At 66.7% G+C, this 57671-nt stretch carries 37 protein-coding genes (1 of these 37 running past the window's edge); 9 read left to right on the top strand and 28 right to left on the bottom strand.

Annotation, left to right across the window (positions count from 1 at the left end):
- From ON39_RS46605 to ON39_RS43610, 11 genes are all read right to left on the bottom strand, one after another.
- Positions 1-1152 carry the 5' portion of a class-II aminoacyl-tRNA synthetase family protein gene (locus tag ON39_RS46605; protein ID WP_146251358.1) on the bottom strand. It extends 33 nt beyond the left edge of the window, so only the first 1152 of its 1185 coding nucleotides appear in the window; its start codon is at positions 1150-1152; its stop codon lies beyond the left edge, outside the window.
- Complete coding sequence (locus tag ON39_RS43655) at positions 1149-2315, bottom strand: acyl-CoA dehydrogenase family protein (RefSeq protein WP_040743007.1); 1167 nt, start codon at positions 2313-2315, stop codon at positions 1149-1151. The genes ON39_RS46605 and ON39_RS43655 overlap by 4 nt, the downstream gene beginning before the upstream one ends.
- Position 2316: 1 nt before the next feature.
- Positions 2317-2565: an acyl carrier protein gene (locus tag ON39_RS43650; protein ID WP_040743005.1), complete on the bottom strand. Its 249-nt coding sequence runs from the start codon at positions 2563-2565 to the stop codon at positions 2317-2319.
- Positions 2562-3449: a 3-hydroxyacyl-CoA dehydrogenase family protein gene (locus ON39_RS43645; protein ID WP_051187893.1), complete on the bottom strand. Its 888-nt coding sequence runs from the start codon at positions 3447-3449 to the stop codon at positions 2562-2564. The genes ON39_RS43650 and ON39_RS43645 overlap by 4 nt, the downstream gene beginning before the upstream one ends.
- Positions 3446-4189 carry a thioesterase II family protein gene (locus ON39_RS43640; RefSeq protein WP_051187892.1) on the bottom strand — a complete coding sequence of 248 codons (744 nt, stop codon included), beginning with the start codon at positions 4187-4189 and terminating at the stop codon, positions 3446-3448. The genes ON39_RS43645 and ON39_RS43640 overlap by 4 nt, the downstream gene beginning before the upstream one ends.
- A complete protein-coding gene (locus tag ON39_RS43635) occupies positions 4182-6413 on the bottom strand; it encodes a type I polyketide synthase (RefSeq protein ID WP_051187891.1) in 2232 nt (743 codons plus the stop codon). Before ON39_RS43635 ends, ON39_RS43640 begins: the two co-directional genes overlap by 8 nt.
- Before the next feature lie 302 nt (positions 6414-6715).
- Positions 6716-7123, bottom strand: coding sequence for a hypothetical protein (locus tag ON39_RS43630; protein WP_146251357.1), 408 nt, complete (start codon positions 7121-7123; stop codon positions 6716-6718).
- A gap of 46 nt (positions 7124-7169) precedes the next feature.
- On the bottom strand, positions 7170-9791 hold the full coding sequence (locus ON39_RS43625; RefSeq protein ID WP_040743002.1) for a non-ribosomal peptide synthetase: 2622 nt from the start codon (positions 9789-9791) through the stop codon (positions 7170-7172).
- An 18-nt stretch (positions 9792-9809) separates the two neighbouring features.
- Positions 9810-10634: a mycofactocin-coupled SDR family oxidoreductase gene (locus tag ON39_RS43620; RefSeq protein WP_040743001.1), complete on the bottom strand. Its 825-nt coding sequence runs from the start codon at positions 10632-10634 to the stop codon at positions 9810-9812.
- Positions 10625-11335, bottom strand: coding sequence for a thioesterase II family protein (locus ON39_RS43615; protein ID WP_040742999.1), 711 nt, complete (start codon positions 11333-11335; stop codon positions 10625-10627). The genes ON39_RS43620 and ON39_RS43615 overlap by 10 nt, the downstream gene beginning before the upstream one ends.
- 140 nt (positions 11336-11475) lie before the next feature.
- Entirely contained in the window at positions 11476-12543 is a 1068-nt protein-coding gene (locus ON39_RS43610; protein ID WP_083895077.1) for an AraC-like ligand-binding domain-containing protein, read from the bottom strand.
- Positions 12544-13478: 935 nt separating this feature from the next.
- Between ON39_RS43610 and ON39_RS46600 the strand changes: the two genes are divergently transcribed.
- Positions 13479-14438 carry a winged helix-turn-helix domain-containing protein gene (locus ON39_RS46600; RefSeq protein WP_051187889.1) on the top strand — a complete coding sequence of 320 codons (960 nt, stop codon included), beginning with the start codon at positions 13479-13481 and terminating at the stop codon, positions 14436-14438.
- Positions 14439-14681: 243 nt separating this feature from the next.
- On the opposite strand, the gene ON39_RS51645 is transcribed toward ON39_RS46600, so the two are convergent.
- The 7 genes from ON39_RS51645 to ON39_RS43575 all read right to left on the bottom strand — a co-directional run bounded on the left by ON39_RS51645 (position 14682) and on the right by ON39_RS43575 (position 23572).
- On the bottom strand, positions 14682-15068 hold the full coding sequence (locus ON39_RS51645) for a cytochrome P450 (RefSeq protein WP_083895076.1): 387 nt from the start codon (positions 15066-15068) through the stop codon (positions 14682-14684).
- A complete protein-coding gene (locus ON39_RS43600) occupies positions 15068-15904 on the bottom strand; it encodes a cytochrome P450 (protein WP_040742997.1) in 837 nt (278 codons plus the stop codon). Before ON39_RS43600 ends, ON39_RS51645 begins: the two co-directional genes overlap by 1 nt.
- Positions 15905-15906: 2 nt before the next feature.
- Positions 15907-17700: a non-ribosomal peptide synthetase gene (locus ON39_RS43595; RefSeq protein ID WP_083895075.1), complete on the bottom strand. Its 1794-nt coding sequence runs from the start codon at positions 17698-17700 to the stop codon at positions 15907-15909.
- Positions 17701-17722: 22 nt separating this feature from the next.
- Complete coding sequence (gene car / locus ON39_RS43590; protein WP_040742995.1) at positions 17723-21253, bottom strand: carboxylic acid reductase; 3531 nt, start codon at positions 21251-21253, stop codon at positions 17723-17725.
- An 83-nt stretch (positions 21254-21336) separates the two neighbouring features.
- Positions 21337-22206 (bottom strand): LLM class flavin-dependent oxidoreductase, encoded by an 870-nt coding sequence (locus ON39_RS43585; protein WP_040742994.1) that lies wholly within the window; start codon positions 22204-22206, stop codon positions 21337-21339.
- Positions 22207-22251: 45 nt separating this feature from the next.
- Positions 22252-22698 (bottom strand): VOC family protein, encoded by a 447-nt coding sequence (locus ON39_RS43580; RefSeq protein ID WP_040742993.1) that lies wholly within the window; start codon positions 22696-22698, stop codon positions 22252-22254.
- 7 nt (positions 22699-22705) lie between these two features.
- A complete protein-coding gene (locus ON39_RS43575) occupies positions 22706-23572 on the bottom strand; it encodes an aspartyl/asparaginyl beta-hydroxylase domain-containing protein (RefSeq protein ID WP_211336485.1) in 867 nt (288 codons plus the stop codon).
- A gap of 253 nt (positions 23573-23825) precedes the next feature.
- Here ON39_RS43575 and ON39_RS43570 point away from each other — a divergent pair, with 253 nt between their 5' ends.
- The 5 genes from ON39_RS43570 to ON39_RS43550 all read left to right on the top strand — a co-directional run bounded on the left by ON39_RS43570 (position 23826) and on the right by ON39_RS43550 (position 28606).
- Positions 23826-24815, top strand: a complete 990-nt coding sequence (locus tag ON39_RS43570) for a 3-methyl-L-tyrosine peroxygenase-related protein (protein ID WP_051187886.1) — start codon at positions 23826-23828, stop codon at positions 24813-24815.
- A gap of 42 nt (positions 24816-24857) precedes the next feature.
- Positions 24858-25853: an ornithine cyclodeaminase family protein gene (locus ON39_RS43565; protein ID WP_040742991.1), complete on the top strand. Its 996-nt coding sequence runs from the start codon at positions 24858-24860 to the stop codon at positions 25851-25853.
- Positions 25850-26770 (top strand): MBL fold metallo-hydrolase, encoded by a 921-nt coding sequence (locus ON39_RS43560; protein ID WP_040742989.1) that lies wholly within the window; start codon positions 25850-25852, stop codon positions 26768-26770. The genes ON39_RS43565 and ON39_RS43560 overlap by 4 nt, the downstream gene beginning before the upstream one ends.
- A gap of 76 nt (positions 26771-26846) precedes the next feature.
- Positions 26847-28370 (top strand): MDR family MFS transporter, encoded by a 1524-nt coding sequence (locus tag ON39_RS43555; RefSeq protein WP_157195650.1) that lies wholly within the window; start codon positions 26847-26849, stop codon positions 28368-28370.
- Positions 28371-28390: 20 nt separating this feature from the next.
- Positions 28391-28606, top strand: a complete 216-nt coding sequence (locus ON39_RS43550; RefSeq protein ID WP_211336484.1) for a LuxR C-terminal-related transcriptional regulator — start codon at positions 28391-28393, stop codon at positions 28604-28606.
- A gap of 44 nt (positions 28607-28650) precedes the next feature.
- On the opposite strand, the gene dpgD is transcribed toward ON39_RS43550, so the two are convergent.
- The 5 genes from dpgD to ON39_RS43525 all read right to left on the bottom strand — a co-directional run bounded on the left by dpgD (position 28651) and on the right by ON39_RS43525 (position 34049).
- Positions 28651-29454 (bottom strand): enoyl-CoA-hydratase DpgD, encoded by an 804-nt coding sequence (gene dpgD / locus ON39_RS43545; protein ID WP_040742983.1) that lies wholly within the window; start codon positions 29452-29454, stop codon positions 28651-28653.
- Positions 29455-29483: 29 nt separating this feature from the next.
- Positions 29484-30803, bottom strand: coding sequence for a (3,5-dihydroxyphenyl)acetyl-CoA 1,2-dioxygenase DpgC (gene dpgC / locus ON39_RS43540; protein WP_211336483.1), 1320 nt, complete (start codon positions 30801-30803; stop codon positions 29484-29486).
- The gene (dpgB, locus tag ON39_RS43535) at positions 30800-31492 is read right to left on the bottom strand and encodes an enoyl-CoA-hydratase DpgB (protein ID WP_211336482.1); all 693 of its coding nucleotides are present in this window, start codon (positions 31490-31492) and stop codon (positions 30800-30802) included. The genes dpgC and dpgB overlap by 4 nt, the downstream gene beginning before the upstream one ends.
- Before the next feature lie 31 nt (positions 31493-31523).
- Positions 31524-32651 carry a 3,5-dihydroxyphenylacetyl-CoA synthase DpgA gene (dpgA, locus tag ON39_RS43530; protein WP_051187898.1) on the bottom strand — a complete coding sequence of 376 codons (1128 nt, stop codon included), beginning with the start codon at positions 32649-32651 and terminating at the stop codon, positions 31524-31526.
- 87 nt (positions 32652-32738) lie between these two features.
- Complete coding sequence (locus ON39_RS43525) at positions 32739-34049, bottom strand: aminotransferase-like domain-containing protein (protein WP_040742979.1); 1311 nt, start codon at positions 34047-34049, stop codon at positions 32739-32741.
- Between the two features lie 283 nt (positions 34050-34332).
- Between ON39_RS43525 and ON39_RS43520 the strand changes: the two genes are divergently transcribed.
- Positions 34333-43080 (top strand): non-ribosomal peptide synthetase, encoded by an 8748-nt coding sequence (locus ON39_RS43520; RefSeq protein ID WP_051187885.1) that lies wholly within the window; start codon positions 34333-34335, stop codon positions 43078-43080.
- Positions 43081-43082: 2 nt separating this feature from the next.
- Positions 43083-43424, top strand: a complete 342-nt coding sequence (locus tag ON39_RS51640; protein ID WP_373283796.1) for a DUF5825 family protein — start codon at positions 43083-43085, stop codon at positions 43422-43424.
- Between the two features lie 156 nt (positions 43425-43580).
- Here ON39_RS51640 and ON39_RS43515 read toward each other — a convergent pair whose 3' ends face one another.
- A complete protein-coding gene (locus ON39_RS43515) occupies positions 43581-43760 on the bottom strand; it encodes a DUF6374 family protein (protein WP_040742977.1) in 180 nt (59 codons plus the stop codon).
- 95 nt (positions 43761-43855) lie between these two features.
- Here ON39_RS43515 and ON39_RS43510 point away from each other — a divergent pair, with 95 nt between their 5' ends.
- A complete protein-coding gene (locus ON39_RS43510; protein ID WP_040742976.1) occupies positions 43856-44194 on the top strand; it encodes a DUF6300 family protein in 339 nt (112 codons plus the stop codon).
- Here the strand turns inward: ON39_RS43510 and dnaE are convergent.
- The 4 genes from dnaE to ON39_RS43490 all read right to left on the bottom strand — a co-directional run.
- Positions 44178-47738 (bottom strand): DNA polymerase III subunit alpha, encoded by a 3561-nt coding sequence (gene dnaE, locus ON39_RS43505; RefSeq protein WP_040743013.1) that lies wholly within the window; start codon positions 47736-47738, stop codon positions 44178-44180. The genes ON39_RS43510 and dnaE overlap by 17 nt on opposite strands.
- Positions 47739-47914: 176 nt before the next feature.
- A complete protein-coding gene (locus tag ON39_RS43500; protein ID WP_040742974.1) occupies positions 47915-48685 on the bottom strand; it encodes a thioesterase II family protein in 771 nt (256 codons plus the stop codon).
- Between the two features lie 76 nt (positions 48686-48761).
- Positions 48762-49220: a nuclear transport factor 2 family protein gene (locus ON39_RS43495; RefSeq protein ID WP_040742972.1), complete on the bottom strand. Its 459-nt coding sequence runs from the start codon at positions 49218-49220 to the stop codon at positions 48762-48764.
- 19 nt (positions 49221-49239) lie between these two features.
- On the bottom strand, positions 49240-57671 hold an 8432-nt coding region (locus ON39_RS43490; RefSeq protein ID WP_157195649.1), incomplete at its 5' end, for a type I polyketide synthase.

The following is a 57671-nucleotide window of genomic DNA, read 5'->3' as shown; positions in this document are numbered from 1 at the left end:
ATCGGCACCGTGCTGGCACAGCACGGCGTAGGCCAGGCGTTCCAGCCCGAACCCGGCACACGCGGTGAACGCCGGCGCGCCGTCGGCGCCGGTGATCTCGTAGGCGTCGCCGAAGAATCGCTCATGGAAGTTGAACGAGCACACCGCCAGATCGCGACCCGGTTCGATCGGCAACCGGAACTCGTATTTGAGCCGCAGCACCTGCTGCGCCCATACCCGCTCGACGAGGTCGGCGTCGACGAAGAACGGGTCGCCCGCCACCTCGCATCGTCCGCCGAGCCCCAGCGCCGACACCAGTTCCCGGGACCGGAGCATCAGCCGTTCCCGGCAGTCGAGCACCTCGGCCCTCGAACCGAGGAAGACGATCTCCCGAATCGTGAAGTCCCACAATCGTTCCAGCGATCGCCGGTAGCGGGCCTCGTAGCGGAAGGACTTGCCGCGCGCGGTGATGACCGTCGGCCCCTCGGTCAGCGTGCCCCCGGTCAGCTGGTGGTAGGTGTGGAAGCACATGGTCGGCGGCAGGCAATGATCGAAATCCCCGCTGTACTCCCTGAGATCCGCCGGGAGGTTCTCGCCGGCGCCGAGCCGGTCGCGGAACCGCTGGTAGGTGTCCAGGTCGCCGTGCAAGCGCGAGACGAACATCATCATCTGCGGAAAGGACCGGAAGTACCCCGACCGGGCCATGACCGAGGTGGGGATCAGGGTGGGATACCGGTACTCCCTCGGATCGAACTCCTCGCGCACGAGCCCGGTGATCAACCGGTCGAGCGTGTCCATCAGCGACAACACCGGCTCGCCGAGCGCGATCTGGCCGTCCCCAGCCTCGATCGCGGTGCCACCGGCCAGCAGCTCGTCGAACACATCCCTCGGCGGTGTGGCCGGGCTCATCGACCACAGCACCTGCTGATCGACTCGCCTGCGGGCCAGCACATCGCTCTGCACCAGCCGGGCGAACTTGACCTCGAGGCCGGTGCGATCGGCGTCGCCGTCCAGCACCAGGTCGACGGCGTGGACACACTCGTCCGACCAGACCAGGGTGAAGTCCAGGATCGTCTCGGACACGAAGAACACCCGGGTGGCCAGGTATTCGACCCGATCGGCGGGAACCGGCGGATCCAGCTCGACCCGCAGCGTGTCGGTCACTGATGTCATCCGGCCAGCCCTCCCCGCACCCCGAGCAACTCGGCCAGCACACCTCGCTGCACGGAGGAGGAACCGGCGTAGATCGGCCCGCCGAGCGCGTCCCGCAGTTCCCGTTCGATACCGAAATCGTCCAGGTAGCCGCGGGCGCCGTGGATCTCCATCGCCGCCATCGCCGTCTGTACCAGGCTCTCGCTGACAAAAATCTTGGCTATCGTCGCGTCCTCCAGCGCGAACCGGCCCTGCGATTTGAGCCAGCCGACCCGATAGAGGATCAGCCTCGAAAGCTCGAGCCGGATCTTCATGTCGGCGATCTTGTGGGAGATCCCTTGGAAGGCGCCGATCGGCCTGCCGAACTGTTCCCTGGACCGAGCGTGCTCGATCGAACGGTCCAGCAGCCGTTGCATGGCGCCGGCCTGGGCGGCGAACATGAAGGAGCGTTCCCACTCGATGGTGCCGGTGAAGATCGGGTAACCGGCGCCCTCCGTGCCGATCAGATCCGCCACCGGCACCCGGCAGTCGACGAACTCGATCTCGCCCATCTCCGTGCCCCGCAAACCCATCTTGCCGAATCGCCTGCTCTTGCGGACCCCGGGCAGATCGGCGGGAACCAGGAACGCGGACAGCCGGTTCGGAGATCGGCCGGCCCCACCAGTGCGGGCGAACACCACGTACAGGCCGGCCGTCGGGCCGTTGCTGACGAACCACTTGGTGCCGTTGAGGATGTAGTGCTCGCCATCGCGCACCGCGGTGGTCCGCATGCTCAGCACATCCGAGCCGGCCTCCGGCTCGGACAACGCGTGCGCGCCGACAAGGGCGCCCGAGCAGAGCCGAGGCAGGTAACGTTCCTTCTGCTGCCGGCTGCCGTGTTCCAGCAGGTAGATCACGCAACCCCAGAGATGGTTGTTGATCGCGAATACCAGTCCGTTGTCCGGGCAGCCGTAGCCTAGGGCTTCCAGGGCGATCATCACGCTCAGCGGGTCGAGGCCGCTGCCGCCATATTCCGCGGGCACCGGCCAGCCCAGCACGCCGAACTCGGCACACCGTTTCCAGTCCTGCCATGCCAATGTGCCCGTGCGATCGGACTCGGCGAGCTCTCCGCCCAGCTCGGCCCTGGCGAAATCGATGATCCGGGTACGCAGTTCCCGCTGACCCGGCGACAGTTCGAAGTCCATCTCAGGTGCTCACCGGGGCGGATTTACGGGCGACGAACGCGGCGATCGCGTCGATCGTACGGAAGTTGTCCAGGTCCATATCGCCGCCGGAGAGGGTGACGCCGAAACCGCGTTCCAGCCACAGGACCAACTGCACGATGAACAACGAGTTCACCAGGCCGCTGTCGAACAGATCCTCGTCTTCCGCGATGTCCGCCCCGCCTGCGTGGCCGGACACGAACCGCAGGATGTCCGTCTTCGTGTCGCTCACAACGTCACACTCGCCTTCTGACCTACCGGTTCCCCGGTCTCGTAGCTATGGAAGCCCTGTCCCGCCTTGCGCCCGGTGTGTCCCGCGTACACCAGCCGCCGCAGCAACGGGCATGGCCGGTATTTGGGGTCCTGGAATTCCTCGCACAGCACCTCGAGGGAGCGCAGTACGGTGTCGAGTCCGATGAGGTCCGCGGTGGCCAGCGGTCCCATCGCGTGGCCGAAGCACTGCTGGAAGAGCTTGTCCACCTCGGCGGCGGACGCGACCTGCTCCCAGACCAGGAACATCGCCTCGTTGACGGTGAGCATGGCGACCCTGTTGGTGACGAACCCCGGCGAGTCGCCGACCACCACGCAGTCCTTGCCCACACTGCGGAACAGTCCGAGGGTGTGCTCGATGGTCGCCGCCGACGTATGGGTCCCCCTGATCACCTCGACCATCGGTTTGAGCGGCGCGGGGTTCATGATGTGCGTGCCGATTACCTTGTCCGGCCGCCCGGTGCACCCGGCCACCTTGGTGATCGGGATGGCGGAGGTGTTGACCCCGAAGACGGCCGAGGCCGGGCAGATCCGGTCCAGCCGCCGATAGAGCTGGCGTTTGATCGGCCAGTCCTCGGTGACGTTCTCGATCAGATAGTCGATCCCGGCCAGAGCGTCGGGCTCGGTGGTGCAGGTGATCCTGTCGAGTACCTCCTGCGGATCCCGGACCGGGAGTCCCGGCCGGATCAACGGACCGAGCTGAACGGTTCTGGCGATCTCCCGCAACGCGCGATCCAGGATGCCTTGGTCGATGTCCAGCAGGACCACCTGGTGGCCGTGTTCGGCGAACAACTGGGCGACCCCGGTCCCCATCGTGCCCGCTCCGGCCACTCCTATTCGTGTCATCTAGACGCCCTTTGTTCGGTTCGATTCACGTCGGCACGCACCGTTGCCGAAAGCAGCCGTCCCAGGCCTGCCGGGTCCTCCCTGATGTGGAAGTGGTCTCCCGGCCGGGAGCGCAGTTCGACCTCGCGCGCGGTGTGCGCACGCCAGCCCTCCATCGGCGATCGCGGTTCCCGATCGCCGGTCAGGACGGTGATCGGGCAGCGCAACGGGGCGGCGGGGGTGTGCCGATAGGTCTCCAGTGCCCGCAGGTCCGCGCGGTAACAGGCCAGCGCGGCGTGCAGCAGTCGTTCGTCGGCGGCGACGGCGGCCGGGAGCGGTCCCCAGCGACGCTCGATCTCGGCGTGCAGCCCGGCGTCGGTCAGCAGGTGCAGTGGTCGTGGCTGCGGGGGAAGCGGTGGGGGTGGGCAGGAGGAGATGAACAGCCGCACCGGCGCGCGGTCGAGGTTCCTGGCCACCTCGTACGCGACCAATGCACCCAAGCTGTGGCCGAATAAGGCGAATGGCGGTGTGAAGCGAACCTGTCCGACGATCGCCGCCACCAGTTCCGGTATCGAGCCGAATGCCCGTTCGCCGAGTTTGTGTGCCCTGCCGGGTGGCTGAACGGCCGCTATGCGCAGGCCGGGGGTGTGCGCCGCCCACCGCGCGTATTCGCCGGCGGCGCCACCGGCGTGCGGGAAGCAGTACAGGGTTGCCACGGTGGGCTGGGATCCGGCGCGCTCGATCGTTTGTATCTCAGCCATGCGCCGCCGCGCCTTCCCGCATGCGCGCCTCGATCAGCGTGGTCAGCTCCCGTATCGATGGCGCGAGGTACATCGAGCGCAGCTCTAGTTCCACCGGCAGTAGCTGCCCGACCCTGGCCAGCAGCCTGGTGGCGACCAGCGAATCTCCGCCGAGGTCGAAGAAACTTTCCTGCGAGTCGATATCCGAGATGCCGAGCAGTTCGGTGAACAGCAGGGAGACCGTGTCCTCGATACCCAGCCCGGGGATCGGCACGGGCGCCGCAGGCTCCTGCGCCGCCCGCGCTTCCAGCAGGTACGGCCTGCGCTGAAATGGGTAGCCGGGCAACGGCACTCGCCTGGGCGCTCCATCGTGGACCTGCGACCAGTCGACCGGTTCTCCGGCCAGCCACCGCTCGCCGAGCGCGGCGAGCGGCCCGGCGTATTCCCCTGCCTGGTCACCGGTGAGTGCCCGCACGGCATCCGCCCGGTCCCGCACCACCACGTATCGCCGGTATCGGTGCTCGCGCCTGCCCATCTGCAGCGTCCACGCGACATCCCGCAATTCCTGCTCGGGATGGCGTGTCAGATGCTCGGCGAGCCGCGCGGCGACCTCGGTCAGGGCGACCGGAGTTTGTGCGGACAGCGGCAAGAGCTGTTCGGCCGTCTCGCCGGTGGACGGTCGTGGCATCGGCGGCTGTTCCAGCACTGCGTGCGCGTTGCCGCCGCCGAGGCCACGCGCGGTGACCCCGGCCCGGCGTGGCAGTCCCCTCGGCGACCAAGGCCGGGGTTCGGTCACCACGGCGAAGGGACCGGCCGTGAAGTCGATGTCCGGGTTGGGCCGGATGTAGTGCAGGCTCGGCGGGATCACTCCGCGTTCCACGGCCAGCACCGTCTTGATGAACCCCGCGACACCGGCGGCGGCGTCGGTGTGCCCGATATTGGACTTGACCGAGCCGAGCCAGCACGGCTCGGCCCGAGGACCCTCCCCGGCGAATGCCTCGTTCAGCCCGGCGAATTCGATCGGATCGCCCACCCTGGTCCCGGTGCCGTGTGCCTCGATGTAGGTGATCGTGGACGGCTGCACGCCCGCGGCGCGCTGAGCGGCGCGGACCACCTCGACCTGTCCGCGTACCCCCGGCGCGGTGAACCCGGCACGCTCGCGGCCGTCGTTGTTCACCGCCGAGCCACGCAGCACCGCGTGGATGTGGTCACCGTCGGCGACCGCCTCGGTGAGCCGCTTGAGTACCACGATCCCGCAGCCGTCCCCGGTGACCACACCGTCCGCGTCCTGGTCGAAGGGGCGGCACGCACCGGTGGGCGAGGTGATCCCGCCGACCTGGTACCGGTGCAGTTCGGCCGGAACGTGCACCGTCGTGCCACCGGCCATGGCCAGGTCGCAATCCTTGGCGAGCAGCGACCGTGCCGCGAGGTGCACCGCGTACAGCGAAGTCGCGCACGCCGCCTGCACTGCGGCCGCCGGTCCGCGCAGGCCCAGTTTGTAGGCGACCTTGCTGGCCAGGTAGTCGGGGGAGGTACCGATCCGCAGGTCCCAGTCGGTGATCGAGCCGGTTTCCCGTTGCCGGTCCCGCAGGATCTCGGCGTAGGACGACTCACCGCACCCCGCGTAGACCCCGATCAGGCCCGGGAACCGGTCCGGGTCATACCCCGCGGCTTCGAGCGCCTCGACCGCGCATTCCAGGAAGATCCGGTGCTGCGGATCCAGCAGCGCCGCCTCCCTCGGGGTATAGCCGAAGTACTCCGGGTCGAACCATTCCGGGTCCCGCAGCACGCCGCCCGCAGGCACATACTCGCGGGTGGTGCCGCCGGGACCGGCGACGGTGCCGGGCGCGAGCCGGGTGACGCTGTCCAACCCGGCCACGAGGTTGTCCCAGAACTGATCGATGTCCGCGGCGTCCGGGAAACGGCAGGACATGCCGATGACCGCGATCGCCGTCTCCGGGTGATCGCCGCTCGTCTCCGCCGGCGGCGGCTCGGGCTGCGCCTGCGAGCCGTCGAGGAAGGCCGCGCAGGACCGGATCGTGGCATGCTTGAACAGATCGGTCAGGGTCGGATGCATATCGAGGCGATCCACGATCCGCTCGCGAACCTCTTCCATGAGCATTGAATAGCCGCCGACCTCGAAGAAATTGTCGAGCGCGCCGACCTCCTCGCGTTGGAGCAACTCACACCAGATTTCCGCGATGATCTGCTCGGTGCCGGGGGCCGGTGCTTGCCCGGAGTTCACCGCTCCACATCCCGGAGCTGCTCATCGAACATGGCGCCGTCCCAGGTTGGATAAATAGACACATCAACCCCCGATTGCATTTTGTACGCGAGGAGACGGGCACCGTTGCCCGCAAATGGCAGGCACACGAGAGATAATTGCTGCACACCCATCAGTACCCCCCGGCGTCCTGCGTATCCGTAACAAGATTTAAGGGCCGCTTGTGCGGTCGAGAAGTGCCCGCGCCCGGACCGTGTGGCGGTAGCGTTCAACGAAATTCAGTCGATGCTTCCGCGACTCCGTCGTCGCGAGCTCCTCATGAATCAATGATCACCCCTGGAGTAGTGCGCTGTCATCGGCTGGACGCGCACGATCGATTGACGATTCGCGCACCGGCTTTGCGGGCTACTCAAATAGATTGAGGCGGAGGGCGATTCGCCGCGCAGGCCCGGGTCGAGCGGGTCACGGCGGCAGCGGTCGAGACGGCGGATTCGGATCCAGCCGCTCGCCGTGTCTCCCTGCATCGTGAACAGCTTCTCGGATACCGCGCCGAGATATGGTGCGGCGAGTCTCATCTCGATCTCGAGACGATCTGTTGTGTGGATGAGATAGGGCGGGTGGAAGTCAGTGAGCGGCTGAATGCTTTTGCTAGCGCGGCGTTCTCGTCGGCAGCAGTTCGTGCCCGGTTCGCCGTAGAGGGTGTAGCCGGCGCAGAAGATGTTGTCGCGCAAGGCGTGTGCACTCATCGGCCCGCAGGCGTGGGTTGTCGACCTGGTGCTAGCCCGCGTCCATCAGCTCACGCACCAGCTTCACGAACTGCACTGCGGTGGAGTTGCTGTAGAACTGTTTCGGCGAGATCCTGGGCAGGTTGTGTTCCCGCATTTGATCAAGGGCCCGCACGACCAGCAGGGAATTCCCGCCGAGGGTGAAGAAATTGTCCTCCAGCGTCACCCGGGTATTCAGTAGCCCGCTCCAGATGCGCAGCACGTCATCGGTGATCCCGGTCGGCGCGCCGGTCGGACCTGCGGCCGGATCCGCTGCTCCGGCAAGGGGATCGGGCAGTCGGGCGATATCCGGTTTACCATTGATCGTCAGCGGGATCCGCTCGACCGGGGTGATCGTCGACGGCACCATGTAGTCCGGCAGTATCCCGCGGGCATGCGCGAATACCTGCGCCGGGTCGACACTCCCGACCGCCGCGACGTAGGCATCGATCCGGCTGCTCGCCGGATCGTCCGGATCACCCCGGTTGACCACGACGGCTGCGGCGCTCACCCCGGGCGCATCGAGCAGAACCGAGCGGATCTCGTCCAGTTCGATACGAAACCCACGCACCTTGACCTGGTTGCCCAGCCTGCCGAGGTGATCGAGCTTCCCGTCCGGCCGCAACCGCCCCTTGTCACCGCTGCGATAGATCCGTTCTCCCGTGACGTCATCGCGAAGGAACCGCTGCGCGGTGAGCTCCGGCTGCCCGAGATAGTGGCTCGCGACTCCCGCACCTCCCACGTAGATCTCACCCGCCGGCCCCGGGGGCAACAACCGGCCCAGCTCGTCCCGGATCGATACCGACCAGCCGGGTAGCGCGCGGCCGACCGAACGAGAACCGGCAGCCACCTCCGCCGGTGTCACGGTCTGCGCGGTCACGTGCACTGTGGTCTCGGTGATGCCGAACATGTTGACCACACGGCATGCGGTGGGGGAGTGCCGGGCGAACCAGGGCTCGATCATCCGCACATCGAGTGGTTCGCCACCGAGGATGATCAGCCTCAGCGCGAGGTCCAGCGGTGCACGCCGGTCCGTGCGCACAAGCTCGGCGAACGCGGACGGCGTCTGGCTCAGCACGGTGATGCGCTGCTCGGCCAGCACCGCGTAGAAGTCCTCGGTATCGCGGGTCACCCAATACGGAAGTATTACCAGGCGGCCGCCGGTGAGCAGGCAACCCCAGATCTCCCATACGGAGAAATCGAAGGCACTGGAGTGAAACAGCGTCCAGCTGTCCGCCGGGCACAGTCCGAATTCTTCGGTGGTTGCCTGTAGCAACGCCAGCACATTGCGGTGCGGCACGACGACGCCTTTGGGGCGGCCGGTCGAGCCTGACGTGTAGATCACATAAGCGGCGTCACCGCCATCGGCCGGTGCCTGCCCGTCCGTCGGTCCGCGCAGTTCGCCCGGCGTCAGCACCCGCATCCCAGGCGAACCGGGAAACTCCGCCAGGGTGGTGATGACGAGCGGCATCCCGGCGTTCTCCACAGTGAACCGCAGGCGCTCCGCGGGGTATCGCACATCCATCGGCACGTACGCGCAGCCCGCCTTGAGCACGGCGAGCAAGGTGATCACCAGATCGGCATCCCGCTCCAGACAGACTCCGATCCGACTGCCCTGGGGGATGCCCAGCGACCGCAGTCCCGCGGCCAACTCGTCGGCCAGATCGTTCAGCTGCCGGTAGGTCAGCCGCCGATCGCCTGCCACTACTGCCACAGCGTCTGGCTGCCTGGCCGTCACCTGCTCGAAGGCGCGGTCGATCCGGCCTTCCATTCGCGGAACCGGACCCGCCCCGCCCAGGTGGAGCACCTCCGCCCGCTCGGCCGCGGACATCAGCTCGATCTGACTGAGCGTCCGGTCCTCCGGCTGTCCGGCCAGGTGCGTGATCTGTGCGCAGAATCGGCCCGCGATCGCCGGATCCACGAGTCCCTCGTCGAACCAGCAGGTCGCCCGGTCTCGGTTCAGATGGATGGTGAGTGGGAAGACCGGTGCCAGGCACGGCAGATAGCGGCCCTCGCCGAAGGACGGGCTCCGCACGATCCCTACCGCGGGCGGCTCACCTGGCGGTACCGGTGCCTCGTCGAACTGGGCCAGGAAGTCCGCCATGGACCCCGACCGGTTTTCCTCGAACGGGTAGGCCCGGATCACGTTGTTCATCAGGTCCAGTACCCCCAGTTCCGTGCCGCCATAGCGGCTGATCGCCAGCGCGATCGCACCGAGGACGCGCCGCTCGCCGCATCCGGCCAGATCCACCGGCAGGTCGGCGACGACGCCCGCGCGGCGGGGATCCCCCAGCCCCCAGTCGATGCTGCCGGCCGGCGCGGGCTGAGGTTCCCAGTCGGGCAGGGCGGCGATCGCGGCGGTGCCCTCGGCGATCCGCCGCAGCGTGGCCGCCGAGAGCACAGATCGGACCGCCACCAGCACCAGGTCCGTCGTCCCGTCGGCATAACGCAACGCGACGGCTCGCAGCGGGGGACTGCCGGGATGGATCGGCCGCCGTGCCTCGGCGCGGACGTGGGCCGTGGCGCGGGGCCCATCCGGATCTCCCGCGACCGTGGTCTGCCAGATCCGAACGGGTAGGTCCGGCGGATCGGAAATCCGCACCACCAGGCTGTGGCATTCAGCGGCTGTGGTCATGGATGATCTACTCTCCCCTCACCGGGCGGTGAAGCCCCCGTCCACGGTCAGCACACTGCCGGTCACCTGGCGGGAGCCGTCCGAGGCAAGCCAGAGTGCCGCGTTCGCGATGTCGGACGGATCGATCAGCGTGTTCATCGGCTGATCCCGGACGAAGATCTGCTCATGCTCGTCGACCGGCACGTCCAGCGAGCGGGCGATCTCGCCGAGCATCCGGCCGTCCACCAGTGGATCGTCGCGCACCGAGCCCGGGCACAGGGCGTTCACCCGCACCCGCATCGGGGCGTAGTCCAAGGCGGCCGCCTTGGTCAGCCCGATCAGCCCGTGCTTGGCCGCGACATAACTCGCGAAGTGCCGGTAGCCGACCGTGCCTGCGGTCGAGGACACGTTGATGATGCTGCCGGATCTCCGCTGGACCATAGTCGGCGCGACGGCCTTCATCATGCGCCAGGCGCCGGACAGATCGATGTCGAGCATGAGCGACCACTCCTGCTCGGTGATGTCATGGGCGACCTTGCCGGACGGGGACGCGATGCCCGCGTTGTTGACCAGCACGTCGACCGTGCCGAACCGATCGAGTGCCTCGTCCACTACCCGTAGGCACTGCCGAAAGTCGCGCACGTCGGCGACGGTGATCACGGCCGCGGCCCCGGCTTGTTCACACAGGCTCGCCGTGTGTGCCAGCTGGTCGTATGACCCGAGCGGGTAGGGGATCTCCGCGAGGTCCCGCGCGATGTCCACCAGCAGTAGATCCGCTCCTGCCTCGGCAAAGGTCACCGCGCACGCGCGGCCGAGGCCACGCGCGGCGCCGGTGATGATGCCCACCTTGCCCGTCAACGGCATGCGCAGCCCTCAGCCACGATGCGCAGAATCCGTTCCGGCTCCTCGGTCAAATACATGTGAACACCCTGGAGTTCTCGGTATTCGAACTCGGCTTCTGTCATGGTCGCCCACTGCTCGGCCTGTGCCCGCGAAACGAGTCCGTCCCGCGTTCCGCGCAGCGCGGTGATCGGGACCGTGAGAGGCGGTCCCGCTGTGGGCCGGTAGTTCTCGTGCATCGCCACGTCGGCACGCAGTATCGGCAGCAGCACCTCGAGCAGGCCGGGATTGTCGAAGGCCGCGTGCCGGTAGCCGGCGAACCGCTGCACCTTGGCCACGAACTCCTCGTCGCTCAGACCGGTGGCTCGTTCGGTGCGTCCGCTCTGCGGCCCCGGTGAACCGCTGACATACAGATGGTGCAGACCCGGGTGCGCGATCCGGCCTAGTTCCCGGGCGATCTCGTAGGCGAGCACCGCGCCGAGGCTGTGCCCGAACAACGCAATGGGGTTGCGCACGCCTACCTCGGCCACGATTCGTGGCGTCAGTTCGGCGACGGCGTCGGCAACGTCTTCGAACGGCTTTTCCAAGAAAAGTTCCTCGCGGCCTGGCAACTGGATCGGGCACACCCGGATCCCGGCCACTTCTGACTTCTTCCATTCCCGGAAGAAACCGGCGCCACTGCCCGCAAATGGCAGGCACACGAGAGATAATTGTTCCGCACCCATCAGTACCCCCCGTCTTCCTGCGAATCCGTAACAAATCTCAGTGTCGCTCTTGCTCGGTCTGAAAGTGCCCGCATCGCGTGGTGTTCGACGAAAGTCAGTCGATGATTCCGCGACTTCGTCGTCGCGAGCTCCTCATGAATCTAAGGATCACCCTGGAGTAGTGCGCTGTCATCGGCTGGACGCGCACGATCGATTGACGATTCGCGCACCGGCCTCTGCGGTCTTTCTCGAGTAGATTGATGAGAATTCGGCAAGACGGTAGTTCTACGGTATTCACCCGGGGGCGCGCCGAAGCGGGCGGCGAAAATACGGTTGAAGTGAGCGGCCCGCGGCAGACCCCACCGGGAGCCGATATCGACGACCGATTCGCCGCGCCGGCCGGGGTCGAGCAGGTCGCGGCGGCAGCGGTCGAGACGGCGGGTTCGGATCCAGCCGCTCACCGTGACTCCCTGCATCGTGAACAGCTTCTGCAGATACCGCACCGAGATATGGTGCGCCGCGGCGATATCCGCGAGGCTCAACTCGGGGTCGGCGAGGTGCGCCTCGATGAACGCCTGGATCCGCGCCATCAGGGCCGTGTGGCGCGCGTGCTCGGGTAGCGCCACCACCCTGTCGGTGCGTTCGGCCAGTGCGGCGGCGAAGACATCTACCACTGCCATGGACAACCGCACATTGCCGACAAGGGTGTCGTCGTCGAGCGAGCGGGCCAGTTGCTGGACGAGACCGCCGATGATCGCGCCCGCTCCGCTCGCGCCGGGCAAAGCGACCGCGGTCAGCTCAGCCGTGACCTGCGGATCCAACGGCAGCATCGAGCGCGCAAGCTTCACCAGACAGGACCGTGTGCGGTCGTGGCGCGTCAGAGAGTAGGGGCGCGACAGGTCCGCGAGCGTGACGTCGCCGGGTTGCACGACGATTTCCCGCTCGTCTTGCCGGAAAACCATGTAGCCGGCGTGATGGACGCAGATAACCAACTCATCGGGATCGGCTCGCCGGATCAGCGTCGGTGTCCGCGCCGTCTCACCTGCGGGGCTGAGCACCTTCAGCACCCGGACGGCTCCCACATCGCCGACGACCATCCACCCGCGGACCGGGGACCGCTCGGCAGGGGTAAGGTCCACTGCGGCAATTTCCTCGCAGACCACGCTTCGCCAATAGTCCTGCCGGAATTCAGGCGCAACATCCACGGTCGACAATGTCTTACCCGGCATAAGTCCCCCACATGATCGCTCGATCCCCTGCGGTCCACGCCGAATCTCGTTTGATCAGCGCCTTGCCCGCGGTGGCGCGCCACCTTGTCGTCCCCGGATGTGCTGATGTCACGGCATCCGGGACCATCTCCCTACGATGCTTCCGGCCCTGGTCGACATTGCGCGTCGGCCAGTGGCCGGCGAAGGTGATCGCGAAGGCGTTGACCGCTGGTCTCCAGCGTCGGATCCAACATACCCGACCAGTGTCGGTGGCATAACTTATCTTGGTCGATTTGAACCCATTCGGCAGGGTAATGATCGGCCATGGGCACCTCCTCTGTGATTCGTTCGTGTAGCCAAATCGTTGCTTCGTCAGCCGAGGGCGATCCTTGCGGAAACATAAAATCCGCAGGCCAGGCGAGTATGAAAAAAACGAAGCTTGTGCAGATGGCGACGGGCAGCGCTGCAGATGTGCTGTCGGTCTACTGGGCGCGAGCGCGCCGGTTGAACGCGGGTCGATCGCTTGCTGCGGCAGTGATCGGCGTGTCTGCCGCAATGTCCTGGCTTATGTAGCCAATAGTGGGGTGGCACAGTGGAAAACGCGGAGGTCGAGCCTGGAGCCCAGGTGACCCGCGCCGCCGCCGACGCGGAGACTCGTATGGCGGTGCTGCTCAGTAGCTGAGCACCTATCAGTTGCCCGCCTTCGCTCCAGACCTCACCTCGTTAGCTTCTCCGTAGTCACGCAGTGCGTGTCTGAGATGTTGACACTGAGTCCTCTTTTATCGGACCGGTCGGAATGGAATCCCCACTGTCTTCCAGTAATTACATCGCGATACCCTTTCGCTAATTCGAGGCTACTTGGATTGAACTCGGTTCCCCCCGGCACGAGCTTCACACGCTCGCCGCGGTCTGCGCGATGGTTTAAGCTCAGCCTGAATAGTCGGCAGGGGGCCCAAGTGTTGCGGATACATTGCACGACCGACGATCTCCTTCGCGTAACCATCGCCGAGCAACCGGCACCACTGGCCGAGTTGACGATTGCGATGGAAATGATGCAGCGTAGGGACTTCCATCCAACCTTCGCTTCGTGGCGGCAACATATGGCGCGAACATTGCCGGCCCCGGCGCGCCCATTACTGCAGCTGGTATCTCCGCTCGGCGCGGGGCCGGAGTTCCTCGACCCGCTCAGCGTCGATATCGATGAGGGCATCGATCAGGTGATGTCGTCTCCACGCACAACAGTCCGCGCCGAGTTGAAGCGGATGTGCGCTATCGATCGTCCACTCACGCCTTGGATCCGTCTCCTCGCCGACCACGACGGAGACACGTGGAAGGACCTTCATCGGGCCCTGTGGACCGCCTACCGCGCTGTCCTCGCCCACAGATGGCCCCAGCTACGGACCGCCTTCTACGTCGAGACCGCCTGGCGCGCCCGAATCCTGTCCCGGCACGGATTACAGGCCACACTGACCAGCCTGGCCCCGTCCATTCGATGGCACGGCCTCACCCTCGAAATCGACTTCCCTCGTGACGTCACGATCGCATCGACCGGACAAGGCATCGTCTTGTGCCCCTCCCTGTTATGGGCAGGCCACCTACTCGCCAGCTCCTGTCCCGACGGACGGCTTCTGCTGATCTACCCGGCCGTGACGCCCTTGCCGCTCATCCAAGACACAGCACCCTCCGACCCGCTCGCGGCCCTGTTGGGCACCACCCGTGCCCGGGCACTGCAACTGGCGATTCACCAGCGCACCACCACCGAACTCGCCCACGACCTCGACGTCACCGTCGCAGCCGCCTCAATGCAAGCCAAAACTCTCCGAGAAGCCGGTCTGATCACCTCCCACCGAGACGGCAAGGCGGTCTGGCATCAATGCACACCTCTCGGATTGGACCTACTCACCGCCAGCGCATAGACGAAATCCGTACCGGTGCGATCTTTGCGCGACAACACCTCGCGGACTGCGGAGGTGACGCCGTCCGCGCCTATGAGCAGGTCGGCGGTGGCCGGGTCGAGAAGTAGCTCTGTAACCGCGCGACGATGCCCGGGTCGCGGTCGAACACCTCGGCCTCGATCCCGGCGCCACGCAGCCCCTGCGTGAGGGCCAGCCAGCCAGCACAGCACGGCTGTGATCGGTTCCGCACGCAGTATTGGTTCATCACCGACACACTGAGACATTCAGCATCGCCGGACCGTTGATGAAGTTGGAACGCAACCACCTCACATCTCCATCGACCTCGAGCCGCAGCTTTCGATCGACTATCTGACGAAAGAACAGATCAAGCTCCATCGCCGCTAAGGGTGCGCCGACACATCGGTGTACTCCATGCCCGTATGCCAAATGCCTGTTCGGCGTGCGCAGGATGTCGAAGGCGTCCGGGTCACGGAAAACCTCCTGATCCCTATTGGCAGACACATTCCACAAGGTAACCAGATCACCCCTCTTGATGGTGGTACCATTCAGTCCGAAATCACGGGTGCATCTTCGAAGTACGTAGCAATTCGTGGAGGCCCATCGCAGAATTTCATTCACCGCACCGTCCATCAGTCCGGCCGCTCGACCAGCGTGTTATACGCCGACTTGTGCTCCGAGAACAAGAACACACCCGTACTGGCGGTATACGACGATGTTTCGTTGCCGCCTACGGCAAGGTTCATGCAATTGAACAGTATTTCCTCATCGGTCAACGTGTGCCCGTCTGCCTTTGCGTTCAACAGATAGGTGATGAAATCGTCATCCGGATTATCTCGGCGATACTCCAGCTCATCATCGAAGAAGCCGAGCATGTCGGCGTGGATCGAGCTCAATCGAAGTTCGTCACCGTTCAACGATCCACCGTAGAACGGGTCCTCGATGCCGATCATCGACCTCGTCATGGCGATTAGTTCCCTGGCCCGCGAAGGGGAGATTCCGAATATCGCCATCAGTGCACCCATGGGGAGGCATAGGCTCAGATCTTCGCTGACGCTACCGCCTCCCTCCCGCTCGACCTTGTCCAGCGCCGCCACCAACAGATTTCTTGTCTCCATCCGCGCGCGATCTACATATGCGGCCGATGTGGTGATCCGTACCAGTTTGCGAAGCATTCGGTGTCGCGGCAGGTCCGACGCGACAAGCATCTTGTTTGCTGCCGTGTCCGTATCGGCGGACTCATACGATCCGCCGAGTATCGGCCCGACGGTTGACGTGAGCCCCTGGTGGTTGACATAGCACGCATAAACGTCGTCATATCGAGTCACCGCCCAGAACCCTTGATGGCGCCTGGCTTGGTTCCAAAATACCGGCGAGTGCTCCCGCAAATAGCTGAAGACTTCGTAATGCGCCCTGTCCTCGAAAATTCGAGCATCGGTGAGATCGATAAGATCTGCGGTATGCGACATCTTCAGCCATTCGCCGCAATGGTAGCGAGTTCTCGTACGGTGCGTGAAGTGAGGACATCTCTCTGTTCGATCTTGGTGTCCAGCTCCTTGTTCACCCGGCGCTGGACCCGGAAGGCGATGAGTGAGTTGCCGCCCAGATCATAGAAATCATCGGTCACGCCGATATGCTCTACCGGCAGAAGCTCCTTCCATATGCGCAAGATCTCGACTTCGAGAGCGTTGACCGGCGGAACTTGCTTCGAGCGTCGAGCGATCTGCTCGGCCGCCGAGGATCTCAATGCGTGATCATCTCGTTTACCGTGCGGCGTTATCGGAATTTCGCTGAGGCGCGCGAACATAGCCGGCACCATATAGTCTGGAAGCCTGCTCTCCACCTCGCGCCTGATCTCACCCATCGACAGGCTGCTCGGCCCGACAACAAATGCGACAAGTTGTTTGTCGGCACCTTCGCCGACCGCAATGGTGGCGCACCTGTCCACTCCCGGCACCTGCGAGATGACTGTTTCGGTCTCTCTGGGTTCGACTCGGTAGCCGCGGATCTTCACCTGACCATCCATTCTCCCGAGAAAATGAACGATACCCCTCTTGTCCACACTTCCTCGATCGCCTGTCGCGTACAGAAGTCCACCTGATTCATATGGATCCCGAATGAAATGCTCCGCTGTTCGCGACTCGTCGCGAAAGTACCCCGGCGAGAGGGTATCTCCACCGATATAGATCTGCCCGATGGCATCGGTCGTGCACTCATTCAGTTCATCGTCCAGGATGCGTAATGTCACGCCGCTGAGTGGAAAGCCGATCGGCACTTCGTCGAGCTCCGAGTCCGAGATTTCGACACGGTGACATGTGCATGCGACCGTGGCCTCGGTCGGCCCGTACAGGTTGTACAACTCGCCGCCGAAGGATCCCGCGAAGAGATTCCCACATTCCCGCGGGGACACTACATCCCCCCCGATGCACAGGATTCGCAGGTTGGAAAACGTACTCGCATCACTGCGCATAATATGATTGAAAGCCATGGACGGAACAAGCATTACCGACACATTTCGCGCTCGCAACTCGCGGGCGATATCCGTATTCAGCAGTTCCGAAAGCGTCTCCATGACGACGATCTGGGCTCCCGACTTCATCGCCGACCACATCTCGTATTGAAATGCGTCGAATGAAATGCTGGAAATGTGGGCAATGGTGTCATCTGGCCGAATTGTGGGCAGTCTACTGTTCGTGATGAAGGACGCCAAATTATTGTGCGTAAGCATGACGGGTTTCGGCTCGCCTGATGAGCCGGAGGTGAAAAGTATGCAAGCCAAGTCATCGGGTCGCACGTCGGTATCTTGTTTCAGCAGGTGCATCCCCAGCGCCTGTCGATGGTCCAAGACCGCGACCGTATCCGCTGCATAATCCTCCCCGGTTCCGCTGCCCGTGAACAGGGCGACGGCAGCGGAACGTGCGATCATGTACTCTCGTCGTTTAAGCGGGAGAAGAGGGTCGATCGGCACGTATGCGCAGCCGGCTTTCAATATTCCGAGAATTATCGGGAGTAATTCCGGATGCCGGCCCACGGATACCGCAACCGTGCTTCCCGGCCGGACTCTGCTTTCTGTCAATAGGGTGGCGATACGCTTCGCATTCGTATCGAGATCGGCGTAGGTTATTGCTGTCCGACTGTCCGAAACGGCAATGTCCCCGTAATCGTCGACAGTCCCGCTGACCAACGTAAGTAGATCTGTAGGTGCGGTCGCGGAAGGTTCGTTGTCGGTGATCTCCGAGCCTTCGATCGATTTTCGATAATTCATATTATCTCCTAAAATAGATTCACTACCTCGTCTTGAATTGTCGGGAAGGCTGGAGCAGGCCGAGTAGTCGGAGGTCGGAGACGTATTTGTCGATCAGGGAACGTTCCAGGTGTGGGATGTCACCGTTGGGGCCGACTCGGGCGCGCTGGACTGCATCTCGAAAAGCCGTGGCGGGTAGGGTGCTGCCGGAGACCGCCGTGGCGGGACGGCTGTAGGACGACAGCAGAGGCAATATCGAGCGCGCACGCTGCTTTTCAGGCAGGCTGCGCAGGGCCGTGCCGAAGCGGGCGAACCACTCGTGGTAATCGTCGACTCGGTGGATGGAATGGCCCGCCTCGACCAGCCAGTCGACGAATTGGTCCAGCGAACGACCGTCGTCGTGCGGGTTCACGACGTGGTAGGTGCGGAAGCCGTCGGTCCCACCGAGTGCGGTGATCGCGGCGGCGGTGAAGTCGACGGGTAGGCCGTCATAGTGCGGTCTGCGGCCCGCGTCGTCGGGGGCGTAAAACGAGCGTGGAGCGATGCCGGTTGCGACCAGGCTGAACAGGAGTCTGGTGAACGCGTCCGGCACGTTGAGCTGCCCGGCGTACCGGCTGTGCGCGAGGGTCATGTTCGCCCGGAACACGGTGACCGGCACGGCGCAAAGGTCATGCGCCTCCCGCAGCAACACCTCACCCGCCCATTTACTGTTGCCATAGCCGTTGGCATAGCGTGCGTCGGATAAGGTGCGCTCCGGGCTCACGTCACGGATATCGTCACCTTCGGATTGTGCCACCCGCTCGGGGTCGATATCCGAGGCAACGGCAACGGTGGAAAGGTAGACCACGGGCTTGATCCGGGCGGTGACGGCGAGCCGGATGATCTCCGCGGTGCCGACTACGTTCGGCCCGAATAGTTCGCGGTAAGGCAACAAGTGGTTGACCAATGCGGCCGGATGGACGACGAAATCGACTCGCTGTGCCAAGTCGGTCCACTTCGATTCGTCCAAACCGAAGTAGCGCGCGCTTACGTCGCCGGTGATGACTTCGAGTGTGCCGGCGGCGAGTTCGCGGTAGCGGTCTAGCAACTCGGCGTCGCCGGTGTCGAAGACGTCGTCGAGCCGGCGGCGCGCGTGCTCGGAGTCGACACCACGCAGGAGACAGATCAAGGTGCCGCCTATGGTCTGCAAGCGCTCCATCCACTCCAGGCAGAGAAAACGACCTATATACCCGTTGGCGCCGGTCAGGAGAACCGTGCGAGGCTCGCCCGTGACGTGTGCCGAATCCATTGCTGCGGTGCGGGTCTCGGCGTCGATGAAGGCATCCAGCGCGAGGTCGCCGGGCCGCACTCGGTCACTGCAGCCGTGCACGCTCGCGTACCTCGGACGAGCACTCTCCAGGGTGCGGGCGGCATCGATGTAATGCGCGATGGCTGCCAGATCGGTGGCGGGACTGATGATGAATCCAACCGGGACTTCGATGTCGAGCACATCGCGGAGCAGATCGGCGAAGGTCAGTGCCGACAGCGAGTCGCCGCCCAGGTCGAGGAACCGCATGTCCGGGCGCAGCTCGGAGTCGGCCACGCCGAGCAGCGCGCGGGCCGCCCGGCTGACCGACTCCAGCGCAGACAGTCCGGCGGCGGACACCCGCAGAGCACGCAGCTCGTCGGCTCGGCTCTCCGACAGCGTGACATAGCGTTCTTCGAGTCGATCTCGGTAGCGCGCAAGGAGTTTCGGCCGGAGAAGCTTGCCTGCTCCGGACAGCAGACCGTTCTCCACGCTGAATGGCTCGGTCTCGACAAGGAAGTCACGCGGAATTTCGTAGGAGTTCAGCTCGGCTTCGGCGGCGGTGTGCGCCAGCGACTTCCGCAGCGCCGTCATCAGTGCGTTGCCACTGCCGAACATCGCGAGTGCTGCGGCGGTGGGCACGATGACGGCGAGCAGGAATGCGCGCTCGCTGTTGCCGTAGACGAAGATCTGCCGTATCCATGGGCACTTGCCGTACACCGCTTCCAGCCGTGCCACGGTGACGAACTCGCCTTGCGACAGTTTGAGCACGTTACTGCGACGATCGAGGTATACCAGTTCGTCGGGCCCGATTCGGGCAACGATATCGCCGGTTTTGTAGAAGCCGTCGTCGTCGAAGACCGCCGCGGTGACTTCGGGCCGCTGGAAGTACCCCGGCATGGGGTTGCGCATCTTCACCAGCAGCTCGCCGCGCGGGTGGGGCCGGTCGCTGGTGAAGTAGCCCAGCTCGGGTACGTCGACGAGCTTGTATTCGGCGACCTGGGCCCGCTCCACCGTGTTGTCGACGGTGAGCAGACCGGCTTCGGTCGAGCCGTACAAATCGTGCAGTTCGGCATCCAGCAGCGATTCCATGAACTCGCGCATCGCGGAGGTCAGCGGAGCGCCTGCGATGGCGGCGGTGACCACACGCTCGCCGAAGACGCGTCGGCGCAGGCGCGCCCGCGCCGCTTCGCTGTCGATTCCGCAGCGTTCGAGTTCGGTGAGGTAATGCTGGAACAGCATGTCGCACACGCGCGGCACCAGGTTCACCCGCGTGGGACGGACCAGTGCGAAATCCGCCAGCAGGGTCGACATGTCGCCGCGGGCGGCGAAATAGGCGGTGCCGCCGCGGACCAGCGTGCCCACCAGCGTGCTTCGCCCGAAGACGTGGCTCAGCGGCAAGTAATGCAGACTTATCGCAGCCACGTCCAACGCGGCGTCGCCGCTGTTGTCGAGTCCGCTGAGCCACTTTCCACGCTGTATACGTTGGGTGTGCATGGCGCCCTTGGGTGTTCCGGTGCTGCCGGAGGTGTAGATCAGCATCGCGAGATCGTCGCCGTCGGCCTCGGCGTACGCGGGCACGGCCGGTAACGCCGCGCCCCGGGTCCGCAGTGTCGCTAGCGATTCGGCCGTGACGGGACTGTTCGCGTCGGCCAGGCGCGCGCGTGCCGCTTCGAACGTGGAGCGTTGTGCGTCATCGTCGGAGTGATAGTCGTAGACCACCAGGCGCGGCGCCGACAGGTCGGCGCCGCGGACCGCGTCGACCACCACCGGTAGTTGCGCCAGACTCGTTGCCACGACGCGTGGTTCGGTCTCGGCGAGAATCGGCGTCAGCTGGCTCGCCGGAGCCCCTGCCTGCAGCGGCACCACGACCGCGCCGAGGTGGGTGGCGGCCAGGTCGAGAGTCAGGCAATCGATACTGGCGAAGCCGAGCACGCACACCCGGTCGCCTGGGCGCACCGGCAGCGGATCGGAATGCCAGGCGGCCGCGACTTCCGCTATCCGCGTGGCGAACTCGCCATAGGTGATGGTGTGATAGCTCGGCAGTATCCGTGCGGCGCGGCAGCCCGTGACGGCGTCGGTCACGATCTCCACCGCGCGCTCCCCGAGCGCGGGTCGATCGGCGTAGCCCGCGAACACCGTCGCCACGATTTGCCCCACCGTCAGGCCCGGCTGCTGCGCAGCCGCGCTGACCGCTTCGTCGATCCGGGCCAGACGGGTCTGCGCATCGCTCGCGTACAACCGTGAAATCCGTTGTGCGACTCTGTGTCTCCGTGGATCGCTGCCCACCGCTTCATCACATCCTTTTGCGACGCTGATAGACCCAGGTATCAGCCCCGATGGCGCCGGACGACTTTCCGGACTCGGTTCTGTCAATGCGGAGATATCCGCTCGAGGATCTTCTCGCTGCCCTGATAGGGGAATTCCGAACGGGGCCAGTGGATCACGAGGTCGGTGAAGCCGATGTCCTCGAACATTCCCGACGCGTCGGCGAAGGAGCCGGCCGACTCCAGCACGCCGCTGATCATCCCGCCGGTGAGCACCAGGCGACGCAGCGTCGACGGATCCCGCCCGGCGTCGGCGCAGGCCTGGTCCAGCGCCGACAACTGGGCTCGCAGCAGCGGAAGCGACAACGCGTACGGCCGAGGTTCGGGTTTGCCGACAGTGCCCGTAGTCACCCAGATATCAGCATATTTCGCGGCCAACCGCATGCTTCGTTGCCCGGCCGCCGCCAGTGCGAAAGGGATGCGAGGCCGCTGGACGCAGCCCGGGTGCATGGACACCTCGTGCGCGGAAAAATGAGCGCCCCGATACGACGTCTCCGTCGCACTCAACAACCGGTCGGTGAGCTCCACGAACTCCGCGAAACGCGCCGCTCTGGCAGCCGGTGGGAACGGGTCGGCGCCCATCGCCAGGTCGTCGTAGGCGCCGTTTCCCGCGCCCAATCCGCAGATGACGCGGCCGTCGGAAATGTCGTCGAGCGCCATGAGATCTTTTGCGAACGTGACCGGGTGGCGAAATGCCGGGCTGGCGACCATGGTTCCGAGACGGATCTTCGAGGTGGCCGCGGCGGCCGCCGCCAAGGTGGGAACAGCGCCGAACCAGGGCTTGTCGCGGAGCCACCGCCACATGAGGTGGTCGTATACCCAGGCGTGCGCGAAACCGAGCTCCTCGGCACGTACCCATTTCGCCCGCGCCTGGGACCAGCGCCGATCGGGCAGTATCAGAACTCCGTGCCGCATCCGGGGCCCCTGTCAGAATAGTTCCGGTGCACAGGTGAGGGCTCCTTAATCGACCGGTACGTAAGTGAATTCGAACTCCAAGCCGTTCACATCGAACAGGTAGAAGCTTTGTATCCCCTCGTCGTCGACGACGATCTCGGTCGGCTGGTCCGGCCTGGCGAAGGCATAGTTCTTCGATTCGAAGACCTCGATCCAGCGGTCACGCCGGACCGACAGCTCTTGCGGTGATTCGGTGGCCACGCAAACGTGTTGGAACTGTGCCGCCCGCTCGGCTACCGGGTCGTAAACCAGGTCGGCGCGCTCGAACAAATGCAGGCGAACATCGCCGACGCGCACCTCGGTCAGCCGGGTTATCCCGGGCAGGCGGCTGAGCGTCAGCGGCGAGAACTCGTCCAGGGTCCACTTCTCTTCGACCCCGAAATAGTCTCGGTACCACGCCAGACAATTATCCAGATCGCGGGTCTGTATCGCGATGTGATGGAACGAGATCATCCTCGCCTCATTTCCGGTGTGCGCCTTCGATGCGCACGATATTCGTGTGCCGGTAGAGGTCCGATACCATCTTGACGATCGTGGAATTGCCGCTGCGCTCGGCGATCTCGTTCATCGATCGCCACACGAAGTCCGGGCCGCCGTCGTTGCGGTAGTGCTTGCGCACGACCAGTCCCATGACCTGCATGAAGTTCTCTTCGTCGATGACCGAGGACATCGAGAGGATGCCCTCTCGTTCGGCGTCGCTCAGCGTGGGCCGATCACAGATGTTGGCCTGGGGGAAATTGCCCGACAGGTCGGCGTCGAACGTGAAGAGGTCCGCCGCGTCGTCCACATAGGCGAGGTCCACCAGCAGATGTACCCGGCGCGTATTGTCGATGACGCCCGCGCTGTGCGGACGGGTGACGTCGATGGCCCAGATCTCGCCCTCCCGCATCCGGTAGACGGAATCCGTCTCGTTGAACTTGGCGCTCTCCGAGGTCGACAGCACAATGTGCACGCGATGCGCGATACGCTGTCTCTCCACGTCCGTGGACATTTCGACGTAGTCGCAATGCGGGACCAGGACGCCGTCGGTGAGAGCGACCAGTCGGGCGAAGGTCACGTGCTCCATTGCGAAATTGTCCCGGATGATCTCTTGGATGTACGGAAGATGCTCTCCGGCCTTCGTGAACGCGCTGGGCCTGCGCGGGTCGAAGTCGGCGAGCACGCCGCCCTCCCCGCCGCCCGGCGCCAGCAACATGACACTCTTCCACGGGCGGCCGCAGGCGAATTCGTCGTACGGTTCGGCGTAGGTGACCTCGAGGCTGCGGTCCAGATCCGCCGAGAGCCGCACCTGGTCGAATTCTATCTTTCCGATCAATTGCGTACGCACCACTTGCTCCTTTGACTCATCCCGGTAGTGAATTCTCGGATGTCGATCGTCGCTGGGACTCGGTCGACGCTAGCGCCGGGCGTCACCCGGAAACAATGGACGCGATACCTCGAGGTAGCGGGAATTCTTCCCGGCGCACCGGGAATGCGATCCCTGTCGGCGAGGCATCCGGATACCCCACGCTGTATTCGTGAATGTGACTGCGGAAACACCGAACTCCGTTCCCGCTCGTCGTACGCCGGAGCGGTGATCGATGACCACCGAGGCGATAGTGATCGATCTGCCCGTTACCTCGGGGTGGTACTTCGGCGGCGTCCGTTACGGTCTGGAGCCGTTGACCCTGCCGAACCCGGAGGTGGCCGACGATGATCTGCCCGCAGGCCGGGAGCACGCCGACTATCGGGACGTCGGGGCGCGAATCCTCGACGGGGACATGGTTGCCGGAGACGAGTCGGAGCAGGAGATCTTCTGGTTCCGCTGGCTGACGGGCCACCAGGTGAGCTTCGTGATCTGGCGACTGATGGCCGGGGTGCTGCGCGACATGGACGCCGGTCGGACGCCGCCGTCGATCGGCTGCCGCGAGCTGACGGACTATCTGCGCGGGTACTGCGCCATGCTGCTGTACACCAGCTCTTGCCCGCGGCAGGTCTACCAGAGCCTGATCAGACCGAGCATGTATTTGCAGCATCGTTGTTTCAGCGGCGGCTGGGCGCCGGACTACCGGCCGGTCCGGGATGTCTTCCGGGGGCGGCTGCCGTCGGGAACCGAGTATCTGCGGGAGGCGGCCGACCTGGCTACCGCGGTGCGGCTTTACCAGGAGATACACGAAGGCGTCGCGGCCAAGCTGGTGCCCGATGGACCGTCGCTGCTGCGGGCCGCCGCATCGGCCGGACGAGCACGGGGTATCCGCCTGCAGGATACGAGGTTGCTCGGCCTGCTCTACGACAACTACTTCCTCACCATGCGGGCGCAGGTGTCGCGCCAGGACATCGTGGCGCAGTTGGCGCGCAGGCTTGTCGCGATCTCGCAGGACGTGGCGAGCAACGGCCTGTCCCTGGTGGATGGTCAGCCGACGGTGGAGCTGTCCTCTGCCGAGGTCCTCGCCTGTGCAAAGCGGTTGCCGCAGATCAATTTCCGGGTTGTGAGCCATGCCGTGGGGAATCGTCTGCCGCGCCTCGATTCGCTGACGGCGCAAGCACCGTTGCCTGGCGAACACCGCGGACTGCGTGCCCAAGGCGGATGACACCGTGCCGAAATGCGTTGCGCGATCTGAAGGTGGAACACGATGACGTTGCTACTGACCGCTGACGACGTGCGGCGCGCGGCGGACCTGCCCGGTGTGCTCCGGGCGTTGGATACGGCCCACCGGGCCGAGTACACGGGCGCCGCGGCGATCACCGAGCGGGTGAATCTCTGCTTCGCGTCGGGATGGTTGCGACTGATGGCGGCGGCGCTGCCCGAGTTCGGTGTGGTGGGGTACAAGGAGTTTCACTTCGTCGGCAGTGAGGTGCGATTTCAGATCAATCTGTTCGACATCGACAGCGGCGTGCCGCTGGCCTGTCTGGACGCCAACTATCTCACCGTGCTGCGCACCGCTACGACCGCGGCGCTGGCCGCCGTCCGGCTGGTCCCGCAGGCGTCGGCGGTCGGGATCATCGGTTCCGGGCACGAGGCGCGCATGCAGGCGGCGGTCGTCGGCCAACTGCTCGCCGTGAACCGGATGTCGATCTACAGTCCCCGCGCCGAGCGCCGTGAACTGCTGGCCTGTGACCTCGCCGGAGAGTTGGGTATCCCTGTGCGCGCGGTGGATTCGGGCGCGGCGGCGGTGCGCGAGGTCGACCTGATCATGGTGGCGACGAACACCGCGGGCGCCGGGCCCGCCTTCTTCGCGGACTGGATCTCCGCCACCACCGCGCATATCAGCTCCACCGGTTCGACGATGCCCGCGGAGCGCGAGCTGGACGCCGCGGTATGGGCGTACCCGGATCTGATCGTGGTGGATCGCATGCAGGCGCTGGAGGAGTCCGGCGACGCCAGGGCCGCCGCCGACGCGCGAACCCTGGACTCCGGCAAGGTGATCACCCTGGCCGAGCTGTGCGGTCGGCGGGTCGACGAGCCGCCGCGACGCACCCTGTACAAGTCGGTGGGCTCGCCGCTGCAGGACATCGCGGTGGCCGCCTACGCCTATCGGAAGGCGGCCGAGCTCGGCTTGGGCCGGCGCATCGAGGACGTGGTGTCGGTCAAGTCGTCGGTGCCCGTGCCGATCGGGCGACCGGCATGAGCGCGGCGTTCACGCCGCGGACCGTCGAGGTCGCGGACGGCGTCTATGCGTATATCCAGCCGGACGGCGGCTGGATGCTCAACAACACCGGGTTCATCGTCGGCGGTTCCGGCGTCATCGGCATCGACTCCTGCGCCACCGAGCGGCGCACCCGGGCTTATCTCGCGGCGATCGCCGCGGTGACGCCGCACGCGGTCCACACCCTGGTCAACACCCATCACCACGGCGACCACACCTTCGGCAACTTCCTGTTCCCCGGGGCGACGATCGTCGGCCACGAGCACTGCCGCGCCGGAGTACTCGCTTTCGGGGCCCCCAGAAATCGAGGCATCTGGACCGAGGTGGAGTGGGGCCGGTTCGAGATGGCGCCGCCATTTCTGACCTACACCACCGGGATCACCCTCTGGTCCGATGAATTGCGTTGTGACGTGCGGTATGTCGGCACACCGGCGCACACCGGCAATGACTCGATCGTGCACATCCCCGAGCGCGACGTGCTGTTCGTGGGGGATCTGGTGTTCAGCGGGGGCACGCCGTTCGCCCTGATGGGTTCGATCAGCGGCACGATCGAGGTGCTCGAGCAGGTCATCCGGCCGCTCGGCGCGCGAACGATCGTCGCCGGGCACGGCGCTGTCTGCGGGCCGGAGGCGATCGAGGAGAGCCTGGCGTACCTGAGGTTCGTGCAGGAGGCCGCCCGCCGGGGGCGAGAGGCGGGACTGACACCGCTGGCAGCCGCTCGGGAGATCGACCTGGGGGAGTTCGCCGGGCTGCGGGAGGCCGAGCGCATCGTGGGCAACCTGCACCGCGCCTACGCCGAGCTGGACGGCGTCGAACGGGGTGCCCGGCTGGACACCGAGGCAGCGCTGCGGGAGATGGTCGCCTACAACGACGGCCGGCGACTCACCTGCGATGCATGAGGGTGGCGCGGCCGGGGGCGCCGGCTACTCGACAGCGGGCGGTCCGCCCGAGGAATGTGCCGGCAGGAGAACGCAATTGAGGCGACGTGAACGGCTACGGCCGAGCTGGGACCCGCAGGTCGCCGTCCTCTTTTCTTGTATGACGCTGGCCATGTTCGTCGCGGCGATGGACCAGACCGTCGTCGAAACCGCCTTGCCGTCGATCGTGGCCGAACTGGGTGGTCTCACCGAATTGCCTTGGGTGACAACGGCATACATGTTCGGGATCTGCGTTTCGGTGCCGCTGCACGGAAAGCTCGGTGATCTCTATGGACGCAAGCGCCTGTTCCTGATCGCGCTGGGAGTCTTCCTGGTGGGTTCGATGCTGTGCGGGCTGGCCCAGTCCATGCCGCAGCTCGTGGTCTTCCGTCTGCTCCAGGGGGTCGGCGCGGGCGGGATCATCGTGAATTCGTGGGCTGTCATCGGCACGGTCGTACCGCCGGCGATCCAAGGCAGGTATCAGGGAATCGTGCAGTCGGCGTACGCGCTGGCTTCGGTGTCGGGCCCGGTGGTCGGTGGGGTGCTGTCGGAGACGCTGAACTGGCGATGGGTCTTCTATGTCAACATCCCGCTCGGTGCGTTCGCTTTGGTGGTGGTCGCGGCGAAGCTGCGGGTCCCCGATCAGGACCAGCGGCCACCCGTCATCGACTGGTGGGGTGCGGTGCTGGTGTCGGGAGCGGTCAGCTCGCTGATCCTCCTCGTCACCGTGGGTGGGACCAGGTACCCGTGGACGTCCGTCCCGGTCCTGAGTTCGATTGCCGCCACGGTGATTCTGGCGATCGGGGCGGTGTACATCGAACGGCGGGCCGACGAGCCGCTGGTGCCGCCGCACTTGTTCGGCGATCCCGTGATCCGGGTCTCGATCCTCTTGGCGTTCGTCCTCGGCTTCTCGACGCAGGGCATCGCTACGTTCATGCCGCTGTTCCAGCAGACCGTGGACGGTGTCTCGCCCGCCATCTCGGGATGGCGCATGACACCCTTCTTGATCTCCTGGGCGGTGACCTCGGCGCTGTGCGGGCGGGCGATCAGTCGCACCGGGCGCTACCGGCGGTTCCCGGTGCTCGGGACGGTCCTGCTCGCCGTCGCCACCTTCAGTCTGTCCGTGCTGAATCCCGGCCTGCCCTATGTGGTGCAGGGCGCCGTATTGGCAGTCGCCGGAACAGGACTCGCGATGCTGAGCTCGGTGGTGCAGCTCGCGGCGCTGAACGCCGCGAAACCGGCGGACACCGGGGTTGCCGTGTCGACCGGGGCGTTCAGCCGGACCGTCGGGCAGGCGCTGGGGGTGGCGGTATTCGGGGCGGTGTTCAGCACGGTGCTGACGTGGACGCTGCTGCGCACCCCGGCCACGGATCCGTTGTCCGCGCCGGCCCACAGCGGGACCGGCATCAGCCGGGAGCAGATCGACGCACTGCCCCCGGGCTCGCGTGACACCTTGCTCGACGGGATAGGGACGGCGCTGCACGGTGTGTTCCTCGCCGCGGCGGTGGTCGCGGTCATCGGCGTGGTGATCGCACTGCGGTTGCGGGAGATACCGCTGCGGCAGGACAACGGGAGTGGGTGACGAGAGTGGAGGGCCCCTTGGTGTCTGTCGACAGCATCAGTTTGGATCGCGTCGACTCGCAGGTGTTGGCGCAGTTGTGCAGCGGGGTCAAGGACGAGACCGCCGCGCGGGAGATGGATGTCTCCGTCCGCACCTATCGGCGCTATGTTGCGCGGATATTGCGAATCCTGAACGCCAAGTCGCGTTTCCAAGCCGGGATCAAGGTGGCGGAGCTGGGGTTGGTGGACATCGGTTAGTCCGGCGATACTTTTGACCGTCCTCGATCGGGATCCGGGGCGTGTCATCGTCCTGACCAGACAGGCCGGCGTTTCTCGGTGAATGCGCGGGCGCCTTCGCCTGCGTCGAGGCTTCGCGCGCGGCGCTCCTCCCAGTGGTACTGGAGGCCGAACGCGTGCTCGAGCGGAACATCGACCGACCGCATGGCGGCCTCTTTGATCGCTCGGACCGACAGCGGGGCACAGCGCAGGATATCGTCCACCCAGCCCCGCACGCAGTCGTCCAGTTCGCGGTCCGGTACGACCTCGTTGACCAGACCCAATTCCAGTGCTCGGCTGGCAGAAAGCTCGCGGCCGGTCAGGAGATGCCCCAGCGCCGTCTTCAGCGGTAACTGCCGGGCCAACCGGAACACACCGCCCGCTCCGGGGATCAAGCCCAACCTGGCCTCGGGCAGCGCGAAGATCGCACGCTCGGCGGCGACGATGATGTCGCAGGCGAGAGCCAACTCGAAGCCGCCGCCGATGGCGTAGCCGTTGACGCGGGCGATCAGCGGTTTGGTCAGGTCGAATCGTTCGGTGAGCCGGGGCCGGCCGGGCAGGCCGCGGCTGCCGAAGCTCGTCGGCGGGGCCCCGGCTCGGTCGAGCGCCGCCCGTTCCTTCAGGTCCTGCCCGGCGGAGAAGGCGCGGTCGCCGGCGCCGGTCAGGACGCCGACCCAGATGTCGTCGTCGCCCTCGAAATCGTCCCAGACGGTGGCGAGTTCGTCGTGCATCCGCAAGTCCATCGCGTTCAGCACGGCAGGCCGGTCGAGCGTGATGTAGGCGACGCGATCCTTCTTCTCGTAGCGGACCCTGGGCGTACCGTCCGTCATGATCGGAGCACCTCCTCCGGGAAAGTGGGTCACCCTGCGGCCGACGAGCGTGCGCGGAAGCGGCCGGCTTTGCCGATGACGTCCTCGCTGTAGAGCCGAATGACTTGCTGCACAGCGAATTCCGCCACATAGCGGCGAAACGCGTCCGGCGACTCCTCGGCGAAGTTCAGCATTCGCCGGTTGGCGACGACGGCCGGGCCGTCGAGACGTTCGACGCTGCGGTCGACGGCTGCCGCCATGTCCCGCTCATCGACGACCTCGTCGATGAACGCCCGCGCGTCCGGTTCCTGTGCCCATATGCGGCGGCCGCTGAGCACGACCTGGCGGGCAATTCGGGGTCCAGCTGCCCTGGTGAGCCGAAAACCACTGACACCGGGGATGATTCCCTCCTGCGCGGCAGGCAGGCTGACATAGCTCCCGGCGCCCGCGACGACGTGGTCGAAAACGAGCAGCAGTTGGGCGCCGCCGCCGATGGCGAACGTGTCCACCGCGGCCACCCAGGGTTTCTCGATCATCGGCGCGTGCCACGGCGCCTCGTCGGCCAGGACACCGCGCACCAGCTTGCTGAGGTAGCCCAGCTCGCGGCGCAGCAGGAAGTCGACGAACGAAATGCGCCCGGCGTGCAGGCTTTTCAGGTTGATTCCGGAACTGAACACCCGCCTGCCCCGGTAGCGGGGATGACTCATCTCGCCGCCCCGGAGCACCCCCACGCGCACCGCTGGATCGAGCAGGGCGAGATCGACCGCGGTCTCCATGTCCTCGACCTGACTGTTGTCCTCGGCGTTGAGGCAGTCGTCGCGGCACATCGTCACATAGGCCGTGCCGCAACGACGTTCGAGCCGCACCGAGCCGAGCTCGGCGACTCCCGTCTGCCGGAACCGGTCGAGCAGGAGCCGGGCGCGGGGAGTGGGCCGAAGCATGGCGTCGATGAGATGCGCACCGGCGGCCGGGCTCCGCAGCAGCTGACCGAAGAAGATCCCCTGGTCGATCTCCCGGCCTTCCTTGCCTGCCTGCGTCCGGGTTTGCTCCTCGGCCAGCTGCGCCTCGGTGGGAACCAGACCGGGAAACGCCACCGCGGCCGCGCCGGACAACTCCGCCAGTCGCAGCGAGGTCGTCCGCCCGTCGGTGAGCTGGTCGTACACGGCGTCCGCGTGCGCCTGCAAGAACTGCCTGCGCACCAGCGCCGCAGCGCGTTTGGCGTCGTCGGCCTGCCTGCGCTGTTCGCTCGAACGGTCCGCGGGCTCGGGCAAGACGGCCAAGGCGTCGTCGACCGTGCCGGTGAACTCCATCAACATCCGGCGTGCCGAGTTCAGGTCCGTGCCGGCGTTCACATCGGGTGGCCTCATCATCGATCGATTCCGTCGCCGTTGCGTGCCCGCCGCAATCGGCGATCGCAGGCCGCGAGATGCCTGCCGAGGGCCTCCTCGAAACTCGTCGTCGTCGCGTCGAACAACAACTGGCGTGCGATCGCGAGTTCGGCTCCCGACCGCGCGGCGGCCAGGGTGTCCGCTGCCGCGATCGCGTCGGTGGGGTCCGCCACGATCTCGTCGATCAGGTTCAGCGCCTTGGCTTCGGCGACCGGGATGGGAGTGCCGAACAAGACCGCGCGACGTACTCGTCCCACACCCACCTGGTTGGCCAGCCGATACAGGCCCATTCCCGGCCAGGTCGCGCCGGCATCGGTTCCGGTCGTGACAAGCAGCCGCAGGTCGCCGGTCGCGAGCCGATAGTCGGTGCACAGCAGTGTTTCCAGCGCCACGCCGCCGCAATCGCCCTGTGCGACAGCGATGGTGGGCGTATCGAGCCGTTCGAGGTGGCGTAGGGCGCGCTCCCACTTGCTCACCAGCTGAATTCCGATCTCGCCCGGCGCGGCACTGGGCGCACCGGAGAGATGAATGACCGGGACACCGGTCCGACTCACGGCCTGGTCGATGAACATCTGCACCTCAGACACCAGCTCAGGGGAGAGGGGGCGCGTGCCGTCGATGCGCAGACGCGGTCCCGCGTCGATCTCGGGAACTGTGTCCGTGCTGGTCACCTTGTCTCCATTCTTCTGCTCGGCCTGGTCGTTACCAGCGAACAAGGGCTGTCTCGATCGTCGAACCGGGGCCCATGGTCATCAGCACCCCGTAGTCGCCGCGGCACGCCACCGTCTCGTCGAGCAACCGTTCATAGGAGAACAGGAACGAGCCGCTGGACAGGTTGCCGAAGTCGCGCAACACACCGGTGGTGTGGCGCAGGTCGTGGCGAGTCAGGCCCAGGTTGACCAGGACCGAATCGATGACCTTCTTGCCGCCCGAATGCACCAGCCAGTGGGCGATGTCGCCGCGGCGCAAGCCGGTTCCCGCCAGCAGCCGGTCGACAACGTCTTCGGAGTGTGCGCCCACCACGTAGGGCACGTCCGGGTCGAGGAAGAAATTGAACTTGTGCGCTGCGGGATCCCAGTCGTAGCGCATGGCGTCGATCGAGTCCGGGATGATGACGCTGGCGAACCCGAGGACCTTGGGCGCCTCGTGCGCGGGAACCGGACCGGTGTCGTCGTCGGTCACCAGGGCCGCAGCCGCCGCGCCGTCGCCGAACAGGCTGTTGACCACCGAGGTTCGCAGGGTTTCGTCGAAAACATAGGCGGCCGAACATGTTTCGATGCACGCCAGGATCGCGAGTTGTCCGGGATGGGCCCGGGCCCAGCCCGCGACGGCGTTGAGGCCGTTGAGTCCCGCGTTACAGCCCATGCCGACGATGTCGACCCTGGCGCAGTAGGGGTCGAGCCCGAGTTCGCGGATGAGCAGCGCGCTGAATCCCGGGGTGAGGAAGCCCGTGGAGGTGACGCAGCACAGGTATCCGATATCGGATACCGCCGCATGGGCCCTTTTCAGGCAGGCGCGTATGGCGCGTGCGCCCATGTCGATCCCCTGGGCCTTGTGCTTGTTCAGCAGATCGCCTTGGGCCTCTGCCGCGCGTGCGCCGTCATCGAGCTGCGGCGGCAGGGTCAGAAACCGTCGATCGATCGCGCTGTTGAGGAATATCGAACGGATCTTGGGGTCCGATATCCGGAAAATATCGAGGATATTCTGTTGCGAATACGAGGTGTCGGGGACCGCCGTCCCGACTCCGACGATGCGCGCGAATGCGCTGTCGTCCAGTGGTTCCGGCGACCGTGGGTGCAGCCTCCGGTATGCCGGTCGGCCCGTCGTCATCGGTAGGTCCATCCCCAAGACCGGCGGGCGCTGCGGGTTCGTCGAGGCAGCTTTTCTCGAATTACCGCCGAACATGGGCTTCCTTTCTCAGACGCTGTACTTGCGGACGAAGGCTGCGAGCCTGTCCAATCCCGTGTCGATCTCGTCCGGGGTGAGATGGCTGAACGAAAGCCGGAGGCGGTTCCTGGGCAGGCCGTCGCCGTAGAAGTAGTGCAGGGGTGTCCACAACACGCCGTGCTCGAGCGCGGAAATGGTCAGCAGGTCGTCGTCGACGGTGAACGGAACCGTCAGAACCAAGAAGAAACCGCCGGTCGGTGTGTTCCAGGACACCGAAGGAACTGTTCCTGGCGGAAACCTGGTCGCCAGGCCGGTGAGGATTCGGTGGAGATTGTTCTGATAGATCTGCCTTTCCCGGACGCTCGCCAGCCGCACGCTGCCGCCGTTCTGCAAGAGCTTTCCGCCGATAATGGCCTGTGCGATCGGGGAGGTGTTCACGGTGAGCATGCTCTTGATCTTGGCGAGTTGATCGGCGAGCAGTTCGGTGTGCTCGCCGCCGGTGTGCACCCGCTGGTCGGCGACGACGTAGCCGACCCGGGCGCCGGGAAATCCCGTCTTGGCGAAGGAGCCGAGATACACCACTCGCTGGGTGCGGTCGAGTGCCTTCAAGGTGGGCAGATAGCCGTTGTCGCCGTAGAACATCCCGTACGGGTTGTCCTCCAGGATGAGAAAATCGTGCTCTTCGGCGATGCGTAGGAGTTGGTTGCGCGTCTGCACGGAGAAGCTGATTCCGGTCGGGTTGGCGAAGTCGGGCGTCACGTAACAGGCGCGGGGTTTCCGCCCGGCGGCTTCGGCGCGATCGAGCACGACCAGCAGGTCGTCGAGGTCGATTCCGGCGGTGGAGTCCTTGACCCCGAGGACCGTCATGTCCGCGAGTTGCGCGGCGCCGGCGAATCCGACGTAACCGGGCAGCACGGCGAGCACGACATCATCGGCAGTTCTGCGGAGGGCGCGCAAGGTGAGGAACATGGCTTCCTGACAGCCGACCGTGACCACGATCGACTCCGGGTCCACCGTGATGTTCTCGTCGATGTCGAGATGCGCCGCGATGAGGTCGTGGATGATTCCCTTGGTCCGCCCGTACTGCATCAAGGTGCGAAGTACCGTGGCCTCGTCATAGCCGGACTTTGTCAGCAAGTGCTCGCGATAGGTCGCTAAATATCCGTGCACCGACTGAATGTCGAAGAAACCCTCGAAGGGTCGTCCGGCGGCGAACGAGATGGCGTCCGGAAAATGATTGGCGACCTCATTGAGAAAATTCATCGAGTTCGCGCCCGGAAAACTCGCCGAGGCGTGCAGCGCGAGAAGTTCCAACGACATCTCCGACCGAATAGCTGCCATCGCGGTCCTTCCCCCGGCCGGGTGAGTCTTGTGCACTGAGGTACCGACTCAGGCTATGGCCAGGCCGTAGCGGGTCGCAAGAACCACGAGGGGGTCCGGATGGCAGGAACATGTCATTCGCTGGATCGTGTCCTGAGGGCTCGCCACCGAATTTGTCATCTTGTGGACACGGCAATGCGCTGAGTGCGAGCTCTGACCTAAGGTCGAATTCATCTCTCCTCACCTGCGCGTTATTTCGGCGGGTCCCTGGTCGTCATTGCTGGAAGAACAGACGGGTAGATATATGTTCCATTCTCGAGTCGAACGACTGCTTCCGCTGCTGGAGGAGTGGAACGACTCCGCGACGCCCGTGGTGGCCGCCGATCTGATGACTGCCTTCGGCGAGCGAGTCGCGTGCGCACCGGAAGCGATCGCGGTGGAGTACGGCACGGTCTGCCTGACCTATGCCGAGTTGGACGCCCGCGCGCACCGGCTGGCCTGCGTCCTGACCGCGGCGGGTGTGCGACCGGAAATGGCTGTGCCGCTGTTGATGTCGCGGTCGGTCGAACTGCTCGTCGCCATCGTCGCGGTGCTCGAGGCCGGCGGTGCCTATCTGCCGTTGCCGACGACCTATCCGGTGGCGCGGATGCGTGCCGTGCTCGCCGACAGCGCGTGTCCGGTGTTGCTGGTGGACCGGACGCTGCGAAACCATGAGCTGGCGGTCGGTCGACGAGTGATCGTCGTCGAACCCGGCCCGCCGCCGGCCGAGGCAGAGCAGACCGTCACGGACCTGCCGGTGTTGCGTCCCGGTCAGCTCGCCTACGTCATGTACACGTCCGGATCGACAGGTGAGCCCAAAGGCATTGCCGTGACTCATCGAGACGTGGTCGACCTCGCGCGGGATCGGTGCTGGGACGTGCATGCCGACGACCGGGTGTTGCTGCATTCACCACACGCGTTCGACGCGTCCACCTACGAGATCTGGGCACCGCTGCTCGCCGGCGGACGGGTCGTCGTCGCGCCGCCCGGCGAGTTGGATGCGGGCGCATTGGCGAGAGTGATCGAGAACCACGGGATCACCCGAATCAGCTTGACCGCGGGGCTGTTCCGGGTGGTGGCCGAGGACTTGGTGACGTGCTTGCGCGGGGTCACCGAGGTGACCACCGGCGGTGACGTCATCTCGCCGCATGCCGTGGTCGAAGTCCTGCGGGAGTGCCCGCGGATCACGGTGCGCACCACCTACGGCCCGACCGAGATGACGTTGTGCGTCACCCAAACCCCTTGGCGGCACGGCGATCAGGTCGGTACCAGTGTGCCGCTGGGCACGCCGTTGGACAACACACGGCTGTTCGTGCTCGACGATGGTTTGCGACCGGTGCCGATCGGGACGGTGGGGGAGTTGTACCTCGCCGGCGCCGGTCTGGCCCGGGGTTACGTCAACCGGCCTGAGCTCACCGCCGCCAGGTTCGTCGCGAATCCGTTCGGCGGCCCTGGTGCCCGGATGTATCGCACCGGCGATCTCGCCCGACGCGAGGCCGACAGCACACTGACTTTCCTTGGGCGTGTGGACGATCAGGTCAAGATCCGCGGGTTCCGCATCGAGCTCGCCGAGATCGAAGCCGCGCTGGCGGCGGTCGACACGGTGCGCGAGGCCGCGGTGATCGTCCGTGAGGCTCGGCCGGGCGACAAGCGGTTGGTCGGCTACCTGGTGCCCGCGGTCGACAAGACGAGCATCGACACCGCGAAAGTCCGTGAGCGGCTGGCGAAGACGCTGCCGGATTACTCGGTGCCCTCCGCATTCGTTGTGCTGGAACGTTTTCCGTTGACCCCCAACGGAAAACTGGACCGCGCGGCGCTGCCCGCGCCGGAGTACGCGGCAGGGTCGGCCCGCCGGAATCCCGGCAATGCCCGCGAACACGCCTTGTGCGACCTGTTCGCCGACGTTCTCGGCGTGCCCGAGATCGGTGTCGACGACAGCTTTTTCGAGCTCGGCGGTGATTCGCTGCTCGCCATCCGGTTGCTCAACCGCGTCCGCGGCTCGCTCGGCATCGAGGCCGGTATCGGCGCGCTGTTCGACAACCCCACTGTCGCCGGTTTCAGTCGGCACCTCAGCGGCGATGCCGGTCGGGCACGTCCGGCGGTGGTCCCGGTTTCGCCCCGCCCGGATCTGGTCCCGGTGTCCTTCGCGCAGCGGCGGTTGTGGTTCCTCGACCGGTTGGCGGGGCCCAGCGCGACGTACAACATCCCAGTGGTCACCCGGATCGCGGGCGAACTGGACGAAGACGCCCTGACAGCCGCGGTCGCCGATGTGATGGCGCGGCACGAAGCACTGCGGACGGTGTACGTCGAGCTGGACGGTGAACCGTTCCAACGGATCATCCCCGCCGCGGAGACACCGGCAGCGGTTTCGTTCACCCGGTGCGCCCCCGAAGAGGCCGACGCGGTGGTGGTTCGCGCCTGCGCGCACCTGTTCGACCTTGCGATCGACCCGCCGTTGTACGTGCACGTGGTCCAGAGCGTTGCGGGCGAAAGTCTGGTCGTGCTCGTCATCCACCACAGCGCCGGTGACGGCTGGTCGATGGATCCGCTGAGCGCGGACCTGTCGTCGGCGTACGCGGCAAGGCTCGGCGGCGCCGCCCCGGACTGGGCGCCGCTGCCCGTGCAGTACGTGGACTACACCTTCTGGCAGCGAGACCTGCTCGGCGACGAACACGACCCGGACAGTGTGTCGTCCCGCCAGCTCGGTTACTGGCGAGAACACCTGCGCGGCTTGCCCGACGAACTGGCTTTGCCGACCGACCACCCGCGTCCCGCACAGGCCAGTCACCTCGGCGGCAGCGTCGAGCTCGCCGTGGACGCGCAAGTCCACCAGAGTCTGCAGAAGCTGGCGCAACACCGAAACGTGACGCTGTTCATGGTCTTTCAGGCCGCGCTGGCGGCCTTGCTCACCCGGCTCGGCTGCGGCACCGATATCCCGTTGGGCACGCTGGTCGCTGGACGCTCCGACGATGCCCTCGCCGGCCTGGTCGGGTTCTTCGTCAACACGCTGGTCCTGCGCACCGACACCAGCGGGGGCCCCGGCTTCGACGAGCTGCTCACCCGGGTGCGCACCACCGACCTCGCGGCCTTCGAACACCAGGACCTCCCGTTCGAGAAGCTCGTCGAACATCTGCAGCCCACCCGATCCCTGTCCCGGCACCCGCTGTTCCAGATCGCACTCGTCGTGGACGAAGGCATGGTTCTGCGCCTGGACGGTCTGCCGTGCACGCCGGTGAAGACCCCGCTCGACGCGGCGAAATTCGATCTGTTCTTCGGATTCGTCCAGCGGTGGACCGCTGACGGCCGCGCCGCCGGTGTGGATCTGACCCTCACCTACGCAGCGGATCTGTTCACCTCCGATGGTGCCAGGGTGCTCGGTGAGCGCTTGCTGCGGTTCCTGACCCAAGTCGCCGCCGACTCCGGCGTGCCGCTCAGCGGCGTCGAGGTGCTCGCCGCGCCGGAACGGCACCGAATGCTGGTGGAATGGAACGACACTGAGCGGGAGGTGCCGCAGCGGACGCTGCCCGAGCTGCTCGAGGCGCAGGTGCGACGCACCCCGGACCTGCCTGCCGTGCAGATGGGTGACACGGTGCTCACCTACGCGCAGCTCAACGCGCGGGCCAATCAACTTGCCCGTTATCTGATCGATCGCGGCGTCGGGCCGGAATCCGTTGTCGGCCTGATGATGCCGCGCTCCGTCGACGTCATCGTCGGGCTCTGGGCGACATTGAAGGCCGGGGGCGCGTACCTGCCGATCGACCCCGGCTACCCCGCCGACCGGGTGGCCTTCATGCACAGCGACGCGGCGCCGGTCCTGACCCTCACCGAATCGGTGGACACCGGGCACCTGTCCTCGGCCGATATCGTCGACGCCGACCGCCTGGCTCCGTTGCGGCCGCAACACCCGGCGTATGTCATCTACACGTCCGGATCGACCGGGCTGCCGAAGGCGGTGGTCATGCCGTCCGCCGCGACGGTGAGCCTGCTGACCTGTTACGAGACGGTCTTGCCCGCAGGCAGGATGGCCCAGTTCTCGTCGCTCAGTTTCGACACCTCCGCCTACGAGGTCCTGTTCGCCACCACGAGAGGTGGCTGCCTGGTAGTCCCGCCCGAGGAGGTCCGCAAGGACGCCGAGTTGTTCGCCCGGTGGCTGGCCGAGTTCGACGTGCAGGACATGTATCTGCCGAACCTTGTGCTGGCGGCGCTGTGCGAGGTCGTGCAGAACACCGGCGCCCACCTTCCCGAACTGCGGCTGATCGGCCAGGGTGGGGAAGCACTGGCGCTTTCGCCCGAGGTCAAGGCGTTTTTCGCGACCCGCGGTCGTCGGCTGGACAACTGCTACGGCCCGACCGAAACGCACCTGGCGATCGCGTCGTTCTTCCCTCCTGAGGTGGACGACTGGCCCGACCATGCGGCGCTCGGCAAGCCGATCGGCAACACCCGCGCCTACGTACTGGATTCCCGGCTGCGGCCGGTGCCCTGCGCGGTGGTGGGAGAGCTGTATCTCGCAGGCGCTCAGCTCTCGCGCGGATATCTGAACCGACCGGCGCTGACGGCAGCACGCTTCGTGGCCAACCCGTTCGACGATGCGGCATCCCGGATGTACCGCACCGGTGACCTGGTGCGCTGGCGTGCCGACGGCCAGTTGGAGTTCCACGGCCGTGTCGACCATCAGGTCAAGATCCGCGGGTTCCGGATCGAACTCGGCGAGATCGAGACCGTGCTGCGCGGTCATCCGCACGTCGCGCAGGTGGCGGTGCTCGCCGTGCAGGACCGTCCGGGCGATCAACGCCTCGTCGGCTACGTGGTGCCGGCCTGCGGGGCGGTCGAGCCGGCGCAGCTGCGGGATCATGTGGCGGCGGTGCTGCCGGACTACATGGTGCCGTCCGTGTTCGTCCGGCTCGACGCCATGCCGCTCAGTCCCAACGGCAAGCTGGACCGCGAAGCACTGCCCAAGCCGTCCCGCGAGAGTACGGGCCGTGCGCCGCGCACGCCGGTCGAACGAGCGCTGTGCGAGATCTACGCCGACGTGCTGGTCGTGCCGTCGGTGACGATCGACGACGATTTCTTCGCCTTGGGCGGCCATTCCCTCACCGCGACGAAGCTGACCAGTCGGATCAGAACCGTGCTCGGGGTCGAACTGCCGGTCCGGGTGGTGTTCGAGCGGCCGACCCCGGCCGGGCTCGCCGACCGCGTCGGCACCGCCGAGCTGGCCCGTGTCGCGGTGACTCCGCGGCCGCGACCCGAGTCGGTTCCCTTGTCGTTCGCGCAGCTCCGGCTGTGGTTCCTGTACCGGATGCAAGGACTGGTCTCGACCTACAACGTGCCGATGGCCGTCCGGCTGTCCGGCGAGCTCGATCAGTCGGCGCTGCGAGCGGCGCTCGCCGATGTCGTAGGACGGCATGAGAGCCTGCGTACCGTGTATCCGGAGCACGACGGCCGGCCATACCAGCACATCGTGGACGTACCGGAGATTCGGTGGGAGTTCGCCCGGATATCCGAGCGTGAACTCGCCGCGCGACTGGACGCGGCGGCGGGTTACGCCTTCGATCTCGCCTCCGAGATCCCGTTGGCGGCATGGTGTTTCGAGCTCGGACCGGACGAGCACGTGCTGTTGCTGCTGATGCATCACATCGGCGGCGACGGCTGGTCGATGACACCGTTGGCGCGCGATCTCGGCACGGCTTACAACGCGCGCCGTCTCGGGCAGGCGCCCGGGTGGTCGCCGCTGCGGGTCCAGTACGCGGATTACGCGCTGTGGCAACGGGAATTGCTCTCGAAGGCCGATCAGTCGTACTGGGTCGACCGGCTGGCGGGCTTGCCGGAAGAACTCACGCTGCCGTTCGACCGGGCCCGCCCCAAGGTGGCCTCCCAGCTCGGTGGACGGGTTCCGGTCCGGCTCGCCGCGGACGTCCACCACGGACTGATCGGGCTGGCCAAGCAGACCGGTGGCACGCTTTTCATGGTGTTGCACGCCGGATTGACCGCGCTGCTGACCAAACTCGGCGCAGGCACCGACATCCCCATCGGTACGGTCGTGGCCGGGCGCGACGACGAGGCCCTCGACGACCTGATCGGGTTCTTCGTGAACACTCTGGTGCTCAGAGCCGACACCGCGGGCGATCCGACGTTCACCCAGCTGCTCACCCGCGTGCGCGACAGCGATATCGCCGACTTCTCCCAAACGCAGGTCCCGTTCGAACACCTGGTGGAGGTGCTCAATCCGGCGCGGCACACCGGTCGGAATCCGCTGTTCCAGGTAGCTCTCTCGTTCAACAACAACGAGCCGCCGATATTCGACCTGGACGGCCTGACCGCCGTCGCGGATGGCGTGTGGCGCGACATCGCCAGGTTCGACCTCACCCTCATCCTCTGGGAAACCTTCGGCCCCAACGGCGAACCCGCCGGCCTGGACGGCTCGCTCGAGTACAGCAGCGACCTGTTCGATCGCGGTTCGGTAGAGGTGATGACCACCAGGCTGCATCGGATCTTCGCCGCGGCCGTCGCCGACCCCGACCGGCCGATCAGCGCGATCGACGTGCTCAGCAGGGCCGAACGGGAGTCGCTTCTGCGCCCACCGGTGGCGCGGCCCGGTGCGATCGCACACCAGCTGTTCGAGGAGCAGGTCCGGCGTACCCCGGACGCGCCTGCGTTGGCGGCGGGGGACACCCTGCTCAGTTACACGGAATTGAATGCGCGGGCGAATCAGTTCGCGCGGTTGCTCATTCAACGTGGTGTGCGGCCGGAAGACCGGGTTGTCGTGCTGCTGCCGCCCTCCGCCGAGCTGGTCATCGCGCTGCTGGGTGTCCTGAAATCCGGCGGCGCGTACCTACCGGTCGATGTGAACTACCCGGACGACCGGGTGGCATTCCTGCTTCGAGACGCGGCTCCCCGGATCACCGTGACGACGTCGGCGCTGTCCGCGCGCGTCGGGCCGGACGCGCTGTGTGTCGACCGGTGCGAGAGCGATCGTTACCCCACGGCGAACCCGGGGCTTCGGGTCCATCTGGATAATCCTGCTTACGTGCTCTACACGTCAGGATCGACGGGGCGCCCCAAGGGGGTCGTTATCGCGCACAGATCGCTCGGTGCGTATCTGTTGCGCTCACGGGATATCTATCCCGGCGTCGCGGGGGAGAGCCGCATGCACCTGTCCGTGGCGTTCGACATGTCTGTGTCCGCGCTGTACGTGCCGCTCGTCAGTGGCGGATGTGCCAGGGTCGGCGAACTGGACCAACCCGGTCCACGGCCGTCGGTCTTGTTCGGGACACCCAGCCACTTGAAGCTGCTGGACTCCATGCCCGACGAGGCCTCGCCGAGCGAATGTCTGTCTGTCGGAGGTGAGGCGCTGTTCGGCGACATGCTGGCGCGCTGGCGTGCCCGTCACCCGAATGTGCTGGTGTGCAACAGCTACGGCCCCACCGAGACGACAGTCTGTACCATCGAGTTCCGGTTGACCGACGACGAGCAGACACCGACGGGCGCCATTCCCATCGGCCGGCCGTTCGCGGATGTCCGGGTATACGTGCTCGGTGACGGACTGGATCTGGTCGCGCCGGGGGTGCTCGGCGAGCTGTACATCGCCGGTGACTGCCTGGCCAGGGGATACCTCGACCGGCCTGGATTGACCGCCGGTCGGTTCGTGGCGGACCCGTTCAGCCCCACGGCGGAACGGATGTACCGCACCGGGGACGTGGTGCGGTGGCGGTCGGACGGACAGCTGGAATTCGTCGGCCGGGCCGACGACCAAGTGAAGGTGCGAGGCATCCGGGTCGAACCCCAAGAGGCGCAGGTGGTGTTCGCCCGGCATCCGGCGATCCGGCACGCAGCCGTGGTCGCACACGAATTCGGGCCGGGCGAGATCCGGCTGGTGGCATACGTGGTGCCGGACACGACGGTGGGTGAGGCCGAACTGCGGTCGTATGCCGCGGCGCGACTGCCGGCATACCTGGTGCCGTCGGCGGTCGTCATGCTGGACGAACTGCCGCTCACCGTGAACGGAAAGCTCGACCGCCGTGCACTGCCCACACCGCGCCGCAGCGGCGGTTCAGGACGTGCGCCGCAGTCGCCCCATGAGCTGCTGCTCGGCGAACTGTTCGCCGAGCTGCTGGATGTGCCGAAAGTCGGCGTCGACGACTCGTTCTTCGACCTCGGCGGTCACTCCCTCCTGGTCCTCCGATTGATCAGTCGCCTACGGCCCCTTGGCATTTCGCTAACAGTGCGGGACGTGTTGGAGTCCCCGACGGTCGCCGGGCTCGCCGCGCTCGCGTCGGCAGGCTCGCGCGCAGACTCGCTCGCGGTGATGCTCCCGCTGCGTCGAGCCGGCGCCGAACGACCCTTGTTCTGCGTGCACCCCGCAGCCGGAACCAGTTGGGTGTACTCCGGTCTGCTGCGGCACCTCGACGCCGACCGGCCGGTCTACGGCCTGCAGGCGCGCGGACTCAGCGAACCGGGATGGTCGCCGGGATCGGCCGCGGACGTCGTGACCGACTATCTGGAACAGATCCGGCTCATCCAGCCGCGCGGCCCCTACTTCCTGCTCGGTTGGTCCCTCGGCGGAATCATCGCGCACCTGCTCGCGGTGCGGATCCAGGAAGAAGGCGAACAGGTCGAATTCTTGGCCATACTCGACAGCTACCCGAAGCCGGACGACTACCAGCCGGACACCGGCCCCGCAACACCGGAGGAGGTCGCCGAATCCGTCGGACAAGACATCGAGCTCGCCGGCCTCGGCGAACTCGACCTGTCCACGCTGCTCACGGTTTTCGCCACCACCAGAGCAGTGGTTTCCGCCGCCTCCCTCGGCGTCTTCCACGGCGATCTGCTGCTGTTCGAGGCGACCATCGGCAAACCCCAGAATTCCCCCTTCACCCCCGACCGATGGCACACCCACGTAACCGGCAAGGTAGAGGTCCACCAAATCCCCTGCACCCACGGCGAAATGACCCAACCCCACCCCCTGAACCACATCGGCCCAATCCTCAACACAAAACTGCCCCGCTCGCCACGCTGAGGTTGCGATCGGGCCGACGGCGGCCTGGACCTTCGAACCGTTGCGCGCGGATCACGCCACTGAGTCATCTTCATCTTCCGGACCGAAGCGAGCAGCCTGCCGATTCCGCCGAACTGGACGCGTGGTGGGAAGCGTTCTATATCGGACGGTGCTGCTGGCGACAAGGCCCGGGTTTCATACAGGTCAGGGACCGTCGTCGAGGGCCGCTCGCCAAGTACACGATCACGGGGCACGATCTAACGGAGTCGTGGTACAACCGGCAAAAGCAATGCGACCGATACGAAGACGAACTCGACGATCCGCGGATCACCCAGAGGTACCTGCATCCCGAGATAGCCGCGTAGTTTCTCTCCTCAATTGGCATCGCACTCACTGTGCCCGGCGCGCCACCACCGACGCATCAGTCGGATGACGTTCGGTCGACGTAATTCGCGCGCAGGCGAGGCGTCGGTGGATCGGGCGTCGCCGAACCGCTGCATGGCGTCGACTGCTGTGTGGGCTCAGTCGTCGGTGAGAACGCGCAGTGTCTCGCCGAGTTCGGCGGCGAGGTGTTCGAGTTGATCCGGCGTGAGGCTTTTTCCGAAGGCGGCGGTGTCGAGCAGTCGACGCCGGACGTTGGCGATCCGCGCGCGGGCGGTGGCGACTCGTGTGACGTCGGTGGCGGCGGGCGGGCGGCTCATCGGGCGATCCGTTCTTTCGGTATGCACAACTGAGAGTTGGGGATTGGGCGTTTCGTTTGTTGGACAAGGCATTCGGGATCTAGTCAAATCGTTGGGTGCCGGATCTCGAGATCTCCTACGTCGACGATTTGCCGTGTCACCGGTGCGCGGCCACGCTGGTCTGCGCGATGCGGGTCCCGCATTCTTTTGTCCGGGCAGACGGATTCGAGGTGCGCGGGGTGCGGACGGTGGGTCTGTGCCCGATGTGCGACAACGAAAACCCTGCGGTGCGTGCAATATTCGAGCACATCGCCCGGCACGGCGAGCCCGACCGGGCCGCCATGCTCGAGCTCGCCGCGCTGGTGGGCGAGGCGGCGATGCGAGGGCTGCCCGAGGCGCTGGACGAGGAATTGCTGCGCGCCGCCGCGGCGGAGTTCGTCAGGACAACACCTTGAGCCCGCGTAGTGCGCGCAACTCGCCGAGCAACGCGGAGCTGACCGACACCGGGTAGTCGGCGACGGCGAGCGTCGTCCGCTTCTCCCGATGGCACAGCACGATGCGCACCGGGGTGTCGCCGTGGTGCGCCTGCAGCGTCGACTTGAGTTCCAAAACGCTTTCCCGGCTGGTGCTTTGGGCGTTGAGCTCCAGCATCAGGGGCGGGCGATGGCGGCTGCCGTCGAGGTGGCTCACGTCGAGCACGGCGACGTGCGAGCCGAAAACCGACATCTTGTCCTCGCGCCAGTTGACCCGGCCTTCCACGACGACGACGGCATCGACGGCCAAGTCCAGGGCGAACACGCTGTAGCTTTTCGGGAAGAACAGGACTTCGATCGAGGCATCCAGATCTTCGACCACGGCGATCGCCCAGCTCTCACCCTTTTTGTTCACCCGGCGCTCCAGCGCGGAGATGATGCCCGCGACGGTGACCGTTCCCTCTTTCGGCGGATTGGCGAGCACGCCCGCGATCGGCTTCGGCGCGTTCTTGCGCAGGATGTGGTCGGCGCCGTCGAGCGGGTGGCCGGAAACGTAGAGGCCCAGCATTTCCCGCTCCAGCGCGAGCATGTCCTTACGCGGCCACTCGTCCGCGTCGTAGCGCAGGTGCGCCAGTGGCGAGGAGTCGCCGGGGGTCTCGCCGGTATCGTCCGCCACCCCGAACAGGTCGAACTGGCCAAGCGCCTCCTGGCGCTTCAACCCGGTGACCGCGTCCACCGCCTCCTCGTGGACGGCGATGAGCGCTTTGCGGGGATGACCGAAGGAATCGAAGGCACCGGCTTTGATGAGCGACTCCAAGACCCGCTTGTTGCAGCAGACCAGCTGCGACTTCTCGACGAAGTTCGCGAACGAGGTGTACTTGCCCTTCGCCCTTCGGGTTTCGATGATCGACTCGACGACGTTCGCCCCGACATTGCGCACTCCGCCCAACCCGAAGCGGATGTCGCTGCCCACCGCGGAGAACCGCAGCGAGGACTCGTTGACGTCCGGCGCAAGGACTTTGACGCCGAGTTGTCTGCATTCGGAAAGGTAGATGGCGGACTTGTCCTTGTTGTCGGACACCGACGTCAGCAGTGCCGCCATGTATTCGGCCTGATAATTGGCTTTGAGGTAGGCGGTCCAATACCCGACCAGCGCGTAGCCTGCCGCGTGTGACTTGTTGAAGGCGTATCCGGCGAACGGCAGCACGGTATCCCAGAGCGCCTGGACGGCCTCGTCGGAGAATCCGTTGTCCCGCATGCCAGCCCGGAACCCCTCGAACTCCTTCTGCAGGACGTCGAGCTTCTTCTTGCCCATGGCCCGGCGCAGCACGTCCGCGCGTCCCATGGAGAATCCCGCGACTCGCTGCGCGATCTGCATGATCTGCTCCTGATAGACGACCAGGCCGTAGGTCTCGGCGAGGATGTCGCTCAGCGGCTCCTCGAGCTCGGCGTGGATCGGCTCTATCCGCTGCCTGTTGTTCTTGCGATCGGCGTAGTTGTTGTGCGTGTTCATCGCCATCGGCCCCGGCCGGTACAGCGCGTTGACCGCGACGATGTCCTCGAAGCCGGTGGGGATCAGCCGCCGAAGCAGGTCGCGCATGGCGCCACCGTCGAGCTGGAACACGCCGAGACTGTCACCGCGGCCGAGCAATTCGTAGGTCTTCGAATCGTCGGTGCCGAGCGAGTCGAGATCGATCGTCTCGCCGCGGTTGGCCTTGATGTTGTCGATCGCGTCGCCGATCACCGTGAGGTTGCGCAGACCGAGGAAGTCCATCTTGAGCAGGCCGATGGCCTCGCAGGACGGATAGTCCCAGCCGGTGATGATCGCGCCGTCGTCGCGCCGCCACAGCGGTGTCACATCGACGAGCGGCTCGGACGACATGATCACCGCGCAGGCGTGCACGCCTGCGTTGCGGATCAGACCCTCGAGGCCGCGCGCGGTCTCCATGATGGTCGCCACGTCTTTGTCCGACTCGATCAGCGTCCTGACCTCGGCCGCCTCCGCGTAGCGCTCGTGCGAGGGATCGGTGATGCCCGACAGCGGAATGTCCTTGGCGGCCACCGGCGGCGGCAGGGCCTTGGAGATCCGGTCGGCGACGGCGAAGCCGGCCTGTCCGTAGTGCACCCGCGCGGCGTCCTTGATCGCCGCCTTGGTTTTGATCTTGCCGAAGGTGATCACCTGTGCGACGCGATCGGCGCCGTATTTCTCGGTCGCGTAGCGCACCATTTCACCGCGGCGCCGATCATCGAAGTCCATATCGATATCGGGCATGGACACCCGCTCGGGATTGAGGAATCGCTCGAAGAGCAGACCGTGGGCGATCGGGTCCAGGTTGGTGATGCCCATGGCGTAGGAGACCAGCGACCCCGCGGCCGAGCCGCGGCCCGGTCCGACCCGGATACCTTCCTCGCGCGCGTGATTCATCAGGTCCGCGGTGATCAGGAAGTAGGCGGGGAAGCCCTTTTCCACGATGATGTCGATCTCGAACTCGGCCCTGCGCACGTACTCCTCGCTCACCCCGCCGGGAAAACGCCGATCCAGTCCGCGCATGACCTCGGCACGGAACCAGGAGTTCGCGTCGTAGCCCTCCGGCGCCTCGTAGATCGGCATCCGGTCGGTGTGCGCCCACACCTCGGCGTAGGACTCGACCCGTTCGGCGATCAGCAAGGTGTTGTCCGTGGCGCCGGGGACCTGGGTGTCCCAGTACGCGCGCATTTCCTCGGCCGATTGCAGGTAGTAGCCGTCGCCGTCGAACTTGAATCGGGTCGGGTCGCTGAGGGTCTTACCGGCCTGTACACAGAGCAGGGCGGCGTGCGCCTCGGCCTGGTCCTTGCTCACGTAATGCGAGTCGTTGGTGGCCAGCGGTGGCAGCCCGAGTTTGGTGCTGATCTCGAGCAGTCCGTCGCGGACCGACCGCTCGATCGGCAGGCCGTGGTCCATCAACTCCACGAAAAAGTTGTCCTTGCCGAAGATGTCGCGGTAGTCGGACGCGGCCTGGATCGCCTCGGCGTGCTGGCCGAGGCGCAGCCGGGTCTGCACCTCGCCGGACGGGCAACCGGTGGTGGCGATGATGCCGTCGGAATGCGCGGCGATCAGCTCGCGGTCCATCCTCGGCTTGCGGTAGTAGCCCTCCATGCTGGCCAGCGACGAGAGCTTGAACAGGTTTCGCAACCCCCGCGCGTTCTGCGCAAGCATCGTCATGTGGGTGTAGGCGCCACCACCGGATACATCGCCGCCGACTCCCTCGCCATTGGACCCGCGCTGGCCCGCCTGGCCCCAGAACACCGGCTTCTTGTGATGCCTGCTGCCGGGCGCCAGGTAGGCCTCGATACCGATAATGGGTTTGATGCCGGCCTTGGTGGCGACCTGATAGAACTCGTCCGCGCCGAACATATTGCCGTGGTCGGTCATGCCGACCGCGGTCATCCCGAGCCTGCTCGCCTCGTCGAACAGCGGCTTGATCTTCGCCGCACCGTCCAGCATGGAGTACTCGGTGTGGACGTGCAGGTGAACGAACGAAGACAAGACGCCCTCCAAGAATGCGACCCGGGTTCGGATCGCACCATTCGAGCCGAGCGGGCCGACGAGGGTCAAACAATCGACACGCATGCCTCGACAACCGATGGTTGTCGAGGCTGGTAGTTTCGTCGGCGGCGGAAAAGCTGCTCACGCAACCGAATTCGCGCGCCATGCCGGTTCGGCTAGTCGAGCCGGGCGGTCGGGCCGAGCAATCCCCGCGCGACGCTGTCCAGCACGGCCGCGCGTTGATCGATCAAATAGAAATGCCCGCCGGGGAACACCCGTATATCGAACGCCGCGGTGGTGTGCCGCGCCCAGTCGCGCGCCTCGTCGAGGGTGGTCTTCGGGTCGTCGGCGCCGACGAGCGCGGTGATCGGGGACCCGACGGTGCGGCTCGGCGGGCAACGGTAGGTCTCGATCGCCTTGTAGTCGCCGCGCAGCGCGGGCAGGATCATGCGCCGCACCTCCTCGTCGTCGAGCAGCGTGGTGTCGGTGCCATCGAGCATCCGCAGCTCGTCGATGACCGTCGCGTCGTCGGCCAGGTGTAGCTGTTCGTGCCGATGCCGCGACGGCGCCCGGCGACCCGAGACGAACAGCCTGGCGACCACGATGCCGTCGCGTCGGGCCAGGCGATGGGCGACCTCGAAGGCGAGAGCCGCGCCCATGCTGTGCCCGAAAAACGCGATGGGCAGGTCGGTTTCGGGCCGCACGGCCAGGTATACCTGTTCGGCGAGCGCGCCGATGTCGTCGATACCCGGCTCGGTGCGCCGGTCCTGTCGACCGGGATACTGCACCGAGAGCACGTCGATCGGCTCGGGCAGGGCCGTGCCCATCGGAAAATAGAAACTCGCCGAACCCCCCGCGTGGGGGAAGCACACCAACCGCACCGTCGGCGTGGCTGTCCGGCGGAACCGCCGGATCCAGCGCGCGTTGTCCACCATCGGCTCTGTCATATTTCTCCTCTGCTTCGAGTGGGACGCGCCGTGGTCGCCGTGCCGCATCCGACACGGCGACCACGGCAGTACTCGGTCAGTAGCGGCGTTCGCCGTCTCCGCTGAGTGGTGACCACCACTGCGTGTAGTTCGTGGCACCGTCACCGAAGACGCCGCCGTATCCCTCGACGACTTTTCCGTTCTCCCACTTGAGCATCTGCACGCCGGAGATATCGAGGACGTCGAAGGGTGAGGTGCTGCCCTCCGGCGCGCCTTTGCGGATGGCGTGGATCTCGTTGACGTCGATCGAATAGCCGTCGTCGTTATTGATGAGCAAGGTGATCGGGCGCATCGACCACGAACCGCCGGAGGCCTCGAGCATGCCCTGCACGTATTCGAGGAAGTCGTCGATACCGGTCCGCCAGCCGGCGTGCGCGTGACTACCTGGTGCGAGGAACCGCAGATTCTCCGACCAGTACAGCGCGGTCTTCTCCCGATTTCCTGAGCTCACCGCCTCGTATGCGGCGGCGACCAACTCGGGGGTGATCTCGGTCATTTGTTCCCTCTCTGTTCTGTCATCTTTCGAGTGCGGCGAGCCACGAATCCACCACCTGCGCGGTGGTTTCGGCGTGCCCTTCCACGATCGTGAAGTGGTCGCCCGCCACGACGGGCTGCGCGTCGGCCAGCGACCACGCCGGTCCCCATTCGCCGTCCGCGAGCGGGGCGTCGTCCATGTCGGGCAGCGCGTCGGCGGCCCGCACGAACAGCGTCGGGGTGTCGATGGGCCGGGGTTCCCACTCGCCGAACACCTCGAAGTAGCCGCCCATCGCGGTCAGCGAGACGTGGTCCATCGAGACGAGTTCGGTACGGCGCGCGAACAATCCGCCGGTGAACGCCCGGCTGAGCCGCGGATTCATCTCCGCGGGCAGATAGGTGTCGATCAGGACGACCGCGCGCGGCGGCGCTTCGGATTGCTGCAACAGTGCGGCGACTTCGTGCGCGATCCAGCCGCCCGAGGAGTAACCGAGCAGTGCGTACGGCTCGGTGCCCGCGTAGTCCAGTACCGCCTGCGCCTGCATCTCGGCGATGGCCAGGACGCTGCCCGGCAACCGTTCTCCGGCACGGAATCCCGGCTCGGGCAGGACCACGGTGTCCCGGCGATCGCGTAGCGCGCCGGCGAAGCGGGCGTATTGGTGCGCGCCCGACATGGCCACCACCGCGGGGAAGCAGAGCAGCCGTGGTCGGTGCGCGCCCCTGGCCAGTGGCACCGGATGCGGTCGCTGCCCGACCTCGTCGGCGCTGTGGAACACCGGACGCAGGCGGGAGGCCACGCGCACCAGCTCCATGCCCTCGTCGACCCGGTCGTCCAGGCACGCCTGGCGGAACAACGCGCCGAGTGTGTCCTCGGTCGTTGCGGCGGCCGGTGTGACGGTGCCCGCCAGCTCGTCGCTGAGGAAACGGGCGAGCGCGGGGGGTGTGGGCTGGTCGAAGACCACATTGGCGACCAGCGAAAGGCCGGTGGCGCGCTGCAGTCGATTGCGCAGGTCCACGGCGGTCAGCGAGTCGAAGCCGAGTTCGGTGAAGGCCCGGTCGCCGTCGAGTTCCTCCGGTGTCGAGTGGCCGAGCGCGGCAGCGACTTCCCGTCGCACGAGCGCGAGCAGCGCGTCTTCGCGCTCGGTGCCGGTCAGCTCGGCCAGGCCGTCGAGTAGGTCGCGGCCGGCCGGGCGGGTGTCCACCCGAGTGGGCCGCACCAGCGCATGCCAGATCGGCGGCAGCGGTTCGCGCGCGGCGGTGGCGCGGAGAGCGGCGACATCCACTCGCACCGGAACGAGCTGCGCCTCCGGTCGGGTCAGTGCCGCGTCGAACAGCGCTAGACCTTCCGCTGTACTCAGCGCCGCCACGCCGCCACGGACCAGGTTGCGCCGGTCCGCGGCCATGCCGGCCGCCGTGTCCCACGGCCCCCAGGCCAGAGAGGAGGCCGGAAGCCCAAGTGCGGCACGGTGTATCGCGAGGGCGTCGAGGAAGGTGTTGCCCGCGGCGTAGGCGGCCTGCCCGGCCGAGCCGAGAATGCCCGCGACCGAGGAGAACAGGATGAAGGCCGTGAGGTCGCCGGTGAGTTCGTGCAGGTGCCAGGCCGCGGCGACCTTCGGCCGCAGTACCCGCGCGAGTTGGTCGGTGGTGAGCGAGGTGAGCACGGCGTCGTCGAGTACGCCGGCGGCGTGCACGACGGCGTGTACGGGGTGCTCGGCGATCAGCGTGGCGACCTGATCCCGTTCGGCGACATCACAGGCGGCGACCTCGACGCGGGCCCCCGCCGCCGCCAGTTCCGCACGCAGGGAAGGCATTTCACCGCCACGGCTGACGAGCAGCAGGTCGCGCACGCCGTGTTCGGCGACCAGCCGGCGCGCGACCAGTTGACCCAGCGTCCCGGACGCACCGGTCACGAGGACGGTCCCGCCGGACAGGTCGGCCGCGGCCGACCTCGGCCCGGTGAGCGGCGCGAGGCGTGGCACGTACGCGACGCCGTCGCGGAGCATGATCTCCGGTTCGCCGGACGCCAGCGCGGCGGCCAGGCCGCGCCGATCGAGTCGGCTCGTACGGGGGATATCGAGCAGCGTCAGGTGGCCGGGGTGTTCGGCCTGTGCGGCGCGGACCAGACCGGTGAGCACGGCCGACGCCGGATCGGTCGCGTCACCGCGGATCACGACGACGAGGCGGGTCGTGGCGAAGCGCCGATCCGCCAGCCACGCCTGCAGCAGGGTGAGTACGCCGGCGGCCAGGTGTGCCGCGGCCGCGGGCACGTCGGCGTCGTCCGGCGCGGACGGGACGACGAATACGGCGTCCGGCGTCATTCCGGCGGCCTCCGCCGCGTCGCCGAGTTCGGCGATACCCGAATATGTTTCGACATGTCCGCCGCTGTCGCGCAGGGCAGACGGGAACCACGAGTCCTCCGTGCCGAGCACGGCCGACCACGATTCGGCGGGCACGGGTCCGGCGGGCAGTGCCTGCCAGCGCAGGCCGAGCAGCGACCGTGGGACGTCCGCGCTTTCGTCGACGGGCAGCGGACGCAGCGTCAATGCCGTGACACTGCCGACCGCGCGACCCTCCCGGTCGAACAGGGCCACCGCGACGGAATCCTTACCGGCCGCAGTGATCCGCACCCGCAGCGCGGTGCCGCCCGCCGTGCCGACGCGGACCCCTCGCCAGGCGAACGGCACGCTCGGCGACGGGTCCGCCTCGTCGACGAAGCCACCGAACCCGATGGCGTGCAGTGCCGCGTCCAGCAACGCCGGATGCACGAGGTAACCCGCCACGTCGGTGCCCTCGGGGAGCGCGACTTCGGCGCAGACCTCGCCGGAGCGGTGCCACGCGGCGCGTAAGCCGCGGAACGCGGGACCGTAGTGCAGCCCGCGCTCGGCCAGGTGATCGTAGTGGGCATCGAGGTCGAGTGCCCGCGCGTCCGGTGGCGGCCACGCGTGGTCGGGGTCGTGCGCGACCTCGGCGCCCGCCTCGGCGAGCACAGCGGTGGCGTTGCGCTGCCACGGCCGGTCGCCGCCGGACTCGCGGGTGTAGACGCGAACCGTGCTGCGGCCGTGCGTATCCGGTGGCTCGACGGTCACGCGAAGGTCGAGCGCCATGCCGTCGGCGAGGACGGCGGGTGCTTCGATGGTGAGATCGTCGAGGCCGGTGCGGCCGCAGTGCGCGCCCGCGTGCAGGACTAGGTCGAGATGCGCTGTCGCGGGTAGCACGATCCGGTTTCCGACAATGTGATCCGCGAGCCACGGGTGGGTGTGCGGGTCGACGCGGCCGGTGAAGACGAGCGAGCCGGACTCCGGGTCGGCGACCATCGCGGCGAGCATGGGGTGGTCGGCGGCGTCGACACCCGCGCTGTCCAGGTCCGCCGGGCCGACGGCGCGGTGGTCGAGCCAATAACGCTGGTGCTGAAAGGGATAGGTCGGCAGTGGCACCGACCGGGCGCCCGTCTCGGCGAAGTAGTCGGTCCAGTTCGGGTGGGTGCCGGTCGCGACGAGGTGGGCGAGCGCCTCGGTGATCGCCGCGGTGTCGCGGCGGTCGGTGCGCAAGCTGGGCACTGCTCCGCTGGGCAGATGCGGGACCAGCGATCCGCCGGGGCCGATCTCGAGGTAGTCGGTGACGGCCTGTCCGGCCAGCGCGCCGACGGCGTCGGCAAAGCGAACGGTGTTGCGGGCGTGGCGGATCCAATGCTCCGGGTCGGCGAACGTGTGTTCGTCGGCGAGTCGTCCGGTGACGGTGGAGACGATCGGCACTATCGGTGGCGCGAACGACAGGCCGGCAATGGCCTCGCGGAAGCGGTCGAGCATGGGTTCCATCAATGGTGAGTGGAACGCGTGTGAGACACGCAGCCAGGTGTGGCGGTGGCCGTCCAGTTGGCCGACGATCGCTGCCAGGTCGGCTCGGTCACCGGACAGCACAACGGAGTTCGGGCCGTTGACGGCGGCGATGCCGACGGTGTCCGGGTAGTCCGCCAAGTGGGGGAGCACCGCGTCGACCTCGGCGTTGACGGCGACCATCGCGCCGCCCTCGGGCAGTGCGTGCATCAGTCGACCGCGGCTGGTGATGAGGGCACAGGCCTCGGGGAGGGACAGGACTCCGGCGATATGCGCCGCCGTGATCTCGCCGATCGAGTGTCCGGCGACGACCGCCGGTGTGACGCCCCAGAACTCCCACAGCCGGTAGAGGGCGGCCTGCATCGCGAACAAGGCCGGTTGGGCGAATCCGGTCTGGTCGAGCAGGTCCCCGTGCTCGCCGAACACGATGTCGCGCAACGGATGTACGAGGTGCTTGTCCAAGTGGGCGCACGCGTCGTCGAACGCGGCCCGATACGCCGGATAGGTGTCGTAGAGTTCGCGCCCCATGCCGGGACGTTGGGTGCCCTGCCCGGCGAAGACCATCGCCAAGCCACCGTCGGCAGCGCGACCGGTGACCACCGCGGGGTGGGTGCCGCCCCGGGCGATGGCCCGAAGGGCCTCCGCGCGTCGCACCGGATCGCCGGTCGTCACGATGGCGCGCTCGGCCAGCGCGGCGCGGCCGGTGGCGAGCGAGTATCCGATGTCGAGCACCGATCCGTCCTCGATGTCGCGGTCTGCCAGACGCCCCGCGTGTGCCCGCAGCGCCGCCGGATTATGCCCGGAGAGCACCCACGGCACGTGCGGAAGCTCCCGGCGCGGTGGAAGTTCGACCTCCGGCGCCTGTTCGAGGATGATGTGGGCGTTGGTGCCGCTGATGCCGAAGGAGGAGACGGCTGCGCGGCGGGGTCGGTCGTGTTCGGGCCATGGTTGTTGTTCGGTGAGTAGTTCGATGGTGCCGGTGCTCCAGTCGACGTGTGAGGTCGGTTTGTCGATGTGGAGGGTGCGGGGGAGGATCCCGTGTTGTATGGCTTTGATCATTTTGATGATTCCGGCGATGCCTGCGGCGGCTTGGGTGTGGCCGATGTTGGATTTGATGGAGCCGAGCCAGAGGGGTTGTTGGCGGTGTTGTCCGTAGGTGGCCAGTAGTGCTTGTGCTTCGATGGGGTCGCCGAGTTTTGTTCCGGTGCCGTGTGCTTCGACGGCGTCGATGTCGTGTGGTTGGAGTCCGGCGTTGGTGAGGGCTTGTCGGATGACGCGTTGTTGGGCGGGTCCGTTGGGTGCGGTGAGTCCGTTGGAGGCGCCGTCTTGGTTGACCGCGGAACCACGCAGCACCGCCAGCACCGGGTGCCTCTGCTGTCGCGCCGCCGAAAGGCGTTCCAGCAGTACCAGTCCGACGCCTTCGCCCCAGCCGGTTCCGTCGGCGGTGTCGGCGAACGCCTTACAGCGCCCGTCCGAGGCGAGTCCGCCTTGCCGACTGAATTCGGCGAACGTCGCCGGTGTCGCCATGACGGTGACGCCGCCGGTGAGGGCCATGGTGCATTCGTTGTTGCGGAGTGCTTGTGCGGCGAGGTGGAGTGCGACGAGGGAGGATGAGCAGGCGGTGTCGATGGTGACGGCGGGTCCTTGGAGGCCGAAGGTGTAGGCGATGCGGCCCGAGGCGATGCTGCCCGCGCTGCCGTTGCCGAGGTGTCCGGCGACTTCGTCGGGTACGTGGGTGAAGCGGGTGGCGTAGTCGTTGTACATGACGCCGGTGAAGACGCCGGTGTGGTTGCCGTGTAGTGAGGTCGGGTCGATTCCGGCGTGTTCGAAGGTTTCCCAGGCGGTTTCGAGGAGTAGTCGTTGTTGGGGGTCCATGGCGAGTGCTTCTCGTGGTGAGATGCCGAACAAGGCGGCATCGAAATCCGCCGCGTCGTGCAGAAACCCGCCCTCCCGGACCGCGTAGTCGTCCGGCCCGTAGATCCGCGTCGCGTCCCACCCCCGGTCCGCCGGGAATTCGGTCACGGCGTCGAGGCCCGCGACGAGCAACCGCCACAGGTCGTCCGGCGTGCCGACGTCACCTGGGTACCGGCACGCCATACCCACGATCACGATCGGGTCGTCGTCGGCGGCGACGGCGGCCACCTCGGCGATGTCTTGCTCGGACGTTCCTAGCAGTTCCGTGCGCAGGTGGGCTACCAGCGCGCCCACGTTCGGGTGATCGAACACGAGCGTCGCCGGAAGGTGCAGCCCAGTAGCGGAATTCAGCCGGTTGCGGAACTCCACCGAGGTCAGCGAGTCGAAACCGAGGTCGCGGAAGGCGCGGGTGGCGGCGACCGCCGACAGGTCCGAGTGCCCGAGCGTGGCCGCGACATGCTCGCGGACGAGCGTGTTCAAGGCGGCGTCGCGTTCCGCGGGTGGCATCCGACGCAGGCGCTCCGCGAGCCCGTCCTCGGCACGGGTCGCGGCCCGGCGCGGCAGGGTGGGCACGAGCGTACGCAGCAGTGCCGGTACGGATCCGGCGTCGGCGGCCACCGCGTGCGCGTCCAGATGCATCGCGACGACCACCGGTGACGGCGTGGTCAGCGCGGCGTCGAACAGTGCGCACCCTTCCTCCTCGCGCAGCGGTCGCATGCCGCGGCGCGGGGCGGCGGCGTCGGCCATGCCGGTGTGCCAGAGGCCCCAGGCGATGCTGGTGGTGGGTCGGGCGTGCGCCGAGCGGTGGTGGGCGAGTGCGTCGAGGTAGGCGTTGGCGGCGGCGTAGTTGGCTTGGCCGGGTGCGCCGAGAGTGGCCGCGGCCGAGGAGAACAGCACGAAGGCGGTGTTGGTGTGGTCGCGGGTGAGTTCGTGCAGGTACCACGCGGCGGTCGCCTTGGCGGCGAACACCTTTCGCAGCTGCTCGGGGGTCTGGTTGGTGAGTACCGCGTCCTCGACGACACCGGCGCAGTGCACGACCGCGCTGAGTTCGCGACCATTCAGCGCCGCGGCGAGCTCGGCGCGTTCGGTGAGATCACAGATCTCGGCGGTGACCCTGGCGCCGGCCGCGGTCAAGTCGTCGAGCAGTTCGGGCGGGATCGGGCGGCGCGCCAGCAGGAGGAGGTCGCGCGCGCCGTGCGTGCCTACGAGGTGGCGGGCGACGATACCGCCGAGCGCACCGGTCGCCCCGGTGATCAGCACGGTTCCCGCGGACCAGTCCGGGCCCGCCGTCGCGTCGGCGGTGGCGCGCACCAGACGTGGTACATACACCGCGCCTTCGCGTATCGCGAGGTACGACTCGCCCATCACGGCCGCGGCGGCCGCCGCGGGCTGCCACGACGAGTCGGGATCGTCGACGTCGATCAGCACGAACCGGTCCGGATGTTCGGACTGCGCCGACCGCGTCAGACCGCCCACGGCGGCGGCGGAGAGGGCCGTGGCCGCATCGGGTGACGCGTCCGTGTCCAGCAGCGCGGCGCCGTGGGTGACCACGGCGAGTCTGGTGGCCCGCTCCGATTCGCCGGCCACCCAACGCTGTAGCGCGGAAAGAGTCTGCGCCGCGGCGCGTTCGGCGTCGGTGGCCTCGGGGTGGAAGGGTACGAGCGTCACGTCCGGCGTCGCGGCCTGTCCGGCGGGTGTGAACCGCTGCCACTGCGTCCGGAACAGCGCACGATCGATCCGGTCGGTCCGGCGCGCTCGCGGCAGCGGCCGCAGTGCGAGGCGGGCGACGTCGAGCACCGGGCGTCCCGCGGGATCGGCGACGGCCAGCGAGATGGCGTCCGGGCCGATGGGAGTGATCCGGACCCGCAGCCGTCGCGCGTTGATCGCGTGCAAGGCGACGCCGCTCCAGCTGAACGGCACGAGCGGTGCGTCGGCGGTACCGCGGGCCGGGCCGAGTCCGATGGCGTGCAGCGCGGCGTCCAGCAGCGCGGGGTGTACCGCGAAGCGCTCCGCGTCCGCGAATTGTTCCGGGCCCAGGTCGATTTCGGCGAAGACGACCTCCGCCGCCGCCCAGGCCCGGACCAGGCATTGGAATGCGGGACCGTACCGCAGACCGGGCCGGTCGGCGTACACGGGCTCGATGTCGAGCGCGGTGGCGTGTGGTGGCGGCCACGCGGAGAGGTCCTCGGCGGGCTGTGGGTCGACCCCGGTCAGCCGCCCCTCAGCGTGCTGGGTCCACGGCTCGTCGAGCGCGGCGTCCGCGGGGCGGGAGAAGATGGTGACGACTCGGTGACCGTCGTCGGGCTCCCGCACCAGCACCTGAAGGTCGACTTCGGTGCCTTCGGTCAGCACCAGGGGCGCGCCGAGGACGAGTTCGCCGAGGCGCGGGTGCTCGGTCTGCTGTCCGGCGTGCAACGCGAGTTCGACGAAGGCGGTCCCGGGCAGCAGCACCTCGTCGTGCAGGGCGTGATCCGCGAGCCATGGATGCGTGCCGAGGGCCAGGGTGCCGGTGATCAGCAACCGGTCACCGCCCGCGAGGCCCACCGAGGTGCCGAGGAACGGGTGGTCCGAGCCGCCGGACCGCTCGGCCGACTCCAGCCAGTAGCGCTGGCGCTGGAAAGGATAGGTGGGCAGGGAAACTCGGCGCGCACCGGTTCCGTCGAAGTAGTGGTGCCAGCGCGGGTTCGCACCGTCGGCGACGAGGCGCGCGAGCGCGGTGGTGATGG

The sequence above is a fragment of the Nocardia tenerifensis NBRC 101015 genome (genome assembly GCF_000308715.1).
GTDB lineage: Bacteria > Actinomycetota > Actinomycetes > Mycobacteriales > Mycobacteriaceae > Nocardia > Nocardia tenerifensis.
The sequence above is the reverse complement of the archived record's forward strand: the minus strand, read 5'-3'. Positions and strand labels throughout refer to the sequence as shown.

Bases quoted from the DNA above. Each gene is read 5' to 3' on its own strand.
- ON39_RS43655 (WP_040743007.1), bottom strand. From the start codon at position 2,315: ATGGACTTCGAACTGTCGCCGGGTCAGCGGGAACTGCGTACCCGGATC.
- ON39_RS43645 (WP_051187893.1), bottom strand. From the start codon at position 3,449: ATGACACGAATAGGAGTGGCCGGAGCGGGCACGATGGGGACCGGGGTC.
- ON39_RS43640 (WP_051187892.1), bottom strand. From the start codon at position 4,189: ATGGCTGAGATACAAACGATCGAGCGCGCCGGATCCCAGCCCACCGTG.
- ON39_RS43625 (WP_040743002.1), bottom strand. From the start codon at position 9,791: ATGACCACAGCCGCTGAATGCCACAGCCTGGTGGTGCGGATTTCCGAT.
- ON39_RS43620 (WP_040743001.1), bottom strand. From the start codon at position 10,634: ATGCCGTTGACGGGCAAGGTGGGCATCATCACCGGCGCCGCGCGTGGC.
- ON39_RS43615 (WP_040742999.1), bottom strand. From the start codon at position 11,335: ATGGGTGCGGAACAATTATCTCTCGTGTGCCTGCCATTTGCGGGCAGT.
- ON39_RS43610 (WP_083895077.1), bottom strand. From the start codon at position 12,543: ATGCCGGGTAAGACATTGTCGACCGTGGATGTTGCGCCTGAATTCCGG.
- ON39_RS51645 (WP_083895076.1), bottom strand. From the start codon at position 15,068: ATGGACGGTGCGGTGAATGAAATTCTGCGATGGGCCTCCACGAATTGC.
- ON39_RS43600 (WP_040742997.1), bottom strand. From the start codon at position 15,904: ATGTCGCATACCGCAGATCTTATCGATCTCACCGATGCTCGAATTTTC.
- ON39_RS43595 (WP_083895075.1), bottom strand. From the start codon at position 17,700: ATGAATTATCGAAAATCGATCGAAGGCTCGGAGATCACCGACAACGAA.
- ON39_RS43585 (WP_040742994.1), bottom strand. From the start codon at position 22,206: ATGCGGCACGGAGTTCTGATACTGCCCGATCGGCGCTGGTCCCAGGCG.
- ON39_RS43580 (WP_040742993.1), bottom strand. From the start codon at position 22,698: ATGATCTCGTTCCATCACATCGCGATACAGACCCGCGATCTGGATAAT.
- ON39_RS43570 (WP_051187886.1), top strand. From the start codon at position 23,826: ATGACCACCGAGGCGATAGTGATCGATCTGCCCGTTACCTCGGGGTGG.
- ON39_RS43565 (WP_040742991.1), top strand. From the start codon at position 24,858: ATGACGTTGCTACTGACCGCTGACGACGTGCGGCGCGCGGCGGACCTG.
- ON39_RS43560 (WP_040742989.1), top strand. From the start codon at position 25,850: ATGAGCGCGGCGTTCACGCCGCGGACCGTCGAGGTCGCGGACGGCGTC.
- dpgD (WP_040742983.1), bottom strand. From the start codon at position 29,454: ATGACGGACGGTACGCCCAGGGTCCGCTACGAGAAGAAGGATCGCGTC.
- dpgC (WP_211336483.1), bottom strand. From the start codon at position 30,803: ATGATGAGGCCACCCGATGTGAACGCCGGCACGGACCTGAACTCGGCA.
- dpgA (WP_051187898.1), bottom strand. From the start codon at position 32,651: ATGACGACGGGCCGACCGGCATACCGGAGGCTGCACCCACGGTCGCCG.
- ON39_RS43525 (WP_040742979.1), bottom strand. From the start codon at position 34,049: ATGGCAGCTATTCGGTCGGAGATGTCGTTGGAACTTCTCGCGCTGCAC.
- ON39_RS43520 (WP_051187885.1), top strand. From the start codon at position 34,333: ATGTTCCATTCTCGAGTCGAACGACTGCTTCCGCTGCTGGAGGAGTGG.
- ON39_RS43515 (WP_040742977.1), bottom strand. From the start codon at position 43,760: ATGAGCCGCCCGCCCGCCGCCACCGACGTCACACGAGTCGCCACCGCC.
- ON39_RS43500 (WP_040742974.1), bottom strand. From the start codon at position 48,685: ATGACAGAGCCGATGGTGGACAACGCGCGCTGGATCCGGCGGTTCCGC.
- ON39_RS43495 (WP_040742972.1), bottom strand. From the start codon at position 49,220: ATGACCGAGATCACCCCCGAGTTGGTCGCCGCCGCATACGAGGCGGTG.